Origin of the sequence: Rahnella selenatireducens (assembly GCF_046449555.1) — a bacterium.
Classification (GTDB): Bacteria; Pseudomonadota; Gammaproteobacteria; order Enterobacterales; family Enterobacteriaceae; genus Rahnella; species Rahnella selenatireducens.
The window spans coordinates 112,446-170,116 of sequence record NZ_JBKEZJ010000005.1 but is presented as its reverse complement, the minus strand read 5'-3'; the positions used below and the strand labels follow the sequence as shown (position 1 = coordinate 170,116).

General features: G+C 53.5%; 52 protein-coding genes and 1 pseudogene (2 of these 53 cut by a window edge). 19 read left to right on the top strand and 34 right to left on the bottom strand.

Features of this window, described 5'->3' with window-relative positions; translation table 11 throughout:
• Positions 1-3,751, bottom strand: partial view of a nitrate reductase subunit alpha gene (locus ACLBVC_RS10595; protein WP_410149555.1) — the 5' portion only. It extends 26 nt beyond the left edge of the window; the window shows 3,751 of its 3,777 coding nt (coding positions 1-3,751); the start codon lies at positions 3,749-3,751; its stop codon lies off the left edge, out of view.
• A gap of 510 nt (positions 3,752-4,261) precedes the next feature.
• Between ACLBVC_RS10595 and ACLBVC_RS10590 the strand changes: the two genes are divergently transcribed.
• Positions 4,262-5,281: a transporter gene (locus tag ACLBVC_RS10590; protein ID WP_410149554.1), complete on the top strand. Its 1,020-nt coding sequence runs from the start codon at positions 4,262-4,264 to the stop codon at positions 5,279-5,281.
• A gap of 12 nt (positions 5,282-5,293) precedes the next feature.
• Here ACLBVC_RS10590 and ACLBVC_RS10585 read toward each other — a convergent pair whose 3' ends face one another.
• From ACLBVC_RS10585 to ACLBVC_RS10540, 10 genes are all read right to left on the bottom strand, one after another.
• Complete coding sequence (locus ACLBVC_RS10585; protein WP_410149553.1) at positions 5,294-6,997, bottom strand: chloride channel protein; 1,704 nt, start codon at positions 6,995-6,997, stop codon at positions 5,294-5,296.
• Positions 6,998-7,070: 73 nt separating this feature from the next.
• Entirely contained in the window at positions 7,071-7,718 is a 648-nt protein-coding gene (locus tag ACLBVC_RS10580) for a DUF998 domain-containing protein (protein WP_410149552.1), read from the bottom strand.
• 132 nt (positions 7,719-7,850) lie between these two features.
• Positions 7,851-9,428: an ABC transporter substrate-binding protein gene (locus ACLBVC_RS10575; protein ID WP_410149551.1), complete on the bottom strand. Its 1,578-nt coding sequence runs from the start codon at positions 9,426-9,428 to the stop codon at positions 7,851-7,853.
• A gap of 347 nt (positions 9,429-9,775) precedes the next feature.
• Positions 9,776-10,453 (bottom strand): ABC transporter ATP-binding protein, encoded by a 678-nt coding sequence (locus tag ACLBVC_RS10570; RefSeq protein WP_410149550.1) that lies wholly within the window; start codon positions 10,451-10,453, stop codon positions 9,776-9,778.
• Positions 10,446-11,351, bottom strand: a complete 906-nt coding sequence (locus ACLBVC_RS10565) for an ABC transporter ATP-binding protein (protein WP_410149549.1) — start codon at positions 11,349-11,351, stop codon at positions 10,446-10,448. The genes ACLBVC_RS10570 and ACLBVC_RS10565 overlap by 8 nt, the downstream gene beginning before the upstream one ends.
• Entirely contained in the window at positions 11,341-12,204 is an 864-nt protein-coding gene (locus ACLBVC_RS10560; protein WP_410149697.1) for an ABC transporter permease, read from the bottom strand. Before ACLBVC_RS10560 ends, ACLBVC_RS10565 begins: the two co-directional genes overlap by 11 nt.
• Before the next feature lie 21 nt (positions 12,205-12,225).
• Positions 12,226-13,278: an ABC transporter permease gene (locus ACLBVC_RS10555; RefSeq protein ID WP_410149548.1), complete on the bottom strand. Its 1,053-nt coding sequence runs from the start codon at positions 13,276-13,278 to the stop codon at positions 12,226-12,228.
• A complete protein-coding gene (locus tag ACLBVC_RS10550; RefSeq protein ID WP_410149547.1) occupies positions 13,278-14,846 on the bottom strand; it encodes an ABC transporter substrate-binding protein in 1,569 nt (522 codons plus the stop codon). The genes ACLBVC_RS10555 and ACLBVC_RS10550 overlap by 1 nt, the downstream gene beginning before the upstream one ends.
• A 221-nt stretch (positions 14,847-15,067) precedes the next feature.
• Positions 15,068-17,314 (bottom strand): TonB-dependent receptor, encoded by a 2,247-nt coding sequence (locus tag ACLBVC_RS10545; protein WP_410149546.1) that lies wholly within the window; start codon positions 17,312-17,314, stop codon positions 15,068-15,070.
• 266 nt (positions 17,315-17,580) lie between these two features.
• Positions 17,581-18,270: a gamma-glutamylcyclotransferase gene (locus ACLBVC_RS10540; RefSeq protein ID WP_410149545.1), complete on the bottom strand. Its 690-nt coding sequence runs from the start codon at positions 18,268-18,270 to the stop codon at positions 17,581-17,583.
• A gap of 897 nt (positions 18,271-19,167) precedes the next feature.
• On the opposite strand from ACLBVC_RS10540, the gene chaA reads away from it, so the two are divergent.
• On the top strand, positions 19,168-20,268 hold the full coding sequence (gene chaA / locus ACLBVC_RS10535) for a sodium-potassium/proton antiporter ChaA (RefSeq protein ID WP_152327002.1): 1,101 nt from the start codon (positions 19,168-19,170) through the stop codon (positions 20,266-20,268).
• Positions 20,269-20,470: 202 nt separating this feature from the next.
• Here the strand turns inward: chaA and phoH are convergent, their stop codons facing one another.
• The 9 genes and pseudogenes from phoH to putP form a co-directional block, all read right to left on the bottom strand.
• A complete protein-coding gene (gene phoH, locus ACLBVC_RS10530) occupies positions 20,471-21,259 on the bottom strand; it encodes a phosphate starvation-inducible protein PhoH (protein WP_410149544.1) in 789 nt (262 codons plus the stop codon).
• A gap of 63 nt (positions 21,260-21,322) precedes the next feature.
• The gene (locus ACLBVC_RS10525) at positions 21,323-21,787 is read right to left on the bottom strand and encodes a hypothetical protein (RefSeq protein WP_410149543.1); all 465 of its coding nucleotides are present in this window, start codon (positions 21,785-21,787) and stop codon (positions 21,323-21,325) included.
• Between the two features lie 192 nt (positions 21,788-21,979).
• A complete protein-coding gene (locus ACLBVC_RS10520) occupies positions 21,980-23,242 on the bottom strand; it encodes a chloride channel protein (protein WP_410149542.1) in 1,263 nt (420 codons plus the stop codon).
• A 73-nt stretch (positions 23,243-23,315) separates the two neighbouring features.
• Positions 23,316-24,104 carry an N-acetylmuramoyl-L-alanine amidase gene (locus ACLBVC_RS10515; protein WP_410149696.1) on the bottom strand — a complete coding sequence of 263 codons (789 nt, stop codon included), beginning with the start codon at positions 24,102-24,104 and terminating at the stop codon, positions 23,316-23,318.
• A gap of 39 nt (positions 24,105-24,143) precedes the next feature.
• Positions 24,144-24,476: pseudogene (locus tag ACLBVC_RS10510) on the bottom strand (AMIN domain-containing protein); the annotation flags it as partial.
• 171 nt (positions 24,477-24,647) lie between these two features.
• A complete protein-coding gene (gene efeB / locus ACLBVC_RS10505) occupies positions 24,648-25,955 on the bottom strand; it encodes an iron uptake transporter deferrochelatase/peroxidase subunit (RefSeq protein ID WP_410149541.1) in 1,308 nt (435 codons plus the stop codon).
• Positions 25,956-26,109: 154 nt separating this feature from the next.
• Positions 26,110-27,249 (bottom strand): iron uptake system protein EfeO, encoded by a 1,140-nt coding sequence (efeO, locus tag ACLBVC_RS10500; protein ID WP_410149540.1) that lies wholly within the window; start codon positions 27,247-27,249, stop codon positions 26,110-26,112.
• 60 nt (positions 27,250-27,309) lie between these two features.
• Complete coding sequence (gene efeU, locus ACLBVC_RS10495) at positions 27,310-28,155, bottom strand: iron uptake transporter permease EfeU (protein ID WP_410149539.1); 846 nt, start codon at positions 28,153-28,155, stop codon at positions 27,310-27,312.
• Between the two features lie 214 nt (positions 28,156-28,369).
• Complete coding sequence (putP, locus tag ACLBVC_RS10490) at positions 28,370-29,854, bottom strand: sodium/proline symporter PutP (RefSeq protein ID WP_410149538.1); 1,485 nt, start codon at positions 29,852-29,854, stop codon at positions 28,370-28,372.
• A 526-nt stretch (positions 29,855-30,380) separates the two neighbouring features.
• On the opposite strand from putP, the gene putA reads away from it, so the two are divergent.
• Positions 30,381-34,355, top strand: a complete 3,975-nt coding sequence (gene putA, locus ACLBVC_RS10485; RefSeq protein WP_410149537.1) for a trifunctional transcriptional regulator/proline dehydrogenase/L-glutamate gamma-semialdehyde dehydrogenase — start codon at positions 30,381-30,383, stop codon at positions 34,353-34,355.
• Between the two features lie 558 nt (positions 34,356-34,913).
• On the opposite strand, the gene tcyN is transcribed toward putA, so the two are convergent.
• From tcyN to ACLBVC_RS10450, 7 genes are all read right to left on the bottom strand, one after another.
• The gene (tcyN, locus tag ACLBVC_RS10480) at positions 34,914-35,666 is read right to left on the bottom strand and encodes an L-cystine ABC transporter ATP-binding protein TcyN (RefSeq protein ID WP_410149536.1); all 753 of its coding nucleotides are present in this window, start codon (positions 35,664-35,666) and stop codon (positions 34,914-34,916) included.
• Positions 35,663-36,331: a cystine ABC transporter permease gene (gene tcyL, locus ACLBVC_RS10475; protein ID WP_410149535.1), complete on the bottom strand. Its 669-nt coding sequence runs from the start codon at positions 36,329-36,331 to the stop codon at positions 35,663-35,665. Before tcyL ends, tcyN begins: the two co-directional genes overlap by 4 nt.
• A 165-nt stretch (positions 36,332-36,496) precedes the next feature.
• Positions 36,497-37,297, bottom strand: coding sequence for a cystine ABC transporter substrate-binding protein (tcyJ, locus tag ACLBVC_RS10470; protein ID WP_410149534.1), 801 nt, complete (start codon positions 37,295-37,297; stop codon positions 36,497-36,499).
• A gap of 135 nt (positions 37,298-37,432) precedes the next feature.
• Positions 37,433-38,443 carry a D-cysteine desulfhydrase gene (locus tag ACLBVC_RS10465; RefSeq protein WP_410149533.1) on the bottom strand — a complete coding sequence of 337 codons (1,011 nt, stop codon included), beginning with the start codon at positions 38,441-38,443 and terminating at the stop codon, positions 37,433-37,435.
• A gap of 188 nt (positions 38,444-38,631) precedes the next feature.
• Positions 38,632-39,138: a flagella biosynthesis regulatory protein FliZ gene (gene fliZ, locus ACLBVC_RS10460; RefSeq protein WP_095922218.1), complete on the bottom strand. Its 507-nt coding sequence runs from the start codon at positions 39,136-39,138 to the stop codon at positions 38,632-38,634.
• 54 nt (positions 39,139-39,192) lie between these two features.
• Positions 39,193-39,915 carry an RNA polymerase sigma factor FliA gene (locus tag ACLBVC_RS10455; RefSeq protein ID WP_101076714.1) on the bottom strand — a complete coding sequence of 241 codons (723 nt, stop codon included), beginning with the start codon at positions 39,913-39,915 and terminating at the stop codon, positions 39,193-39,195.
• 307 nt (positions 39,916-40,222) lie between these two features.
• Positions 40,223-41,506 carry a FliC/FljB family flagellin gene (locus tag ACLBVC_RS10450; protein ID WP_410149532.1) on the bottom strand — a complete coding sequence of 428 codons (1,284 nt, stop codon included), beginning with the start codon at positions 41,504-41,506 and terminating at the stop codon, positions 40,223-40,225.
• A gap of 253 nt (positions 41,507-41,759) precedes the next feature.
• Here ACLBVC_RS10450 and fliD point away from each other — a divergent pair, with 253 nt between their 5' ends.
• The 5 genes from fliD (at position 41,760) to ACLBVC_RS10425 (ending at position 45,330) form a co-directional block, all read left to right on the top strand.
• On the top strand, positions 41,760-43,187 hold the full coding sequence (gene fliD / locus ACLBVC_RS10445; RefSeq protein ID WP_410149531.1) for a flagellar filament capping protein FliD: 1,428 nt from the start codon (positions 41,760-41,762) through the stop codon (positions 43,185-43,187).
• Between the two features lie 14 nt (positions 43,188-43,201).
• A complete protein-coding gene (gene fliS / locus ACLBVC_RS10440; protein ID WP_152326986.1) occupies positions 43,202-43,639 on the top strand; it encodes a flagellar export chaperone FliS in 438 nt (145 codons plus the stop codon).
• Positions 43,614-43,976 carry a flagella biosynthesis regulatory protein FliT gene (gene fliT / locus ACLBVC_RS10435; RefSeq protein WP_152326985.1) on the top strand — a complete coding sequence of 121 codons (363 nt, stop codon included), beginning with the start codon at positions 43,614-43,616 and terminating at the stop codon, positions 43,974-43,976. The genes fliS and fliT overlap by 26 nt, the downstream gene beginning before the upstream one ends.
• A 328-nt stretch (positions 43,977-44,304) precedes the next feature.
• Positions 44,305-45,042, top strand: a complete 738-nt coding sequence (locus ACLBVC_RS10430; protein WP_410149530.1) for a helix-turn-helix transcriptional regulator — start codon at positions 44,305-44,307, stop codon at positions 45,040-45,042.
• Between the two features lie 111 nt (positions 45,043-45,153).
• A complete protein-coding gene (locus ACLBVC_RS10425; protein ID WP_095922224.1) occupies positions 45,154-45,330 on the top strand; it encodes a GhoT/OrtT family toxin in 177 nt (58 codons plus the stop codon).
• 82 nt (positions 45,331-45,412) lie between these two features.
• Here the strand turns inward: ACLBVC_RS10425 and ACLBVC_RS10420 are convergent, their stop codons facing one another.
• Positions 45,413-45,571, bottom strand: coding sequence for a YqaE/Pmp3 family membrane protein (locus ACLBVC_RS10420; RefSeq protein ID WP_152326983.1), 159 nt, complete (start codon positions 45,569-45,571; stop codon positions 45,413-45,415).
• A gap of 70 nt (positions 45,572-45,641) precedes the next feature.
• On the bottom strand, positions 45,642-45,896 hold the full coding sequence (locus tag ACLBVC_RS10415) for a hypothetical protein (RefSeq protein WP_195814660.1): 255 nt from the start codon (positions 45,894-45,896) through the stop codon (positions 45,642-45,644).
• A gap of 140 nt (positions 45,897-46,036) precedes the next feature.
• Here ACLBVC_RS10415 and ACLBVC_RS10410 point away from each other — a divergent pair, with 140 nt between their 5' ends.
• Together ACLBVC_RS10410 and ACLBVC_RS10405 are read left to right on the top strand one after the other, a co-directional pair.
• On the top strand, positions 46,037-46,462 hold the full coding sequence (locus tag ACLBVC_RS10410) for a DUF4186 domain-containing protein (RefSeq protein WP_410149529.1): 426 nt from the start codon (positions 46,037-46,039) through the stop codon (positions 46,460-46,462).
• Positions 46,463-46,700: 238 nt separating this feature from the next.
• The gene (locus tag ACLBVC_RS10405) at positions 46,701-46,976 is read left to right on the top strand and encodes a hypothetical protein (RefSeq protein ID WP_195814658.1); all 276 of its coding nucleotides are present in this window, start codon (positions 46,701-46,703) and stop codon (positions 46,974-46,976) included.
• Positions 46,977-47,083: 107 nt separating this feature from the next.
• Here the strand turns inward: ACLBVC_RS10405 and ACLBVC_RS10400 are convergent, their stop codons facing one another.
• Positions 47,084-47,353: a hypothetical protein gene (locus ACLBVC_RS10400; protein ID WP_152326980.1), complete on the bottom strand. Its 270-nt coding sequence runs from the start codon at positions 47,351-47,353 to the stop codon at positions 47,084-47,086.
• 185 nt (positions 47,354-47,538) lie between these two features.
• On the opposite strand from ACLBVC_RS10400, the gene ACLBVC_RS10395 reads away from it, so the two are divergent.
• Positions 47,539-47,739, top strand: a complete 201-nt coding sequence (locus tag ACLBVC_RS10395; protein ID WP_152326979.1) for a DUF7736 domain-containing protein — start codon at positions 47,539-47,541, stop codon at positions 47,737-47,739.
• Between the two features lie 63 nt (positions 47,740-47,802).
• Here the strand turns inward: ACLBVC_RS10395 and ACLBVC_RS10390 are convergent, their stop codons facing one another.
• A complete protein-coding gene (locus tag ACLBVC_RS10390) occupies positions 47,803-47,976 on the bottom strand; it encodes a hypothetical protein (RefSeq protein WP_165057865.1) in 174 nt (57 codons plus the stop codon).
• Between the two features lie 331 nt (positions 47,977-48,307).
• On the opposite strand from ACLBVC_RS10390, the gene ACLBVC_RS10385 reads away from it, so the two are divergent.
• Entirely contained in the window at positions 48,308-48,787 is a 480-nt protein-coding gene (locus ACLBVC_RS10385; protein ID WP_410149528.1) for a GNAT family N-acetyltransferase, read from the top strand.
• A gap of 85 nt (positions 48,788-48,872) precedes the next feature.
• Here the strand turns inward: ACLBVC_RS10385 and ACLBVC_RS10380 are convergent, their stop codons facing one another.
• On the bottom strand, positions 48,873-49,112 hold the full coding sequence (locus ACLBVC_RS10380; RefSeq protein ID WP_195823109.1) for a hypothetical protein: 240 nt from the start codon (positions 49,110-49,112) through the stop codon (positions 48,873-48,875).
• A 145-nt stretch (positions 49,113-49,257) separates the two neighbouring features.
• Positions 49,258-50,163, bottom strand: a complete 906-nt coding sequence (locus tag ACLBVC_RS10375) for a bestrophin family protein (RefSeq protein WP_410149527.1) — start codon at positions 50,161-50,163, stop codon at positions 49,258-49,260.
• Here ACLBVC_RS10375 and ACLBVC_RS10370 point away from each other — a divergent pair.
• A complete protein-coding gene (locus ACLBVC_RS10370) occupies positions 50,113-50,247 on the top strand; it encodes a hypothetical protein (protein WP_410149707.1) in 135 nt (44 codons plus the stop codon). The genes ACLBVC_RS10375 and ACLBVC_RS10370 overlap by 51 nt on opposite strands.
• 503 nt (positions 50,248-50,750) lie before the next feature.
• On the opposite strand, the gene fliE is transcribed toward ACLBVC_RS10370, so the two are convergent.
• Positions 50,751-51,065, bottom strand: coding sequence for a flagellar hook-basal body complex protein FliE (gene fliE / locus ACLBVC_RS10365; RefSeq protein WP_152326975.1), 315 nt, complete (start codon positions 51,063-51,065; stop codon positions 50,751-50,753).
• A gap of 282 nt (positions 51,066-51,347) precedes the next feature.
• Here fliE and fliF point away from each other — a divergent pair, with 282 nt between their 5' ends.
• The 6 genes from fliF to ACLBVC_RS10335 form a co-directional block, all read left to right on the top strand.
• A complete protein-coding gene (gene fliF / locus ACLBVC_RS10360) occupies positions 51,348-53,066 on the top strand; it encodes a flagellar basal-body MS-ring/collar protein FliF (protein WP_410149526.1) in 1,719 nt (572 codons plus the stop codon).
• Complete coding sequence (fliG, locus tag ACLBVC_RS10355) at positions 53,060-54,055, top strand: flagellar motor switch protein FliG (RefSeq protein ID WP_193333183.1); 996 nt, start codon at positions 53,060-53,062, stop codon at positions 54,053-54,055. The genes fliF and fliG overlap by 7 nt, the downstream gene beginning before the upstream one ends.
• Before the next feature lie 7 nt (positions 54,056-54,062).
• Positions 54,063-54,818 (top strand): flagellar assembly protein FliH, encoded by a 756-nt coding sequence (fliH, locus tag ACLBVC_RS10350; RefSeq protein ID WP_410149695.1) that lies wholly within the window; start codon positions 54,063-54,065, stop codon positions 54,816-54,818.
• Entirely contained in the window at positions 54,818-56,182 is a 1,365-nt protein-coding gene (fliI, locus tag ACLBVC_RS10345) for a flagellar protein export ATPase FliI (RefSeq protein ID WP_195814652.1), read from the top strand. The genes fliH and fliI overlap by 1 nt, the downstream gene beginning before the upstream one ends.
• Before the next feature lie 149 nt (positions 56,183-56,331).
• A complete protein-coding gene (gene fliJ, locus ACLBVC_RS10340; RefSeq protein WP_410149525.1) occupies positions 56,332-56,778 on the top strand; it encodes a flagellar export protein FliJ in 447 nt (148 codons plus the stop codon).
• Positions 56,775-57,671, top strand: partial view of a flagellar hook-length control protein FliK gene (locus tag ACLBVC_RS10335; RefSeq protein WP_410149524.1) — the 5' portion only. Its footprint extends 498 nt past the window's final position; the window shows 897 of its 1,395 coding nt (coding positions 1-897); the start codon lies at positions 56,775-56,777; its stop codon lies off the right edge, out of view. The genes fliJ and ACLBVC_RS10335 overlap by 4 nt, the downstream gene beginning before the upstream one ends.

Genomic DNA, 57,671 nt, shown 5'->3' with positions numbered 1-57,671 from the left:
TAGGGAGTACTGCTGCCTGCACGTAATCGTTGCCTTCATCGTCTAACCAGTCGATGCGGTTCATTTTGCGGACAATTACGAACTCATCGCGGTTAGAACCGACGGTGCCGTAATAGTTGAAACCGTAAGACAGCTGCGCGTAACCGCCGATCATGTGCGTCGGTTTCGGACAAACGCGGGTCACTGAGTTGTGAATACCGCCGCGCTGCTGGCTGATTTCGGAGCCCGGAATGTTCACGATACGTTCCTGCGCGTGATACATCATGGTCATCCCCGCCGGTACGCGCTGGCTGACCACCGCACGGGCGCTCAGTGAGCCGTTGGCGTTGAAAGCTTCAATCCAGTCGTTGTCTTCGATACCCAGTTTTGTCGCATCGTCTTCACTGAGCCAGACAATCGGGCCGCCGCGACCTAAGGTCAGCATCAGCAGGTTGTCGCTGTAGGTGGAGTGAATGCCCCATTTCTGGTGCGGCGTCAGGAAGTTCAGCGCCATTTCCGGGTTACCGTTCGGTTTCGCATTCAGCAACGGCTGCGCCGCGCGGGTGTCGATTGGCGGACGGTAAACCAGCAGGCTTTCACCGAAAGCACGCATCCATTCGTGATCCTGATAAATTTGCTGACGGCCGGACAGCGTGCGCCACGGGATCAGCTCATGCACGTTGGTGTAACAGGCGTTGTAAGAAACGTGTTCGTCTTCCAGACCAGACCAGGTCGGGCTGGAGATGATTTTGCGCGGCTGAGCCTGAATATCGCGGAAACGGATTTTCTCGTCTTCTTTATTCAGCGCCAGATGCGTGTGGTCACGGCCCGTGTTGGCACTCAGCGCCGCCCAGGCTTTCACGGCAACCTGACCGTTGGTTTCCGGTGCCAGCGTCAGGATCACTTCGGCAGCGTCGATGGCCGTTTCGATGCATGGACGCCCTTTCGCTGCGCCATCAGCCTTGGTGTAGTTCAGCTTTTTCAGCAACTCGACTTCGCTGTCGGTGTTCCAGCTGATGCCTTTACCGCCGTTACCGAGTTTTTCCAACAAGGGCCCGACTGAGGTGAAACGTTCGTACGTATTCGGGTAATCGCGTTCAACGGTCATCAGATGCGGCGCGGTGCGTCCCGGGATCAGGTCGCATTCGCCTTTCTTCCAGTCTTCCACGCCCAGCGGCTGCGCCAGTTCGGCAGCAGAATCGTGCTGGATTGGCAGCGTGACCACGTCGGTTTCCACGCCCAAATGCCCGACGCAAACCCGTGAGAACTCTTTGGCGATGCCTTTGTAGATTTCCCAGTCACTTTTGGAATCCCACGCAGGATCAACAGCAGCAGACAGCGGATGAATAAACGGATGCATATCCGAGGTATTCATGTCGTCTTTTTCGTACCAGGTTGCGGTCGGCAGAACGATGTCGGAATACAGACAGGTGCTGGACATACGGAAATCGAGTGTCACCACCAGATCCAGTTTTCCTTCACCGCCCTGCGCCTGCCATTCGACTTCTTCCGGCATCACGCCGCCCTGAATGCCCAAATCTTCTCCCTGAATACCGTGTTCGGTGCCCAGCAGATATTTCAGCATGTACTCGTGACCTTTACCTGAGGAACCCAGCAGGTTAGAGCGCCAGACGAACAGGTTGCGCGGGAAGTTCTGCGGATTGTCCGGTTGTTCTGCGGCGAAACGCACGCTGCCGTCTTTCAGGGCTGCGACGGTGAAATCTGCCGGAGACTGACCGGCGGCTTTCGCCTGTTCCGCAATGTGCAGCGGATTAACGTTAAGCTGCGGCGCAGACGGTAACCAACCCATACGCTCGGCGCGCACGTTGAAATCAATCATGCTGCCGGTGAATTTGGATTTATCTGCCAGCGGGGACAACAGTTCCTGCGGCGCGACGGTTTCATAACGCCACTGGCTGGAGTGGTTATAGAAGAACGAGGTGCTGTTCATGTGGCGTGGCGGACGCTGCCAGTCGAGGCCAAACGCCAGCGGCTGCCAGCCGGTTTGCGGACGCAGTTTTTCCTGACCGACGTAGTGAGCCCAGCCGCCACCGCTCTGACCAACGCAACCGCAGAAGATCAGCATGTTGATCAGGCCGCGATAGTTCATGTCGAGGTGATACCAGTGGTTCATCCCGGCACCCACGATGATCATCGAACGACCGTGCGTTTTGTTGGCGTTATCGGCGAATTCGTTAGCGATACGCACGATGTTTTGCTGCGAAACGCCGGTGATTTTTTCGGCCCAGGCTGGCGTGTAGGCTTTGATTTCGTCAAAGCTTTGCGCGCAGTTTTCATCATTCAGGCCACGTTCGATGCCGTAGTTCGCCAGCGTCAGGTCATACACGCTCGCCACCAGACCGGTGGTGCCGTCGGCCAGTTGCAGGCGTTTGACCGGCAATTTGTGCATCAGAATTTCATCCAGCGCCACGCTGTTGAAATGTTCGCTGACGGCGCCGCCAAAATACGGATAACCGACGTTCACGACTTCATCGTGATTATCCAGCAGGCTCAGTTGCAGGCTGACATCTTTATGATCTTTACCTTCGCGTGATTCCAGATTCCACTGGCCTTTTTCGCCCCAGCGGTAACCGATGGAACCCAGCGGAGAAACCAGTTCACCGGTGTTTTCATCAAAGGCGATGGTTTTCCACTGCGGGTTGTTTTCCTGCCCGAGGTTGTCCACCAGATCGGACGCACGCAGCATACGGCCTGCGGCATAAGAGCCGTCTTCGCGCGGTTCGAGCATGACCAGCATCGGCATGTCGGTGTAACGGCGCACGTAGTCGGTGAAATACTGACTGGGTGCGTCAACGTGGAAGGATTTGAGGATCACATGACCCATTGCCAGCGCCAGCGCGCTGTCGGTGCCTTGTTTTGGTGCCAGCCACTGGTCGCACAGCTTAGCGATTTCAGCGTAGTCCGGGGTGATCGCCACCGTTTTGGTGCCTTTGTAGCGCACTTCGGTGAAGAAGTGGGCGTCCGGCGTACGGGTCTGCGGAACGTTGGAACCCCAGGCAATAATATAAGAAGAGTTGTACCAGTCAGCGGATTCCGGCACGTCGGTCTGTTCGCCCCAGGTCATCGGCGAAGCCGGTGGCAAATCGCAATACCAGTCGTAGAAGCTCAGACACACGCCGCCAATCAACGACAGATAACGCGCGCCGGACGCATAAGACACCATCGACATCGCCGGAATTGGCGAGAAACCGATTATACGGTCTGGCCCGAAGGTTTTGGCGGTGTAAACGTTGGACGCCGCAATCAGCTCATTCACTTCCTGCCAGCTCGAACGGACAAAACCGCCGCGTCCGCGCGCCGCTTTGTATTCTTTGGCTTTTTCAGGCTGATTAATGATCGAACCCCAGGCATCCACCGGATCGCTGTAGGTCAGTTTGGCTTCGCGCCACAGCTGAATCAGCTTTTTGCGCATCAGCGGATATTTCAGGCGGTTGGCGCTGTAGAGATACCAGGAATAGCTGGCACCGCGCGGGCAGCCACGCGGTTCGTGGTTCGGGAGGTCCGGGCGGGTTCGCGGGTAATCGGTCTGCTGGGTTTCCCAGGTGACCAGACCGTTTTTGACGTAAATCTTCCAGCTGCATGAACCGGTGCAGTTAACACCGTGCGTGGAACGGACCACTTTGTCGTGCTGCCAGCGGCTGCGGTAGCCATCTTCCCAGTCACGATTGGTATTCAGCGTCTGGCCGTGGCCGTCAGCGAAAGGTTCAGCTAACTGTTTGAAATAGCGAAACCGGTCAAGAAACTTGCTCATCCGGGACTCTCCTGTGCAAAGGCCTGAGGCGCTTTGTCATTATGTGAATGGCGGGGAATACAACTTCATTGCTCGTAGCCCGAAGTAATTGGAATTGCAGCAAGGCAGCAAACGAATGAATCCCGATGAGCTGACATAAGTCAGTGATTCGGGTGACTGAGTGCCGCTAACGCCGCTGCTATTTCAAGTACAAAGGGAAAATGTAGGCTCAGGGTATTCACGCGCGGGAGTGCGCTACTTGATTGCGATCAACGCCCCGCCGTCATGTAAATATTTATACAGCGATAAATACCCCCAAAGAGGTACCTTTCGATTTTTGTATAATTGATTGATTATTAATAAATAAAAGTAATAACTTTGAGAAATCAGTCAACTTTGAGGCCGGGCTGGAAAATTGGGGGTAAGGCGCGGGAAATATGACAGAATTGTGAAATTAGCATTCCGGTTATTGTATTTATCCGGATTGCTGGCGTAATGGGGACACCTGTTTTTAGCCACCAGAATCTCTTCATGCAGACAGAAAAACCCGCCGTACTTAATTTCAACGATGAAGTGACCGGTATGATTTACGGCTTCGTTTTTCGCCCCGACAGGCAACCCGAACGCGTTTCATCCAAACAGGTGCAGGAGGCCTATCAGGAAATCTGTCACGACAAAGGATTTGTCTGGATCCACGTCAATCTCAACCACGCCATGTCAGAAAAATGGCTGAAAAAACACTTCGCCGTCGGCGAGGTTTTCTTTGAAGAAATCCGCGAAGGGTCACGCAGTACGCGCATTGAGCGACTCGATGACACTCTGCTCGCCGTGCTCAACGATGTCATTTTTCACCCCAACGAGACCAGCGATGAATCTTCGACGCTGTGGCTCAGTTGCCACCAGCAACTGGTGGTGACGGCGCGGCATAAACCGGTGAGGCTCATCGAGCGTCTGTTTAAACGGCTGGAAACGCTGAATATCGGTTCGCCGACCGCGCTGCTGGTGCATCTGCTGGAAGAACAGGAAGATTTGCTGGAACAAATCGTGCGCCGCGCCAATCAGTACGTGGACACCATCGAAGAGCGCCTGCTGAGCCATCACGTCAAAAAGAACCGCGCCAATTTAGGGCGTTTACGGCGGATGCTTTTGCGTTTCCAGCGTTTACTCGCCCCGGAACCGACGGCGCTTTTCCGCCTGCTCAACCGCCCTCCGGCCTGGATTGCGCCCGGCGTGGTGCAGGATTTACGTCAGTTTGCCGAAGAGTTTTCTGTAGTACTCAATGATCTGATTGCGCTGACCGAACGTATCCGCCTGCTTCAGGAAGAGATCACTTCGCGGCAGATGGAACAAAGCAACCGGACGCTCTACGTCCTGACCGTCATTACCGTACTGGCACTGCCCATCAACATTGTGGCAGGATTTTTCGGCATGAACGTAGGGGGAATTCCGCTCGCCAGCAATCACCACGGATTTATCCTGCTGGTGGTGATTGTCGGGTTGTTCACCCTGCTGGCGGGCTGGTACGCGTTTAAACGCCGCGACGACGGTTAGCTGATGGCGCGGTTACAGGAAGTCTTTGGCTTTATTAAGCAAGGCGGCTTTGGTAATCACGCCCAGCAAGCGGCGTGATTCGGCGTTTTCCAGCACCGGCAGACGTTCGAGCGGCGAATTGCTGAACATCGCCCAGGCCTGTTCGTAGCTGGCGTGCTGAAAGAGCGTGGTAAATTCCTGCTCGATAAACGGGTCGATCGCACTGCCGGATTTCAGGCTGCCGTCAATAATTCCGCTGGCGACCACGTTGGTCGGCACTACGCCGAGGAAACGCTCCTCTCTGTCCACCACGTAGACATACCGCGTGCGCTGTTTCAGCCCTTCACTCACCACTTCCGATAACGTGGCATCGACGTACATTTTTGAGCACGGTGTAATCAGCGAAGCCACCGTGCTGTATTCAAAGGCATTTTTGGCGGCAAAACGCGCGTTATGCCGCGTCAGTACCGGATAGGTTCCGCCCACTTTCAGCCGTGACGCGACCACATATGAAATCGCCGTTGCCAGCATCAGCGGGAATAACAGCGAGCTGTTGAGCGTCATTTCAAACGCCATCATGATCGACATCAGCGGTGCGTGGCTGGTCGCCGCCAGCAGCGCGCTCATGCCGATGGCGGCATACAACCCGACCGGACCGGGATCAAACCCCAGCCATTGCAGAAAAGTACACACCAGCGCCCCGCCCGCCGCGCCGATCAGCAGTGACGGCGTAAACAAACCGCCGACCGCACCGGAACCGATGGTGATCGCCGTGGCCACAATTTTCAGCACCAGCAAGACCCAAAGCGATGTCTGCAAATTGCCGTCATTGAGGATGAGATCAATCACCTCAAATCCGTTGCCCAGCACCAGCGGCGAGATCATCGCCACCAGCCCGACGCCCAGACCACCCAGCCCGAGACGCAATGCCGGATGGGAAATGGGTTTCATCCAGTCACGGACTTTATCGATGGATGAAATGAATAACGGCCCGAGAATGCCCGTCGCCACGCCGATAAACAGCACCGTGAAAATCGCGCCAAACGACGGGCTGAACGACACGGAAGAATACAGATAAAGCGGTGCGTAATCGGTCAGGGAACGCACGGTCAGCACCGCCACCGACGCGGAAATAAACAGCGGGATCAGCCGCTGAACGGCAGTTACGCCAAACGCGATTTCGGCAACAAACAACGCACCCGCGAAAGGCGCGTGATACACCGCAGCCAGCCCACCCGCGGCGGCCATGGCAATAATGTCGGACTGATGAACACCCTGAAAACGCGAGAATCGCCCGAGCAGACTGCCGCTCAGCGCCGAAAGCTGCACCATCGCGCCTTCACGCCCGATAGATCCGCCGCTGGCAATACTCGCCAGCGACGAGAGCCCGCGCAGCAGCGTGCTGACCACCGGGATCCCCGGCAAACGCCGGTCAATCACATCGAGATAATCCGGCATCTTGCCGTGCTTGCTTTCGTGGCGCAGCGCCCACAGTAAAATGAATCCGGCAATCACGCCGCCCGCCGTAGTGATCACCGGCCAGACTATTCGCGGGTATTCGCTGAACGCTTTGGTGATATCGCTGCCGTCGGTAAACATCAGACCGTTGATGCCGGAAATCGCCCCACGAAACGCAATAGTGACCAGCGCGGCGACAATCCCGGCGGGAATGGCAATCAGCAAATTAATCAGGTCGCTCTTTTGCAGGGATTCAAGATTGAGGGCTTTCAGGCTCATAAGGTCTCAGTGGTCTGAACGTTGGCGTAGGTAAGAGTATCAATTTACAACAAAACCGCGAAATTTTCGGTTTTTACGCGCGTTGCGTTCTGAACGTCAGGATCCAAAGTCCGGTGAATATCTGCCAAAGCGTGATGGGATAAACGGACATCCGTTCGATAAAGCCGGTGGGCAGAATGTCGAACGAGATTGTCACCATGCTGACCAGCCCGAGACAGCCCAAAATCAGGCTGAAAAGTGAAAATGCCCCCCATCCTGTGCGGCGACGTTTCATCCAGCCCGCCGACAGCAAACACACATTACCGCCCGCTATCGCCATTACTGCGCCCGCCTGATGAACCGTCACGCCGCCCGTACTGCCACCGCTGTGGAACAGTGCAATCAGCACGCCACCAATACCGTGCAGCAAGCCAGATAAGAGAAATAGGTTGCGACCCCGACCGCTGAATAACGGGCGTAGCAGCCAGCAAGCTATAAAGAACAAAATGCCTTCGGCTGCGAAACCGGCGTTCATCACGTTATGCAGCGGTGAGCAAATGTCGCGGCCGTCTGGCGTCATGCCACACGAGGCAATGCCCAAATCGCTGATGTAATTATGCAGATAAGAGTAGGAAGGATCCCGCCAGCCCGTGGAACTGATTTTTTCCGCCAGTAAATACAGAATACCGCCGAGGGCGAAGCACATTGCACCGGTTTTTTGCCATTGAGATTGAGTTTGCATGAAGATCTTATTGATGAGACGTGACGTAATAGTAGGACAAAATAATTTCAGGCTGAGCATTTTTAACGCTGAATGGCGTGCTTAAAATCCTGCTGAACGGGGATAACAAACAGTGTTATCCCCTTGGCCCCCTTATTCCTTCGTCACGGTATCCAGATACAACTGGCTGCCCGCCACGTTCTGGCTTGCGCCTTTCACGTTATCGCGGATGGCCACCAGCAATTTGCTTTGCAGCGCCACCACAAACGGCGAGTTCTTTTGCAGTTCGCGTTGTAAATCGGCGTACAGCGCTTTGCGTTTGGTCGGATCAGATTCCGCCGCTGCGGCACGCGTTTGTTTGCTGATTTCCGGGATCACCCACTGAATACGTTGCGCCAGCGTTTTCGGGCCGTTTGGCACGTTATAAGCGAAGGTGCTGGCATTGGTGTTCGGGTCGAGATAATCCGCGCCCCAGTAAGTGAAGATCGACTGGAATTTGTGCGCACGCATGCGGGTCAGCACGTCACTTTCCACCAGCGGATGCACCACTAAATTGATATCCGCTTTGGCAAAGCTGGCCTGCAATGCCTGCGCGATATCAGAATACGGAGGCTGGTTGATCACGATTAAATCGATTTTGGTGCCCGGTGCGATCCCGCCTTTACTCAGAATCGCTTTGGCTTTGGCGACATCGTATTTAAACGGTTGGTCGTCAATCGCGCCCGCCAGACCGTCCGGCAGGAAAGTCTGATGAATACCGTACTGGCCTTTCAGCAGGTCGGTAGAAATCCCCTGATAATCGACCAGCCAGCGCGCCGCTTCCCACAGCGCAGGGTTTGCCAGCGCCGGTTGCGTGGTATCGCCAACGTTAAACGCCAGATAGAACACTTTGGCCGCCGGGAATTGCGCCACGTGAACGCCCTTTTCTTTTTGCAGCGAGCTGAACTGATCCGCCCCCAAATCGTAAGCCACGTCCGCATCGCCATTCAGCACCAGCAGACGACGCGTTGACGGATCACCCACATTTTTAAACAGCACATTCTCAATCTTCGCCAGCGGTTTGGCGTTCGGGTTACGTTTGAAGATCAGCGCTTCGTGCGGCACATAGTTACGCACTTCAAACGCGCCGCTGCCCGCAGAGCGTGAACGCAGCCAGCTGTTGCCGAAATCATTCTGATCGACGTGCTCCTTGAGCAATTTGCTGTCCACAATCCCGGCGACCGACGCGGACAGAATGCTCAGCACCAGCCCGCTGCCGATATCGGCCGGCCAGCTAAGCTGCACTTTGTCGTCCGCGATTTTTTTCAGATTGCCGTCCACGTTATCCGGCGTCCAGCCCAGTTCACCGAGAATAAACGACGGGCTTTTATTGAGTTTCACCACGCGGGTAAACGAGTAAATCACATCGTCGGCCGTCACCGGATTGCCGCTGGAAAATTTCTGGCCAGGCTTGAGGGTGAAGATCAGACTGTGCGCGTCCGGCCCCGGCTGCCAGCTGGCAGCGGCATCCGGGTCGAGCTTATCGGGATGCTGCCGGTCGGACTGCACCAGTTGCTGATAAAGGTTAACCAGATTGCCGGAGCTGACGGTTTCAAAACTTTCCGCCGGATCGAGGCTGATAATGCCTTCAAGCGAACCCGCAACGACCAGCGTATCTTTTGGCGTCGCCGCGTCCACGCGGGTCACGGCCATCATCAGCAGGAATAACAGGGAAGGAACACGTACTTTCATTGAGGTCGATCTCCACAGGTGAAAAGACAGTTTTTTTCGAGTGTAGAGGGGCAACGTCAAGGCAAGAACCATGAAATAAAGCTATGTATTTTAATAAAATAGATTAAGAACACTTAAACAGACTTGAAGAGAAAAAACAGCAGGACGGATTTTGCTCCTTCCCCTCTCACGAGGGGAAGGCCGGGATGGGGTGTTGGTTTTAGCTGCTCAGTTGCCTGCTAAACCCCCTCCCGGCCTCCCCCTTCGCAGGGGGAGGAGCAAGGCGGCTAAGTGTTGATCTGAAAAATGACCTTATGCCGACGCCCACGGTTTTGAATTTGACCTTGAACTTAAAACCCCAAACAGCCTCAACTCAACACGTACCCCTTCGCCATATGCACCGCGCGATCACACATATGATCAATCACATCCGCATCGTGGCTCACCAGAATCATGGTCAGATCGCTGGTCGCTTTCAGGTCATTCAGAAGATTGAGGATTTCCGCCTGTACCGACATATCCAGCGCGGAGGTCGGTTCATCGAGCAGCAGCAGTTTGGGTTTGAGCAACAGCGCACGCACAATCGCCACACGCTGGCGCTGGCCGCCGGAAAGCTGATGCGGATAGCGGTTCATCAGCGCCGGATCAAGCCCGACCTGACGGAAACCTTCGGCAATTTTCTGTTCGATATCCTGCTCTTTAAGGATTTTCAGCGGCTCCGCCAGCGTGCGCAGCAGCTTGTGTTTCGGGTGTAGCGAGGCATACGGATCCTGAAATACCATCTGCACATCGCGTCGCAGGCTGCCGGTAAAGGGTTTGCCCGGTTTCACTTTGTGATCCAGCAGTGTCAGGCTGCCGTCCCAGTTGCCGTTCAGCCCGGCGAGTACCCACAGTAAGGAGGATTTCCCGCAGCCGGACGGCCCGACCAGACCGAAACATTCGCCTTTGTTAATCGTCAGGCTGACGTTATGCACCACGGTACGCACTTCGTAACCCTGACGGTGCGAAACGTTCAGCTGGTCCAGTTCCGCAACGATTTCAGTCATGGCGAGGTTCCTTTTTCAGTGACGCCAGCAGTGCGCGATCCAGCACCGGCAGGCGTTCTCCGTGCGTAAATTTGCTCGGCCGGCATGACCACAGCGTATGCGTATAAGGGTGCGTGGCCTGCGCCAGCTGATCTGCCGGGAGTTCGTCCAGTAACTCGCCCTTGTACATCACCAGCACGCGCTCGCAGTGGTGCGCAACCTGTTGCAGATCGTGGCTGATCAAAATCAGCCCCATGTTGCGTTGTTCCACCAGTCGTTCAATCAGCCCGAGCACCTGCTCGCGCATGTCAAAATCCAGCGCAGACGTCGGTTCATCGGCAATCAGCCATTGCGGATCGTTGATCAGCGCAATCGCCAGCATCACGCGCTGGCCCATCCCGCCGGAAAGCTGATGCGGATATTGCTGTTGCAAAAAGGCCGGATTTGGCAGGCCGACAGCGTTAAGCATATCGGCGACTTTTTCCTGCCGCTCTTTGCGGCCAAGACGCGTATGCAGGCGCAGCGGTTCTTCTACCTGTTTGCCGATTTTCTGCGTCGGATTCAGCGCGTGTTTCGGATCCTGCATGACCATCGACACACGGTTCCCTCGAAGACGGCTCCACTCGCGTTTTTTCAGCGTAGTCAGATCATTGTCGCCGAGCGTCAGTTCAGAAGCGCGCAGCTTGCACGGATGCGGCAGTAATCCCATCAGGGCCCGCGCGGTCAGGGATTTACCGGAACCCGATTCCCCCACCAACGCAACACGTTCCTGCCCGACGCTGAAAGAGAGCGATTTCACCAGTTCCAGCGGGCGCTCACCCGGCAGATAAATGGTGAGATCTTTCGCCGTCAGCCGGTCAGAATGCTGCGTCTTCTGGTGATTGTGTTGCTGATGAAGCGTTTGAGCATCAGTTGCCATGTCGTGGATCCATTTTGTCACGCAGGCCGTCGCCCAGCAGGTTGAAAGCCAGACTGGCAAACAGAATTGCGCCACCTGGCGCAGCCGCTACCCACCACTGGTCAAAAATCACTTTACTGCCTTCGGCAACCATCGAGCCCCATTCGGCGGTCGGTGGCTGAATGCCCATGCCGAGGAAGCCCAGACCGGCAGAGGCCAGAATGATGCCGCCGAGGCTGAGCGCCGCACGCACGACCGCGCTGGGCAGACACAACGGCAGTATATGGCCGAACATCAGACGCAAACCCCCGATGCCCTGCATTCTCGCCGCCGCCAGATAATCACTGCGCCGCAGCGCCAGCGTTTCCGCCCTCGCCTGACGCGCAAACGGCGGCCAGCTGGTGAAGGCCAGCGCCAGCGCGCCGTTCATCAGCCCCGGTCCCATAATAGCGACAAGTGCCAGCGCCATCACCAGGCTTGGCAATGACATCACGATGTCAGTCAGGCGCATCAGTACGCGTTCGTACCAGCCGCCGATATAACCGGCGCTGATACCGATGAGCAGCCCGACCGGAATGGTCAGGATCAGGATAAGCGACACCAGCAGCAGCGTCGGACGCGCGCCGTAAATCACGCGGGAAAGCAGGTCGCGGCCAAAGCCGTCCGTGCCCAACCAGTGCGCGCCGGACGGCGGCAACAGGCGTAATTCGATGTGCTGAATATTCGGGTCAAAAGGCGCAAGCAGCGGTGCGAGCAGCGCAGTCAGCACCAGAATTGCCACCAGTACCAGGCCGATCGTGAGCGCAGTGATGCGGCGCGCAGGCTTCCAGACGTTGGCCTCAGCCTCAACCTGCGTCGGTTGTTCAGGGATCATTTGTTGAGTCATAAGCGAAAACTACCGGGTCCGCGGATCGAGCAAATAAGTAAGGGCGTCAGCCAGCGCATTGAGCAGCACGAAACAGGTGCCGATCAGCAATGTGGCGCCGAGAATGGCCGGGGTATCCGCCGCAAACAGCGCAGTGGTCAGGTAACGTCCGACGCCCGGCCAGGCAAACACCGTTTCCGTCAGTACCGCCCCTTCCAGCAGGCTGGCGTAAGACAAGGTGAGCACGGTAATCAGCGTGCCCAGCACGTTCGGGAAGACGTGGCAAAGTAATACGCGCACCCTGCCCGCGCCCTTTGAGCGCGCCAGAATCACGTATTCTTTGTTCATTTCGCCCAGCATGGACGCACGCAAAAGGCGCGTAATCCCTGCCATCGACAGCATCGCCAGCACCGTCACCGGTAACCATAAATGGCTGATCGCGTTGTAGAACATGTCACGGTCGCCGGAAAGCCAGGTATCAATCAGCACAAAACCGGTGCGCGGCGTCATGGTGTACATGTACAAATCGTCGAGCCTTCCGGGACCACCCGCCCAGTGCAGCACAGCGTAAAACAGCAGCAGACCGAGCAGACTTAACCAGAAAATCGGCACGGAATAACCGAGCAGCGAAACAAACCGGGCAACGTTATCCAGCCAGCTTCCGGGTTTCCACACGGCCAGCAGCGCCAGCAAAATGCCCAGCGTTCCGCCCAGCAAAATGGAACAGGTTGCCAGTTCTACCGTCGCCGGGAACGTGCGCATCAGATCACTGGCGACCGGCTGCGCGGTGATACGGGAAATTCCCATATCGCCATGCGCGAGGTGATCCAGATATCTTGCGAACTGCACGGGAACCGACTGGTCCAGCCCCAGATCGCGACGTACCTGCGCGTAGGTCGCTTCACTGGCGTGATCCCCCGCGACCTGCAACGTCGGGTCAATCGGTGCAAGATGGGAAAGCGTAAAGGTGAACGCCAGCAAACCGAGCAACGTCAGCGCCAGCGAAATCACGCCGGTCAGCAAACGGCCTGACCAGCGCCAACCCTGCCGGACGAGTCCGGCGGGCGTTGAACTGTCTGTCATTACTTCGTGACCTTGCTGTAGAAGACCATGTCCGGGTTGATGCCCTGAACATATCCTTTGATGTTGTCACGCACGGCAATCAGGCTCTTAGCCTGTAAACCGACGACAAACGGTGAGTTTTTCTGCACTTCGAGTTGCAGCTGACGGTAATCCGCTACGCGTTTGGCCTGATCGGGCTCTGCAATGGCGGCCAGCGTCAGTTTGTTCAGCGCCGGAATCGACCAGTTGGCACGCCATGCCAGCGTTTTGCTGCCATCTTCCGGGTTGAACGCAAACGCAGAGGCGTTAGTGTTCGGGTCAAAGTAATCCGGGCCCCACGAAGACATGTACGCGTCGTAATCGTGTGCTTTCACTTTGGTGGAGATCTGCTGGCTTAAGCCCGGATCCAGTTTCACGGTTACGCCGCCCTGCGCAAAGCTGGCCTGCAAGGCCTGCGCGATATCCAGATACGGTGGCTGGTTGGACGTGGAGAGCGTGAAGCTCACATTCGTCAGACCTGCTTTAGCCAGAATCGCTTTGGCTTTGGCCGGATCATACGTGTAAGGCGTATCATTCACCGCGCCGAGATAGCCTTCCGGCAGGAAGGCCTGATGCACCTGGAACTGATTTTTCATCAGATCATGTGCGATGTGGTTGTAGTCGAACAGATAACGCGCCGCTTCCCAGAAAGCCGGATTGCCCAGTGCCGGAGAAGCTTTGGCGTTAAATTGCAGGAAATACAGGGAAGCATAAGGGATCGCCAGCGGCTTCACCCCCTTCTTGCCTTCAAGCGCCGCCATCTGGTCGGAACCGAGGTTACGCGCCATATCGGCATCGCCCTGTTCAATCAGCAGGCGGCGTGCAGCCGGATCCGGCACGTTTTTAATTAGAATGGTTTTCAGCTTCGGTGCGCCTTCCGGTGAGGTCGCGTTCGCGGAGAGAATCACCACTTCATGCGGAATATAGTTACGGATCTGGTACGGGCCGGAACCGGCTGAATGGTTGCTCAGCCACTGGTGACCGAGATCGTCAGCGGCTGCATTGGTTTTCACCAGTTTGCTGTCAACGATGGATGAAACCGGCGCAGACAGCAGGCTCAGCACGAAGGACGGGCTGACGTCGGCGGTCCAGCTGACTTTGACATGGTGATCGTCAATTTTGGTCAGGAAGGTATCGACATTTTTGTCGGTCCAGCCCAGCTGCGTCAGAATGAATGAAGGCTCAAGGTTCAGCTTCACCACACGCGACAGCGAGAAAATCACATCGTCTGCCGTCAGCGGATTACCGCTGGCGAACACCGCTTTTGGCGAGAGTGTAAACGTCAGGCTGCGGTTGTCTTTCGCTGCTTCCCACGAGGTCGACAGCGTCGGTTTTAAATCGATAGGATTATTCGGGTCTGACTGCACCAGACGCTGATAGATATTGTTGAAAGCCTGAACCGTCGTCAGCTCGAAACCCTGCGCCGGGTCAAAGCTGGAGGTGTCATCAATGGATTGCGCGATAACCAAGGTATCCGGCGGCGTCGCAGCCTGCACAGAGAAAGTAGCCGCAATAGCCGTAAACAGGACGGACGGTAATAAAGCTTTCATCAAGACAGACTCTCCAAAGTAGCGAAATTGCTAACGTTGCATCAGTGTAAAGTTTCTTCAAGCTACCAGAAAGTCTGATAAATACTATCGTTATGCATATTTTGCATAACGTTATCTGTTAGGTTATTAAAGCGCCGGAACGGTGATTTGCGGGGAATGTTACTGGACAAAATAGGTGAAAATACTCCCTTTCCCGGTGTGGGAAAGGGAGTGCGTTAAAATCAGAAGTCGTAGGTCGCAGAGAGCTTGAATTCACGCGGGTCGCCCTGCGTCAGATAACCGCCCGTCGCGGATGCCCAGTATTTCTCATTGGTGACATTTTCCAGATTGGCACGCCATGTCAGTGTGTTTTGGCCGACCGGCATCACATAACGCAACCCGAGATCCAGACGCGTCCAGCCGTCCACTTTCAGGCTGTTTTCTTCATCGGCATATTGCGAACCGGAGCGGATCACTTTGCCGATCGCCGTCACACCGCTGCCGCCGGGAATATCCCATTCGCCGCCAAGCACCCACTGATAACGCGGAATACCCACCGCATCTTTGCCGTTGTAAGCGCCGTCCTGTGTTTGGGTCATTTCCGGGTTCATCCAGGTCACACTGCCGTTCAGACGCACACCCAGCACAGGTTCGCCAAACACGTTCAGCTCTACGCCACGGTTACGGACTTCACCGTAGGTGCCGTATTCATAAGTGTCGCCGGTGGCGCGGTACATGCCGACAGGTTTCTTAATCTGATAAAGAGACAAGGTACCCGCGATGCGGCCAAAGTCGGTTTTTACGCCGACTTCATCCTGTTTGGAGGTTTCAATACCGGAAGCCTGACCGCCGTTGGTGACGACTTTGCCGTTGTATGTGGTGCCTGATACTTCACCGGCCTGCAAGGCTTCGATGTGATTCGCGTAGAAGGAAACGTGTTCCCACGGTTTCACGACAAGGCCAAAGGCTGGCGTGACTTTCATCTGCTCGAAGGCGTCTGTTTCGGTGCCGGTGTAGCTGTAATCCTTCACAATAACGTTCTGGCGGCGCAGACCGGCAATCAGTTGCAGACGGTCGTCGAGCATCGATAAGGTATCGGAAACCGACACGCCGACGTTCTGGACACGGTTACGCAGCGCCGGATCGCCCATGCTGCCGCCCGCATACAAAGTAGCCGGAGAGCTGGCGTCAACCGGATCATAAATATTGGTATTAATCGACGATGCCGACATGGTGTACGCAGTTTTGTATTTGCGGTACACGCTCGACACGCCCAGATTCACGCTGTGGCTGATAAAGCCGGTATCGAATTTGCCGCGAACGCCCGCCTGCGTGGCAACGCTGTCGGAGACGTAAGGCACGGTGAGGCGGCCCATGGTGGCGTTGCCGTTGTCATCTTTCAGCGTCGGAGAGCTGTAGTTACCGTATTCACGGTCATGGTTCATACCGACCGCGCCGTAAACGGTCCAGTCGTCTGCCACGTCGTATTCGGCTTTCAGCATCCCGAATTCATTTTCCAGATTACTGGAAGCAAAATCCTGCCCGTAGTTTTTGGTCGCTGAAGGCGCATCCGGTACTTTAGTCGCATTGCCCAGATAGACAACCGGACGGCCGCCGTGAACAGTCTGTTTGGTCACGCCAAAATCAAAGGAAGAGCGGAAACGATCGCCGCGATAATCGAGGCCAATTGAGCCCATGGTCAGGCGCCGGTGTTCGTCATTAACCGCCGTTTCGCCTTCACGGTTCACGGCGTTGACGCGCACACCCCACTGGTTGTTATCACCAAAACGACGCCCCACATCCACCGCGCCGCCCACCTGAGAAGATGAGGTGTAATCGACCGTCACGCGGTTGATTGGTGTATCCGTCGCGCGTTTGGGTTCGATGTTGACGTTACCGCCCACGCCCGTGCCGCCCGGCGGTACGCCGTTAAGAAAGGCGCTGGAGCCTTTAAGCAGTTCCACGCGCTCGGCCAGTTCCATCGGCACCAGCTGTCGCGGCAATACGCCGTACAGGCCGCCGTAGGAAATGTCTTCGCCGTCTAACGCAAACCCACGAATGTTGAAGGTTTCCGCGTAGTTTCCGTAGCCGTAACCGGTCTGAACGCTGGCGTCGTTATTAAGCACATCACCGAGCGTGCGGCTTTGCTGATCCTGAATCAGTTTGTTGGTGAAACTGATGACGTTGAACGGCACATTCATGGCGTCCTGCTGGCCCAGAACGCCGAGACGCCCGCCGTTGGCGACGTCGCCGTCAAGATAGGCCGGAACCGGTGTCTCGCCGCCCGCTTTAAAATCGGACTGTGCGGCAGTGACGGTAATGGTGTCGCCGGTTTTAGACGACGCCGTATTAACAGCGTCAACCGCAGGTGTGGTTGTCGTGGCCGCATGAGCAGACAGCGTAACCGCCGCCAGTGCGGCAGAGATCACCACTGGCAGCAACTTACGGGCGAAAACAGGCGTGTGAAAAATTTCACGTTGAGCGCGCATTGAGGATTCCCTGAAAAGTTCAAACGATAATGATAATAATTATTAAAACCATTCGGATTATGCTCAGGCGTTTTGCAAATGCAACCGACTTTTCGTTAAAAAATCATAGTAAACAGGATGTTAATGGGAGTTTTCAGTATCACAGAGAAATCATAACGGCAGGAAACTAAGGCTAATCGCTTGAATTCAGAAAGATAAAAATAACGGCGGAGAAAGGAAACGCTGCGCAGGGAGCCCGCGCAGCGAAAAACGTATTTTAGAAAAAATCAGCTCAGGCCGGGAACATCAAAGCCGGGTGAAACCGACAGCAACATTCTCACCTGTTTTACCAGCTCGCTCATGCAGTCATCGCGCATGCCGTAATTATTCAGCTCTTTTTCCAGCGCAAACAAATATTGCGCGTTGGTGCCCAGCGGTCCGCTGGCCTGCGCAATCAGTGGCGCAATAATTTGATAATCGGTGTCGGCTTCATACTGCGGATGCGACGGATCCATGATAAACACCAGCGCGGTGACTTTGCGTCCGTCGTCGAGCTCAAGCTCACACCACGTCGGGCGGTAGCAGCCGGTCACCATTTCGCGTTTCCACAGCAGCTCAAGTTCTTCATGCAGTTTGTCTTCCGGCAGACGGAACGCCAGACCGGTAGTTTTTCCGCCGTCACGCAGCGCCAGCATACGGCCAGGCTGGGCATGGGTTCCGCGCCCGGAAGTCAGACGTAAACAGAATGCACGGTGATAACCATGCAGGGTGGCAGGACGCGCCTCTTCGGAATCAAAGACCGGGTTCCACATCAGTGAACCGTAGCCAAAAATCCACACCGGGCTGTTGTCGGGGCGACGCGCCAGAGCACAACCTAATGAGGCGGCGCGTTGTTCAGGGGTCAGTAGCATCGATTCGTCGATATTACCGAATGCTGTTTTACAATCTGCGTTACGCAGGAAATCTCGAGTTAACATTCATTCCCCCTTCTGTACCACTTACTTTTGAACATGCCATGCTGTTAACGCTGTGTTCTCCGCTGTCGTGGGTGCGAGTGATATCTGTTATCGGACAAGGCCAGCATTAGCTGAGGCCGCCGCGTAAATTGTTAGGAAGTTTAGTATTCCCGTGCTTGTTGAAACCTTATTCGTTTCTGTCGTTGCAATCAAGGTTGCGAGGGATCACAAAACGAAAATAAAGTGATTATTTTGTGAACATTGTAAGAATGTTGACTTTTTGAGATGTCATTTATCGTGATCAACATTTTTTTATGCGGATCATGTCGTACAGGTTCAGGCTCTTCACGCTGATTGCGTGCGCATCTTCGGACAATAATCCGCCTGACTGCTACTCTCTGGAGATCCTGCCGGATAAAACGGCATTTTTCAGTTCTTCAGGGTAAAAAATGCAAAAATACTCGTCACAATCCTGTGGGTATGGCGATGATTTACATAAACTGACGCATTCGCGTCATTAAAAACATAAAAACACATAACTAGCTGTAATTTATAAATTTAAAATATTAACAATCAAAGTTAAGTAAAGAAAAAACCACAGTTAATGCAAATTATTTACCTGCAAACACTGATTAAGTGATTTTTTCATGACTAACATCAATTATTTTCTGTTAACAGATTAATTTATCTACTATACTTAATGAGTTACATCTTTATGCTGCTATGCATTTTACTGACAACCGGGGACAGGCGGTTGTTACTTCGTGAGCGTTTATGCCCGTCATTCTTCACGCTGCTTAGGCGTTGACTGCAGCCGTTCACCCCGGTCACTTACCAGAGTAAACTCCCGGGGATTTACGGGCTTTGCCGCCTTTAAGCAACGCGAATTATTTTGGGTATATAAGGAGAATCATCATCATGGTGTCGTCACAGGAACATCCAAAAATCAAAACCCGCCATCAGGAATACTCCCTGATTTTCCCTATTGCCGCCCTGATCGTTCTCGTCCTCTGGGGCAACAGCAGTAACTTCGCCTCCGTCGTTGGCATCAATTTAATTGCACTGGTCGGTATTCTTGCCAGCGCATTCAGCGTTGTGCGTCACGCCGACGTCCTGGCTCACCGTTTAGGTGAACCCTACGGCTCGCTCATCCTCAGCCTTTCAGTGGTCATCCTCGAAGTCAGTCTGATTTCGGCCCTGATGGCAACCGGTGACGCCGCGCCCGCGCTGATGCGTGACACATTATTCTCTATCATCATGATCGTGACCGCCGGACTGGTGGGCGTCGCTCTGCTGCTGGGTGGCCGTAAATTTGCCACGCAATATGTCAATCTGGGCGGCATCAAACAGTATCTGATGGCCATTTTCCCGCTGGCGGTGATCGTGCTGGTTCTGCCCGCCGCCTTACCGGGCGGGAATTTCAGCACGCCGCAGGCGCTGTTTGTCGCAGTAATTTCCGCCGCCATGTACGGTGTGTTCCTGCTGATTCAGACCAAAACGCACCAGAGCCTGTTTATCTATGAACACGAAGATGAAGGCGAAGAAGACGGCCACGGAAAGCCGTCCTCGAAAAGCAATCTGACGCACACATTGTGGCTGTTGGTGCATCTGGTGCTGGTCATTGCCGTGACAAAATTCAACGCCAATCCTCTGGAAAGCCTATTGACTGAGCTGAACGCGCCTGCGCAGTTCACCGGTTTCCTGGTGGCACTGCTGATTCTGTCCCCTGAAGGGCTGGGTGCGTTAAAAGCAGTGCTGAAAAATCAGGTACAGCGTGCAATGAATCTGTTTTTCGGTTCGGTACTGGCGACCATTTCCCTGACCGTTCCGGCGGTGACTGTTATCGCCACCCTGACCGGCCAGAACTTAATTTTCGGGCTGGATCCGGCGAATATAGTGGTTATGCTGTCGGTGCTGATTTTGTGTCAGATATCCTTCTCAACCGGCCGTACCAATGTTCTGAACGGCACGGCGCATCTGGCATTATTCTGCGCTTATATGATGATTATTATGTTGTAACATCTGCTCCCTCCCCTGCGAAGAGGAGGATGGGTGTGCGGTATTAATGGCAAAAAAGCACATTTTTTTTACAAAGCTTCTTTCCACTTGCAAAACCCCTTCCCAACCTCCCCCTTCGCAGGGGGAGGAGCATAATAAGTAAGGCCACTCACAGGAGCGGCCTTTATCATTTTGTGATGCATTGTGATGAAAATAGGGTTAATTACGAATAGGCATTCAGCGTTCTCTGGCACAATTCAGAGCGGACGCAGTCCTGTTTATCAAACTTAATGATGCCGACCATCTCGTCTTCCTGGAAGCGCGATAGTGCATCGCTGAGCCCCGATACAACTCCACGTGGTAAATCACACTGGGTAATATCACCGTTAACTATAACCGTCACGTTTTCACCGAGACGCGTCAGGAACATTTTCATCTGACTGGCCGTGACATTCTGAGCTTCATCCAGAATAACCACCGCATTTTCGAAAGTACGCCCGCGCATATAAGCGAATGGCGCAATTTCAACTTTCCCTATTTCCGGCCGCAAACAATATTGCAGGAATGAAGAACCCAGACGACGTAACAAAATGTCGTAGACCGGACGGAAATAAGGTGCAAACTTCTCTGAAATATCGCCAGGCAGGAAACCGAGATCTTCATCGGCCTGCAATACCGGACGGGTAACAATAATCCTGTCGATTTCTTTGTGAATTAATGCCTCTGCCGCTTTCGCAGCGCTGATGAATGTTTTGCCGCAACCGGCTTCACCCGTGGCAAAAATCAACTGCTTATTCTCTATGGCTGATAAGTAATGACCCTGAGCTTCGGTACGGGCTTCGATAGCAGAAGAATCGCGGGTATCGCGAGCCATTCCAATCGATTCCAAACCGCCCATCTGCACTAATGATGTCACAGATTCTTCCTCGCGCTGGCGGTGACTGCGTGAATCGCTACGAATAACGCGTTTTGCTTCACGGCGAGCTTTGATCACTGCTTTCTGTCTTCCCATAGTGGCACCTTACAGTTTGATTCACTTAACGCTAAGGCATTATGCCCGCACGGTTATGTTTCACTAACAAATGAGGTTTTGGTCTCCTTTTAGACCAAGTACAGCCATTGAATATCGTGAAGAGGAAAATAGACCAAGCCGATTAAGAGATAATCTGTTGGCTGCTTTCTGTTCACAAGGAGGCATTGTCATATCAGCCGAAAAGAAAACTCTCAATGAAAATACTGCTTTCGTTAAAAGTAGAATCCCCGGTAATGACAAACCGCTGACCCGCACAGTGAAATTGCCAGAATAAAAGCCAATGCGTTTCGAAATTGTTTTAAAAGGGATGAAAGAGTCAGTTAAAGAACAGGGTTGGTGGTGCGTGGATGATAACTTCTCTAAAATGCGGTAGGAATATGCTGAAAAAATTTGGGTTAATATTGGAGAGTCGGAGATCTTGCCCTCGTTTGCTTTTACGCGACAACAACGAGTCAGTGGGTGAAGCATGTTATTTTCAATCAACAGCCCAAACATGGACTTTACCATTCGCGCTCCCCGTTGTGTTATTAACGGCAGTTGCCGGACACCTCGTGAAAACTTATCCCGTACATCTTAAAAATTACCGCGATATAATTTCAGTATAATGACAGCTGAAACATTTGCGTTACCAAAATGTAAAAAAAATTGTGGTCACCGTCAATAGGATCAGGAGGATCTTTTTTCAGATCCTCACCCTGGTTATTTTTTATCCGTGATTTTATTGCATAAAGTAAAGCAGGCGACCGACCCGCTGACGGCAAAAAGGATCGGAATTAAGAAGTCATGATCTACCCGAGTAAACTCCATAATCAGCACAATGGCGGTTATTGGCATTTTCATTGAGGACGCCAGAAATGCCGCCGCGCCAATAATGGCAAATGCGCCGAGCGATGTTCCCGGCCAGTAAATATTCCATAGCGCCCCCAGAACACAGGCCAGCAATGTGCCGTTGGATAATCCCGGCGTCAGCAACCCGCCCTGCGCCCCGGCGCGTAATGTGCTCCAGGTAATCACCAGTTTCCCCATCAGCACGGTTGCCGCCAGCGCTACAGTAATCTGATTATCAAAACTTAATTGCGCCGGGCCTTTGCCGTTGCCCAGTAATTGCGGCAGCCAGCCCGCCAGAATGCCGATAAAGGCAAAATTGAGCAGATTACAGATAATCAAACGCGCATCGCGCGGAGCCTGTGCTTTCGCCCGATTGGTCATCCGCGTAAACCCGTAAGCCGCAACGCCAAATACCGGCCCCATGACCGCTGACCAGACCAGCAAGGCGGGCGTGGTGCTCAGCTGCATCAGGTGATATTGCGATTCATTGCCCAGCCCGATCCACGCTACCAGCGCTGCAATAGAGGATGTCGCTATTGCAGGCAGCAACAGCGGCCAGCGGAATGCACCGAGCAATACTTCCAGCACAAACACCGCGCCGCCGAGCGGGACATTATATACCGCCGCCAGTCCCGCCCCAGCGCCGCAGGCAATCATGATTTGCGTTTCGCGCGCCGTCAGCCTGAAGCGCAGCGACAACCAGTTTGCGCTGACCGCGCCGATTTCGCGCGGCGCAACCTCACGTCCAAGCGGCGAACCGAGCGCGACGGTGATGATTTGCAGCAACGCATGGATCGTCGTGCTGACAAACGGCATACGCGGATTTTCTGATTTCACCGCCGCAGCAATGCTCACCAGCGGTTTTCCCCAGCGGTACAATGCCCACCAGCCGGTGCCGGCAACCGCACCACAGATAATAAGCACAATCAGCCGCCGGCTGCGCGTCGCCTCGCTGACGCCCTGCAAAAAGCTCTCGCTGCTGATGATGAAATCCGGGCTGTAGCCGAAGGCCAGATGCTGGATGTAGTGCAGGATCAGCGCCAGCATCATGCCACCAAGACCGGCTAATACGCCGGTACACAATGTTGCTGCCGTCAGCCGCCACAGCGGGCTGGAAATTTCGGAATTATTCAACGCAGGCACTCCGCATTTTTATCTGATGTTTGGGTTCTCTAAACAGCTTACAAAACATCAGTTAAACCGCACGTCAGCTCAGCAAGTTATTTTTCTTTTCGTTGAGGAAATAACTGTTAATGCCGTCTGCCAGCGCCCTCGCCATCTTCTCCTGGAAAATCGGCTCGCCCAGCAGTTTTTCTTCCTGCTTGTTGGTGATGAAAGACGTTTCCACCAGCACCGACGGAATGCGCGGAGATTTCAGCACGGCAAAACCGGCCTGTTCCGGATGCGGGCTGTGCATGTGATGCACCTTGATAATGTTCGACGCCAGATGACGGCCAAAATCCATACTGCGGTGGATGGTTTCATGCTGATCGAGATCGAAAAGCGTTTCTTTCAGGTATTCATCATCCGTTTTAAAATCATTGTCATACAAAACGTCCACACTGTTTTCGCTCTGCGAAAGGTAGCGCGACATCGCGTTGCCCGCGCCGTGTTCCGACAACGCAAAAACCGACGCGCCGGATACCTTATCGTTGGTAAATCCGTCGGCGTGAATAGAAATAAACAGGTCGGCTTCGTGCTGATGCGCCAGACTGACGCGGTGATACAACGGAATAAAGACGTCATCCTGCCGGGTCAGTACCGCATGAATGCCGTGCTGCTGATCCAGCAACGTTTGCAGGCGTTTGGCGATGTGCAAAACCACGTGTTTTTCGTATGTACCTTTATTGCCAATCGCACCGGGATCTTTTCCGCCGTGGCCGGGATCAATCATCACCAGCAGGGTTTTTTCTGCCAGTGGCGCTTTGGTGGCTAAAGGCAACGCCTGCACCGCCGTTTGTGCTGCGGTCCCTTCTTCCGTCACAGTCACTTTCATCACGCCATTTTCTGTTGTGCGTGTGATCACCGGTTTGCCCTTCACTGTCAGCACTATGCGCGCCACGTCGGGGCTGAAATGGGCAATGCGCCCTTCTGCAATCCACGGGAATTTCTGGCGAACCACCGTTAGTGCATGTTCCAGTTCCGGCGGAAACGACGCCATCGGCATGTCGATCACCACCCGTTCCGGCGCGCCGAGCATAAATACGCGGCTGCGCTTATCGGCGGCAGGCAATGATACGGTAATCTGGCGCGCGTCTGACGTCAGTGAAACGCGGACGGACTTACTGGCGGCAAACAGACGCGGTGAAGTCAGTGACAGGCAGATGCCGAAAATCAGCAGTTTTCTGCGGGAATGGTTGATGGTCATAACAGTCTCAGGGCAGGCATCGTGATAAGCCGTTAACGATTTATCATCATGACATTACTGACGTTTTCAGGAGTGCGCGGGAGTATTAACAGGGCGTGAATTCGGTAACGAACGGTAAAAAAGGTGACAGGCAATGTTCCTCCTCCGTGCGTGACGGAGGAGGAAAACAACTCAGGCTTCGATCAGGGTTTGCCCCAGATAGTGATTTTCGTCTTTGATGCCCGGCAGTGTGAAGAAGAAACCGCCGCCGACCGGCCGGATATACTCTTCCAGCGGCTCGCCGTTCAGGCGTTTTTGTACTGCCAGAAAACCTTTCTCGAGGTCATGCTGATAACAGACAAACAGCAGCCCCATTTCCAGTTGCCCGGAATTGGTGACGCCCAGCGAATAACTGTAGCCGCGACGCAGCATCAGGTTATCGTCGGTTTCTTTGGTGCGCGGATTGGCCAGACGAATGTGCGCATCCAGCGGGATCACCTTCCCTTCCGGATCTTTGCTGTAATCCGGCACATCATGCTCTTTTTCCATGCCCAGCGGCGCACCGGTTGCTTTGTGACGGCCAAAAATCGTCTGCTGTTCCTGAAGTGGCGTGCGGTCCCAGAACTCAACGTGGAACGGGATCAGACGCGCCGCCTGATAACTGCCGCCGGTCGTCCAGCCCGGTTCGCCCTGATCGGCAGTTACCCAGATGGCTTTGTCCATCAGCGGTTTATCTTTGGCATCCGGGTTCGCCGTGCCGTCCTTAAAGCCCAGCAGGTTAATCGGCGTTTCTTTGCCCTGGCTGCGCGCGGCGTGGGAAGAAATAAACCCGTCACGACGCCAGCGCACGCTAAGTAAATCCGGCGTGTACTTGATGATGTCGCGCAGCGCGTGAACCACGGTGTCGCTGTTATTGGCGCAAATCTGCAACAGCAAATCGCCGTGGCAGAGTTTGGCATCAAGGGAATCATTCGGGAAACGCGCCATACGCTGCAATTTATGCGGTTTGTGAGCGGCCAGCCCGAAGCGTTCATCAAACAGCGAATCGCCCACGGAAAGCGTCATGGTCAGGTTATCCGGGTAGATTTCCACGCCCATTACGCCCGAATCCATCGGCGGGAATTTTGGATCTACTGAAGGCGCCGTGCCGCCGGTGGTCAGAAATACAAAGCGGGTATCGAGCAGACGGAAAAGACGCTCGAGATCGGCTTTAGTGGTCGCGAGAACATCAAACGCCACCAGCATCATCGACGCCTGCTGCGGCGTTAAAATCCCCGCCTGATGTTCGCCGTAATAAGGCTGCTTGCCCCAGCGTTCATCGGGAGAAACGGTTCCTGGTGTGTACTCTTTTTTGGCACCCGGCGTTTTTTCTGCCTGCGCCCCGGCCGCGCCGCCAAGGGCAAATGCCCCGCCTAACAATCCCACGCCTTTCAGTAAACGGCGGCGTGAAGAAGAAGTCACGTCCAGTTGTACGGACTTATTATCGTTTTTATTGCTCATTGCTATGCCTTAAAGGTCAACACTCCTGCGAAAAGGTGGGGTCTTGCTCCTCCCCCTGCTAAGGGGGAGGTTGGGAGGGGGTATTGCAGGCGACTACAGTGTATCCATTAATACCCCACCCCAGCCCTCCCCTTCGCAGGGGAGGGAGCAAAGATTAATCTAAACCTAAAACGCCACGCAGCTTGGCCAGATCTTCTGCCAGCGTCGTGATCGGCCCTTTCATCGCATTACGGTCAGCGTCGGAGAGTTTCTCGTAGTTCTCGTAACCGTCTTTGGTTTTGTATTTATCCAGCAGGGTATCTACGGTTTTAAAGTTCGCGTCGATTTTATCCAGCAACGGTTTGTCGGCTTTTTCCAGCAGCGGACGCAGCAGGTTCACGATTTTCTGCGCGCCATCGAGGTTTGCACGGAAATCCCACAGGTCGGTGCGGCTGTAACGGTCTTCTTCACCGCTGATTTTGCTCGATGCGACTTCCTCGATAAGACCTGCCGCGCCGCCTACCACTTTGCTTGGCGGGAAGGTCAGCTCAGAAATACGTTTTTGCAGATCGACGGTGTCGGCATACAACTTGTCAGCAAACGGCTCAGTGCCTTTGGTGGTTTTGTCGGCGAACAGGATTTTCTCCAGACGGTGGAAACCGGTGAAGTTCGGGTCTTCGGCTTTCTTCTCGAAGTCATCTTCACGGGCATCGATGCTGCCGTCGAGATCAGAGAACAGCTCGGCGATCGGTTCGATACGTTCGTAGTAAACGCGGGTAGAGGCGTACAGCGCCTGCGCTTTCGCCAGATCGCCCTTCTTAATCGCATCCGTGAACGCTTTGGTGTGGGAAACCAGTTCAGCAACCTGCTGTGTTACATACACTTTGTATTCCGCAATCGGGCCAACCAGCGCCATGGCGTCAGGTTTTGCGGAGGTCGCCGCGCCTTCCGCCGTCACGGTCAGTTTGCCTTTCGGATTGCTCAGCAAGCCGCAGGTCATGTCGTATTCGCCGGGTTCCAGATTGGCGGTCATTTTCTGCGTGAAGCCCGGTGCCACGTTTTCACGTTCTTCCACCACCATCACGCCTTTCAGAATTTCCCATTCCAGGTTTTTCTGGCTGTTGTTATGGATAACAAACTGCGTTTTACCGGCGGGCACGGTCAGCGCCATCGGTTCACATTGCTTGTCGTTAACAGCAATTTTGACCTGACGGACATCAGCCGCCAGCACGTTAGCGCTCAGCGCAAAAGCGGGCAGTGACAGCAGCGCGACCTGTAAAGCTTTACGGCGAAACAGCGGGGATGAATATGACATGTACCACTCCGTGACAAACTGTGTGAAAAGAGAATGTATGAACAACAATATTGTTAAAAATCAGCGTTGTGTTTTTTGCCCGGCCGGAGCCGTGACGGCTGATTTTCCCTGCGGCATAAAGAACAGGAACAGCGCCGGGATCAGGTACAGGAAATACACTGCGACTTCACTGACGGTCGGCGCTTCCTGATAACCCAACATCCCTTCGAGCAACGTACCGAACAGAGAATGCGTGGACAAAATGGCGCTCAGATCGAAGGCGATATCCTGCATTCCGTTCCACAAACCGGCTTCGTGGAAAGCACGTATAGCACCCGCAGCCAGACCAGCCGCAACGAACAGAATAAACAGGCTGGTCCACTTGAAGAATTTGGCCAGATGCAGCTTCACGCCGCCGTAGTAAATCAGGAAACCCAGCACGATGGCTGCGCCCAGACCGAGTAACGCGCCGATGGGCGCTTCAATGCCGACATCCTGCTGAAACGCCGCCAGCAGGAAAAAGACCGATTCAAGCCCTTCACGCGCAACGGCGAAAAATACCATCGCCACCAGCGCCCAGCCCTGCCCGCGACCGGAGTTGAGCGCGTTATCAATCGCGCCTTCCAGATGCACTTTGATGGAACGCGACACCTTGCGCATCCAGAACACCATGTAGGTCAGAATGCACACCGCCACGACGGCCACGATACCTTCAAACAACTCCTGCTGCTTTTGCGGAAACTCGCCTGTGGTGGCGTTGATGAACAGCCCCAACGCCAGACACAGTGCCGCAGCAATGAACACACCAATCCAGACCACACCGAGCCACTGCCCGCGTTGCGTCCGTTTGAGGTAACTGGCGATCAGGCTGACAATCAGCGCCGCTTCGAGACCTTCGCGAAACATAATGAGAAACGGAACGAACATAGCGGAAACTCCCGAACCCTGAATTCTGAAAACTGACAGATACGTAAGGACTCTGTAAAGAAAGGTAAAAAGAAACGATATTGATTATCATTCTTGGAAAAAGAAATACAAGAGGTGACGGGCTCTTTTTTGAAACCTGTCGGGGAAATGCGCACGAAAAAACAGAAAACCGGGATCAGGGCGATCCCGGTTTGTAAGGATAATGCGGGGAAAATCAGAGGGTGTTGTATTCCGCTTCGGCAGCGTTGAAGCGTTCTTCTACTGCCACGGAAGGTTTACGCCCCATCAGGCTGATCACCCAGATGGCAATTGAAGCAAAGATAAAACCGGGAATAATTTCGTACAGTTCCGCCCAGCCGTAGCTTTTCCACAGAATCACCGTCGCGGCGCCGATGACCATGCCGGCCAGCGCGCCATTGCGGGTCATGCGTTTCCACATCACGGAAATCAGGATCACCGGCCCGAATGCCGCACCAAAACCTGCCCAGGCGTAGCTGACTAAACCGAGCACGCGGTTTTCAGGGTTGGCAGCCAGCGCAATCGCTACCAGCGCGACAACCAACACCATCGCACGACCAATCCACACCAGCTCACGCTGGCTTGCGCCTTTGCGCAGGAACGCTTTGTACAAATCTTCGGTAATGGCGCTCGAACATACCAGCAACTGGCAGCTCAGGGTGCTCATCACCGCCGCCAGAATCGCCGACAGCAAAATCCCGGCAATCCACGGGTTGAACAGGATTTTCGCCAGCTCGATGAACACGCGCTCGCCGTTTTGCGTCACGTTGCCCGCCATTGCCGGATTATTGCTGAAATACGCAATCCCGAAGAAGCCCACGGCAATCGTGCCTGCCAGACACAGAATCATCCACGTCATGCTGATACGGCGTGCGCTGCGGATAGTGTGATGCGAATCGGCAGCCATGAAACGCGCCAGAATATGCGGCTGGCCAAAATAACCCAGGCCCCAGCCCAGCAACGACAGGATCGCCACCAGATTCATATTCTTGAACATGTCGGTGTATTCCGGGTTTTTCGCCTGAATCACCATCATTGAGCTGTCAATGCCGCCGACCGCGAGAATGACGATCACCGGCGTCAGGATCAGCGCGAAAATCATCAGGCTGGCCTGCACGGTGTCAGTCCAGCTGACCGCCAGAAAACCGCCGATAAAGGTATAAATAATGGTCGCCGCGGCACCCGCCCACAGCGCGGTCTGATAAGACATCCCGAAGGTGCTTTCAAACAGACGCGCACCGGCGACAATCCCGGATGCGCAGTAAATAGTGAAGAACACCAGAATCACAATCGCCGAGATAATGCGCAGCAGTTTGCTGGAATCTTCAAAGCGGTGCGTGAAGTAATCCGGCAGCGTCAGCGCATTATTGTTGGCCTCGGTGTGAACGCGTAAGCGCCCCGCCACCAGCTTCCAGTTCAGATACGCGCCAATCGTGAGGCCGATGGCAATCCAGCTTTCGGAAATACCGGAAAGAAAAATCGCGCCCGGTAAACCCATTAATAACCAGCCGCTCATGTCTGACGCGCCGGCTGAAAGTGCCGTCACCACGCTGCCTAAACTGCGGCCACCCAGAATATAATCATCAAAGTTTTTGGTTCGTAAATACGCGATGAGCCCTATCAAAATCATCCCGAAAATATAAACACAAAACGTCACCAGCATCGGTGTGTTCATTGTCATGTTCTTCTCCACTTTCTTATTTTTTGCGATACGTGTTTGCAATGCAGGCCGGCATCTGTCTGTCCTGACACGCCTTTTTCAAAAGACGGCCAACATCATGCCGGGGCGAGATGATGGCTGAAACCCGCGAAGGATGCAGCATTACTCTCCATTTTTTTTCTTTTTCAGGGTACTTAATGTGGTTTTTATTCAAATTAACTGTCGGTCGCGATACTGGTTGAGTGATTGCCATATTTCAAATGTTTTAACATTTTGGATACTTAAAATTTACGATCCATCACATTTATCATGAGCGCGGGTTGCACGTTACATTTTCAAAAGTTGCACCTTAAACGCTGAGGTTATTAAGGCGGTTAGCGCTGAAAAGCTGCTTCCTCCACGTTGACTTCCTGTTAAAAATGCCAAATAAATCACATCAGGCACACTTCATGCATTAACAGGGTTGCACAAGGTTGCAACATAGAAGATATTGCTTGCCATAAAGATAATGAATTCACCTGAACCTTTTCATAGGGAGTGGTTACGCATGGGTATGACGACGATGGGCGTGAAGCTGGATGAAGGCACACGCGACAGGCTAAAAATTGCGGCACAGCAGATTGACCGCACGCCGCACTGGCTGATCAAACAGGCGATTTTTTCCTATCTGGAACGTCTGGAAAATGGCGATTCGCTCCCGGAGATCCCGGCGCTGAATGGCGCAGCGGCTGGCGACGCAGAAGATCCCGCCGGTCAACCGGTTCAGGAAATGCATCAGCCGTTCCTTGATTTCGCCGAGCAGATTTTGCCACAGTCGGTCAGTCGCTCAGCCATTACCGCCGCCTATCGCCGCCCGGAGCCGGAAGCCGTGTCCATGCTGCTCGAACAGGCCCGTCTGCCTGCCCCGCTCAACGACGCTGCTCTGAAACTGGCCGCCGACATCGCCACCAAACTGCGTAACCAGAAAAGTGCAAACGGCCGCGCCGGTATGGTGCAAAGCCTGTTGCAGGAATTCTCCCTGTCCTCACAGGAAGGCGTGGCGCTGATGTGCCTGGCCGAAGCGTTGCTGCGTATTCCCGATAAGCCAACGCGCGATGCGTTAATCCGCGACAAAATCAGCAACGGCAACTGGCATTCACATCTTGGCCGCAGCCCGTCACTTTTCGTTAACGCCGCGACCTGGGGTTTGCTGTTTACCGGCAAACTGGTGGCGACACACAATGAAGCCAGCCTGTCGAAATCCCTGAACCGGATTATCGGCAAAAGCGGCGAACCGCTGATCCGCAAAGGCGTGGACATGGCGATGCGCCTGATGGGCGAACAGTTCGTGACCGGCGAAACCATCGCAGAAGCGCTGGCTAACGCACGCAAACATGAAGAAAAAGGTTTCCGTTACTCCTACGACATGCTGGGTGAAGCGGCGCTGACCGAAAAAGACGCGCAGGCGTATTTGCAGTCTTATCAGCAGGCGATTAACGCGATTGGTAAAGCTTCAAACGGCCGTGGCATTTATGAAGGGCCGGGGATTTCCATCAAACTTTCCGCCCTGCATCCGCGCTACAGCCGTGCGCAGTACGAACGCGTCATGGACGAACTTTATCCGCGCCTGCTTTCCCTGACACTGCTGGCGCGCAGTTATGACATCGGCATCAACATTGACGCCGAAGAAGCCGACCGTCTGGAAATCTCACTCGATCTGCTGGAAAAACTCTGCTTTGAGCCGGAACTGGCGGGCTGGAACGGCATCGGCTTCGTTATTCAGGCTTACCAGAAACGCTGCCCAATGGTCATCGACTATCTGACTAATCTGGCGCAGCGCAGCCGTCGCCGCCTGATGATCCGCCTGGTGAAAGGCGCTTACTGGGACAGCGAGATTAAACGCGCCCAGATGGACGGGCTGGAAGATTATCCGGTTTACACCCGCAAGGTTTACACCGACGTTTCCTATCTGGCCTGCGCCCGCAAACTGCTGGCGGTGCCCAACCTGATTTATCCGCAGTTCGCGACGCACAACGCGCACACCGTGGCGGCAATTTATCAGCTGGCCGGTAACAACTATTATCCCGGCCAGTACGAATTCCAGTGCCTGCACGGGATGGGCGAACCGCTGTACGAACAGGTTGTCGGCAAAATCAGCGAGGGCAAACTGAACCGCCCCTGCCGCATTTATGCCCCGGTCGGCACGCATGAAACGCTGCTGGCGTATCTGGTTCGTCGCCTGCTGGAAAACGGTGCGAACACTTCCTTCGTTAACCGTATCGCTGACGCCACCTTGCCGATTGACGAACTGGTTGCCGATCCGGTTCTGGCCGTCGAAGCGCTGGCCGCCAGCGAAGGTCAGATAGGATTGCCGCATCCACGTATCGCGTTGCCGCGCAATTTGTACGGCGACAAACGCGTGAACTCTGCCGGACTGGATATGTCGAGTGAACACCGTCTGGCGTCGCTTTCCAGCGCACTGCTGCAAAGCGCCAGCCATCCGGTGAAAGCCCAGCCGATGATTGATGCGCAGACAGATGAAGGCGAATTCCTGCCAGTCTTTAACCCGGCTGAAAATGGCGATATCGTCGGTTACGTACGTGAAGCCACGCAGGACGAAATCAGCCGTGCGCTGGATGCGTCCACCGCAGCAGGTGCCATCTGGTTTGCGACGCCTCCCGAAGAGCGCGCCGCAATCTTGCAACGCGCCGCAGAATTGATGGAAGCGCAGTTGCAAAGCTTGCTTGGCGTGCTGGTACGTGAGGCCGGAAAGACCTTTAATAACGCCATCGCCGAAGTGCGTGAAGCAGTGGATTTCCTGCACTATTACGCAGGCCAGATCCGCGAAGATTTTGCCAATGACTCGCACCGTCCGCTCGGGCCGGTTGTGTGTATCAGCCCATGGAATTTCCCGCTGGCGATTTTCACCGGCCAGATTGCCGCCGCACTCGCCGCAGGCAACAGCGTGCTGGCAAAACCGGCTGAGCAGACACCGCTGATTGCCGGGCTGGCCGTGGGCATTTTGCATGAAGCTGGTGTTCCGGCTGGCGTGCTGCAACTGTTGCCCGGCCAGGGGGAAACCGTAGGCTCGCAGCTGGTGAACGACGAACGTGTTCGCGGCGTGCTGTTTACCGGTTCTACCGACGTGGCGGGAATTCTGCAACGTAATATCGCCGGTCGTCTGGATCCGCAGGGGCGTCCGACACCGCTTATCGCCGAAACCGGCGGCCTGAACGCGATGATTGTGGATTCCTCCGCGCTCACCGAACAGGTGGTGACGGATGTCGTGGCGTCAGCCTTCGACAGCGCCGGTCAGCGTTGTTCAGCCCTGCGCGTTCTGTGTATTCAGGACGACGTCGCCGACCATACGCTGCAAATGCTGCGCGGCGCGATGGCTGAATGCCGCATGGGCAACCCTGAGCGTTTGTGTACCGATATCGGGCCGGTGATAGACGCCGAAGCCAAAGCTGGTATCGAGAAACACATCGATGCCATGCGCGCCAAAGGCCGCACGGTGTATCAGGCCACGCAGGAATTTACCGCCGATCAGCAGGAATGGACGCGCGGAACCTTCATTAAACCAACGCTGATCGAGCTGGAAAGCTTCGATGAAATGAAGAAAGAAATCTTCGGCCCGGTACTGCACGTGGTGCGCTATGCCCGTCAGGATCTGGATAAGCTGATCGGTCAGATTAATGCCGCCGGTTACGGCCTGACGCTGGGCATTCACACCCGCATAGACGAAACCATCCACCGCGTGACGCAACAGGCGCACGTCGGCAACATGTACGTGAACCGCAACATGGTCGGCGCAGTGGTCGGTGTTCAACCGTTTGGCGGTGAAGGCTTATCCGGAACTGGCCCGAAAGCCGGTGGCCCGCTATACCTGTACCGTCTGCTGAGCAGCCGCCCGCAGGACGCCGTGCAACAAACGTTATTGCGTCAGGATCGCCAACTGCCGCTGGACACCTCTGTACGTGAGGCGCTGCTGGCCCCGCACCGCGCCCTGCAACAATGGGCGACGGAGCAGAAACATCGCGAAGAACTGATTGCCGTCTGCGAGCGTTTCGCACAAACCAGTCAGGGAGGCACATTACGCACCCTGCCGGGGCCAACCGGTGAACGTAACTCTTACGCATTGTTACCGCGTGAGCGTGTTCTGGCGTTGTCAGACAATCATGACGATGCCCTGACCCAGCTCGCCGCCGTCACCGCGACCGGCTGCCGCATTCTCTGGCCGGAAGCGCCGTTACAGCGTGAACTGTTTAACCAGTTGCCGAAAGTGGTACAGGAACGTGTCGATTTCGCTAAAGACTGGCAGAACGATGCGCCGGCATTTGACGCGGTGATTTACCACGGCGACGCCGATCAGCTCCGTGAGCTTTGCCAGCTTATCGCCAAGCGTCCGGGCGCGATCATTTCAGTACAAGGGTTTGCGCGCGGCGAAGATAACATCCTGCTTGAGCGTCTGTTGCATGAGCGTTCGCTGAGTGTGAATACCGCAGCGGCTGGCGGGAATGCGAGTCTGATGACTATCGGGTGATGGATTGCAGAGGCCGCTGCAATTGGGCGGCTTTTCAGTTGCAGTGAGGCACTAGGACTATGACCGAGAATGTTTCGGTTTGAAACGCTGTCGGCGGACCGAGAAAGTTTCGGTTTTTCAATTGCAGTGATTGCTCAGCGGCTCGTGCCGAAACCGACCAATGGCTATGTAATTCGAAAGATACATGCGCTGGGTTTTGAATTTTAAAACCCTCCAGCCGCTTTCAGAAAGCTTGCCGAGCGAAGTGTTTCGAGACCTATGGCTCGAAACCGAGTAAGAGAACCGCGCAGCGGCAAGTTTTCGCGGCAATAGTTGTGGCACCTGAAACATGGCCAGCGAGCGGCAGCGTGTGTTGAGAAAAAGCGTGGGAGATCAAAGAGGGAGGCGCTTTCCTCCCTCTTTGTCGGTTTCGGCACAGCGCGCTAAGTGAAGACAGTTATTGAGAAACCGAAATTTACTCGGTCAGCTGTCAGCCCTCACTGCAAGTGAGAAACCGAAACATTCTCGATCCAGTGACTGAAAGCCGCAATGTGCAGCGGCTTCTGCACAAGACTGAATCTAGTGCGCCAGAAACTTCTCCAGAAACTGCTTAGTCCTCGCCTGCTGCGGGTTCGAGAACAATTCCTTCGCCGGTCCCTGCTCCACAATTTTCCCCTGATCCATAAAAATGGCTCTGTCCGCAACATCACGCGCAAAGCTCATCTCGTGGGTCACGATGACCATGGTCCGGTGCTCGAGTGCCAGCGCGCGGATAGTGTTGAGCACTTCGCCCACCAGTTCCGGGTCGAGGGCGGAGGTGGGTTCGTCGAACAGGATCACTTCAGGGCTCATCGCCAGCGCGCGGGCAATCGCTACGCGTTGTTGCTGACCGCCGGAAAGACGACGCGGATAGGCGTTTTCCTTGCCGGTTAATCCGACTTTATCCAGCAGCTGACGCGCCGTGGCGATGGCTTTCGCCTTCGGTTCGCCCTTCACAATCACCGGACCTTCAATAATGTTTTCGAGCACAGAACGGTGCGGGAACAGGTTGAAGTTCTGGAACACAAAGCCCACCTGCTGACGCAATTCGCGGACTTTGTTTTTTTGTTTGCTGATCGGCTTGTTGCCGTCAATTTCGATATTGCCGACTTTGATCGTGCCGCCGTCCGGCTCTTCCAGCAGGTTAATGCTGCGCAGAAGCGTCGTTTTTCCCGAACCGCTCGGCCCGATAATCGCCACGACTTCACCGGCATTGACCTGTAAATCGATACCGTGCAAAACCGTCTGGCCGTGGAATTTCTTCGTCAGTTGCTTAACGTCAATGGTACTCATGAAGGCTCCTGATCCTGGCGGTTAACGCGGTCTTCCAGACGGTTTTGCAGGAAGGATAAAACGGTCGCCAGCACCCAGTAAATAATGGATGCAGCCAGATACATGGTGAACACTTCCAGCGTGCGCGAGGTGACCAGTTGCGCCTGACGGAACAGTTCCGGCACCTGAATGGTCGCCGCCAGCGAGGTGTCTTTCACTAATCCGATAAAGCTGTTGCCCAGCGGTGGCAATGCAGTACGTGCCGCCTGCGGTAAAATCACGCGGCGCATCGTCTGCCAGGGGCTCATGCCGATACTTGCCGCCGCTTCCCACTGCCCTTTTTCAATTGACGAAATCGCCGCTCGCAGGGTTTCAGAAGTATAAGCCGCGGTGTTGAGTGAGAGGCCAATCATAGCTGCCGGAATAGGATCCAGCTCGATACCAAACTGTGGCAAACCGTAGTAAATCATAAACAGCTGTGCAATCAGTGGTGTACCGCGAAATACGGACACGTAAAAACGTGACAGCCACGACAGCGGCCAGAAATGCGAAAGGCGCATCAGCGCCAGCATAAAGCCCAAAATTAACCCGAAGACCATACCGCCCAGACTCAGCTGGAGGGTAAACAGGGTTCCTTTCAATAAAAATGGTGCTGAATCCAGCACCAGTTGAATACTTTCTTGCATCTAAGACCTTTAGATTTGTAGGATCTTCATGAAGCTGCCGATGCTCTGAATAAATGAACTTGCATCAAGGCAGCCAGTACGTGAGTCCCGATGAGCTGACATGAAGTCAGTGGTTCGGGCGAACAAACGCATCTAACGCCGAGGCAAGTTCAGTTATGACAAGCATTATTTGGTGACGTCAGCCCCGAACCATTTGTCGGAAATTTTGGCTAAAGAACCATCTTTTTGCATTTCTGCAATCGCTTTGTTGATGGCTGCCAGCAATTCAGGGTTATCTTTGCGGATCGCCACACCGGATTCCAGACGGGAGAACGGCGCACCAGCAACGGCCAGCGTGTCTTTAGTTTTCTTCACCAGATCCAGCGCGGCCAGACGGTCAACCAGAATCGCATCGGTACGGCCTACGCGAAGATCCTGATATTTAGTCGGGTCATCATCATAGGTACGAACGTCTACGCCCTGGACATTGGCGCGTAACCACTGTTCGTAGTTGCTGCCCAGACCTACGCCCACTTTCTTACCTTTCAGGTCTTCAGGCTTAGTGATTGAGCCTTCGTTACCTTTTTTGGTCAGCGCCTGAATGCCGGATACGGTATACGGCGTGGAGAAGTCGTATTTTTTCTCACGTTCAGGGGAAATGGTTACCTGGTTAATGACCACGTCAATACGCTTGGATTCCAGAGCCGCCAGCATGCCGTCCCATTTGGTCGGTTGCAGTTTGGCTTTTACGCCCATATGCTGCGCCAGCGCGTCGGCGAATTCCACTTCAAAACCGGTCAGTTTGCCATCTTCACCCTGGAAACTGAACGGAGGGTAAGTCCCTTCCAGACCGACGACCAGCGTGCCGCGGTCTTTCACTTTTTTCAGTAAACCTTCATCGGCAAAGCTGTTGGTGACCATACCGGCGGTCAGACTGACGGCCACCGCACCCAGAAGTAAACGACGACGCAATGTGGAAAAAACCATATACACCTCTGTTATAATCAATGTTTGAAAGTTATATATCCTGCGGATTTGCGCACAGTAGCATCCGACGCAAGAGTTATCAGGAATATAATTTCATAATCTTAGTGCAAAACTGCATAAGCGTACTGTAAGACATCACACTTGCGGATGATACGCAAACAGTGCCGGCGCGCCGCCGGTATGAATGAACAGGATCGGGCCTTCGTCAGGGAATAATCCGCGTTCGATGCCGTCAAGCAGCCCGGCCATCGCTTTGCCGGTATACACAGGATCCAGCAGCATCGCTTCCTGCTCCGCCAGTAATTTCACCGCCGCCATACCGCCTTCATTCGGCTCGCCGTAGCGTGGAGCAAAATAGTCATCCCACAAAATAATCTGCGGTATCTTTTCGTCAAACTGCAAACTCGTGGCCACGTCGCGGGCAATGGTTTCCACCTTCGGACGCTGCGCGTCGGCTTTACGTGACACTGTCACGCCGATCAGTTGCGTATCCGGCATTAAATGCTGCAATGCGACCGCCAGCCCGGCGTGCGTCCCCGCACTGCCCGACGCCACCACGATTGTGCTGAAATCGACAAAACTCGCGGAAGACTGCTCAGCGATCTCCAGCGCACACTGCACATATCCCAGCGCCCCGAGCGCATTCGACCCGCCAACCGGCACAACGTACGGACGAAAACCTTGCCCTTCCAGACGATCGGCCAGCTCTCGCAGCTGCGCCGTCGGGTCATACAGTTCATCGCACATCACCACTTCGGCATTAAATAAATCCAGCAACAGGCGGTTGCCGTTGGTCAGGTAGTTGGCTTCAGTGGTTCCAATCGGGTTTTCCAGCAACGCAACGCATTTAAGGCCCAGTTTCGCCGCCACTGCCGCCGTCTGGCGGACATGGTTGGACTGAATAGCACCTGCCGTCACCAGCGTATCAGCACCTTCTGCCAGCGCAGCGGCGGCCAGATATTCCAGTTTTCTAAGTTTGTTACCGCCCATCGCCAGCGGTGTAATGTCATCGCGTTTGATATAAATGTCGCGGCCCGTGAACTCAGAGAGACGGTGGAGTTTTTCTAATGGCGTGCAGTTGCCCAGTAAATCAATACGATCAAAGGCTTCCAGCCGGGTTTTAAGCAAAGCAATTTTAGCAGGCACAGTGTTCCCCTGACGCACAGCCACAAGGCCGGCGAAGTCGTGATAGTCGAAGCAGATGTATTTGCGCAGAATGGTTATGAAATAAGTATATAAAGAATTAATACTTTATGCGGACAGATTCAAGACAAAAAAACAGGCCCCCGAAGGAGCCTGTTTGCGTTTTGTGTGTCAGTCTGTAAGAGCGCCGCTTACGCGGACTTCTGCCAGGCCAGATACTGGTCGTATTTGCGCAGGGCAATACGGTAGTTGTCGTGGCCCGCCACTGGCAAATCACTGATGATCCGCTGGTGGATGCTGTCCCCTGAAAGTTTATCCAGAGGATAGTTGTTTGCTGACAAGATTTCGTCCAGACGGCGGAGGCGGACAACATACTCGCGCACCGTGCTGTGGTTCATCTCTGTCTGCTCGAACAGATATTGCTTAAACGCCATGATGTCAAAATATGACGAATGGCTGTTACAGCTTATCTCACTGCAAAAACGACACAGAGCGGTCAGTTCCTGCGACAGGTTGTGCCACACGTCATCATCAATAGGCTGGTCCATCTTAGCGATGGCCTCTTTATTGATGATCTGCCCGCGAAACACCAGTGCCATCCTGTCGAGTTCTTTTGCACACTGTGAGCAATGAGTCTGACTGTGTTTAAAATCTTTAAGATAACGGCTTAAAGGCCTTGTTTTGATTCCCGCTGGCATAAATTTATTCCTGATAAGGGACATAAAATGTATAACCGGCCAGGAAAAAGCGGATCAGTGGTCGTTGGCCAGGCGGCTGCGTAAACGCTTAATCGCCTGACTGTGGAGCTGGCTTACGCGGGATTCCCCGACATCCAGCACCGCCCCGATCTCTTTTAAATTCAACTCTTCCTGGTAGTAAAGCGTAAGCACCATCTTTTCCCGTTCTGGTAACGCATCGATAGCTTCCATCACCCGGTGGCGTAAATTGCCCTCCAACAGATGATGTAACGGGTTGGCCTCTTCGTGCCCTTCCATCAATGCCTCGGCAGTATCGCCGTGCTCTTCGCGCCATTCGTCATAAGAAAACAACTGGCTGCTGTTCGTATCCATTAATATCTGCCGGTATTCCTCGATGGGAATATCCAGTGCCTGCGCCACCTCTCCTTCACTCGGTGGTCGCCCTAATTTCTGTTCTGCGTTATGCATCGCCTGAGACACTTCACGCGCGTTACGTCTGACGCTGCGCGGTACCCAGTCGCGGCTTCGCAACTCATCAAGCATCGCGCCACGGATACGCTGGACGGCATAAGTGGTAAATGCCGTGCCCTGCATCGCATCAAAACGCTCAACCGCATTTAACAGGCCGATCCCTCCCGCTTGCAGTAGATCATCAAGCTCTACGCTGGCGGGAAGCCGCACCTGCAAACGCAGGGCTTCATGGCGCACGAGCGGAACATAGCGCTGCCACAAAGAATTTTTGTCTATCACGCCGTCGGCGGTATACAGATCGCTCACTGTCGTAACCTGGCAAATTGAGGGTCAGTATCATTGTGCCAGTGGTAATCCCCATTCAATCGACTGAATAAGGACTGAAAAGCGCGGTTATTTTGATTATGTCTCGCACATTCTGTTCCAGCCGTCGGTAAGTTACCAGAACCAAAAGCGCTCAAAAATCAATCACAACCTAAAGATTATCCTAAATTATACCAGCGAATGCGATTCATTAATCATGGAAAAAGGTAAATTTTGGTTAAAAAAAACCCCGCCGAAGCGGGGTTTGTTCTGTTTGTAACCGGACTGCTTAATTTGTCTGCGAAGACAATTATTGCAGCAGGGACAGTACAGACTGAGGAACCTGGTTAGCTTTAGACAATACTGAAGTACCAGCCTGCTGCAGGATCTGCGCTTTAGACATTGCAGAAACTTCAGTTGCGTAGTCAGCATCCTGAATACGGCTCTGTGCAGAAGACAGGTTAGTCGTAGTGTTGCTCAGGTTGGTGATTGCAGAATCGAAACGGTTCTGAACCGCACCCAGTGAAGAACGGAAGGTGTCAACTTTAGCGATTGCAGCGTCGATTGCTTTCAGAGGATCAGAAGTCGCTACACCGGTGTAAGCATTGGCATTAGCGGTGTCAGAGATATCACCGATGTTGCTTGCAACGTTTGCAGTACCGGTTGCGCCGCCGTCAACGATAGCTGTAGTTGCAGTTTTGTAGTCTTTACCCTGAACGGTAACGTAACCTACTGCTGCGCCAGTGGCATCTGCGCCAACTTTAACCAGTTTGCCAACCTGTGTTGCCGCAGTGGTAACACCATTAGTTGGGTCAGTGTAAGAAACGTCAGTGGTGTTCAGCGTCACTTTACCGGTAGCGTCATCTACAGATGCTGCGTAGTTGCTGGTGCCGTCAGAAACAACGTAATTTGCAGTCGCTGCGCCAGCTGCTGTCTGAACGTTTTTCAGAGACAGTTTGCTTGCGTCCAGGCCCAGAGAAGTTGCAGCAGCAGACAGGTCAACGTTTTTCAGGGAGCCGCTTGCGCCAACCTGAGTGATAGCATCGCTGGTTTTCAGTGCGTTGCTTGATACAGAGAAACCATTCAGACCCAGAGTTGTTGAGTCAATTTTCTGCAGGTCGATAGAGATAGTCTGGCCGTCGTTTGCGCCAACCTGGATTTTCATAGTCTGGTTAGAAGCCAGTACGTTCACGCCGTTGAACTGAGTCTGACCAGATACACGGTCGATTTCAGACAGACGGGATGTGATTTCGTCCTGGATTGAGGTCAGGTCAGAAGATGAGTTGGTGCCGTTAGCAGCCTGAACGGACAGCTCACGGATACGTTGTAAGTTGTTGTTGATTTCGCTCAGTGAACCTTCAGTGGTCTGCGCAACGGAGATACCGTCGTTGGCGTTACGTGAAGCCTGAGTCAGACCATTGATGTTTGAAGTGAAGCGGTTAGCAATCGCCTGACCAGCAGCGTCATCTTTTGCGCTGTTGATACGCAGACCGGAGGACAGACGCTCGATAGCGGTGCTCAGTGCGGACTGGGATTTGTTCAGGTTGTTCTGAGTCATCAGAGACAGCGTGTTGGTATTGATAACTTGAGCCATGAGTGTATTCCTTCAAATCTGGTTAAGGGTTCGGGCTTATTGCCCACGGCGTTCATCACCGTCCAAACTTGTATCGGCGGTACTCCGGCAACCTTTAGAATTATTTCTCAAAAAATCCCGATTTCTTACTTTGAGAATTACCCTTCCTTATACGCGCTATTCACGCCATTACTTTTTGTTGCGATCCATTAAACTTTTCCTCCGTCGTGCCGATAGGGCTTAAAGACTCTTACACAACATGTAAAGGATACATATGGCCACTGTCTCTTCATTAGGTATCGGCTCAGGTTTAGATTTGTCCACTTTGCTGGATAACCTGACAACCGCAGAAAAAGCGCGTTTAACCCCGATCACCACGGCACAGACCAGTTACAGTGCTCAGCTGACCGCCTACGGTACGCTGAAAAGTGCAGTACAGACGTTCGCTGACGCAGCCACCGCGTTGTCTTCTACCAATACCTATGGCGCAACAACGGCAACGTCAAACAACACTGCAGCCTTCAGCGCCACAACCAGCACCGGCGCGGCAGCGGGTAAGTATTCCGTTTCCGTGACACAACTGGCGTCTGCTCAATCCCTGATTTCCGGCACACAAGCCAGCAGCACCGCAGCGTTAGGCGCAACGACAACAGATAATACTCGCACGTTAACCATCAGCCAGGGCGACGGCAGCACTCCGCTGAGCATTAAACTGACCGACAGCCAGACTTCACTGACCGGTGTCCGTGATGCGATCAATAAAGCTGGCGGCAACGTCACCGCCAGTATCGTTAAAGTCACCGACAGCAGCTACAAACTGGTACTGAGCGCTAACAATACCGGCACAAACTCTGAAATGACCGTAGCGGTTACCGGTGATGACACGCTGAATAACATCATCGGTTATAACTCTTCCACTGGCACCGGTGCGATGACACAAAACGCCGCAGCAGCCAATGCGCAACTGACGTTCAACGGAATCGATCTGGAACGTCAGAGCAACACCATCAGCGATGCGCAGGATGGGATTACGTTAAGCCTGACCGGCACGACATCTACTGCCGCAACGCTGACCGTTGCAAAAGACACCAGCACCGCGAGCACGGCTGTACAGACTTTTGTTGATGCCTATAACGCGTTGCAGGATACGTTCGCCAGCCTGACCAAATTCACAGCAACAGCGACGAATACGGATACAGCTGACAGTACCAACGGCGCATTACTGGGTGACAGCGCACTGCGTACCATCCAGACGCGTCTCAAATCCGCCATTTCAGGGGTTTCCGGTTCAGGCACGATCACTTCGTTATCCAGCATTGGTATCACCACCGACCCGGACACCGGCAAACTGGAAATTGACAGCACCAAACTGAACACGGCGCTGACCAGCAACCCGAATGCGGTGCAAACCATGATGGTGGGTGACGGTAAAACCACCGGTGTGATGACGAATATCAGCAACCTGAATACCGGTTTCCTGAACAGTACCAACGGCACCATTGCTAACGCGCAGACGGCGGTTAACTCCACGCTTAAAAATCTGACGACCCAGTACAACAAGGTCAACGACAGCATCAACACCACCATTGCCCGTTACAAAACGCAATTCACTGCACTTGATGTTTCGATTCAAAAGCTCAATAGCACTGCGACATATCTGACGCAGCAGTTCGAAGCCATGTCCTCATCAAGTTCAAGCTAGTAAGGAAACAAATTATGTATAACGCTAAAGGAACACAGGCCTACGCGCAGGTTGGCGTAGAAAGCGCAGTCATGAGTGCGTCGCCTTACCAGTTAGTCACGATGTTATTTGACGGGGCGCGTAGCGCCCTGATCCGAGCACGCATATTTATTCAACAGGGAAGCATTGCCGAAAAAGGCAAATCCCTGTCCATGGCCATCAATATTATCGACAGCGGATTAAAAGCCGGATTAAGTCGTGACAAAGGAGATCCGGAATTAGTGGATAACCTGGAAGCGCTTTATTCCTATATGGTCCGCCGTTTATTACATGCAAATTTACACAACGATCAAGAGGCCATCACCGAGGTGTTGGCCTTGCTTGAAAATATCGCCGATGCCTGGCGGCAAATCGGCCCAAACCACCACCCGTCGCAGGACCAATATAATGGATCAACATCAGTATCTGGTTAATGAATATCAACTGATCCTGTCTTTAAGCGAGCAGATGTTGCGGCTGGCGCAAGATGAAAAATGGGATGAGCTGGTCGAGCTCGAAGTCAGTTACGTGAAAGCCGTGGAAGCGACCACCAAATTACCGATGTCAGAACAGACCTCGATAATGGTTCAGAATGATATTCGCCGTTATTTACGTATCATTCTCGACAATGAAAATTTGATTAAAACGTTATTACAGGCTCGGATGAATACGCTCACCCAACTGATTGGTCAGTCGTCCCGACAACAACAAGTGAACACGACGTACGGAAAAATTGATCTCCGTTCGATCGCTTTTGGCGATCACCAATAATTATTAAAGTATTTTATTTGTTTTATTTTTTTCCAATATTTCTTGTGCAAAAATAAGGTTTCAGGGGCAGAGAGCATACGGCTACCAGGGCTGATTCTCTCTGTCTCCTTCCGTAACACTCGCCTAAACCGGCAGCCTGTTTGTATTGGCATAAGCGGGAAGTTTTATATCAGGCAGCAAGCAACAGGTTGCGGTCGTCATTTCGGGCATCATCGATATGGTTCGTAAAATAAAAGTGACTCCAGGGATAGGCACTATTTCGCTACTTATTCAGCATAGTGAGCTTTTTATTCACGATGTCTATATTAATAAGCCGCAATTAATCCTCGTGCAGAATGGAAGTCTTTCTATTACTAACCAGGAACAGCAATTCTCTCTACAGGCGGGCGAAATGCTGGTGCTCAACAACGGGCAAACATTAAGTCTGACCCATCACCTGCCCGAAAATGGCCCGTTCAGCTGCGCTATCATGGCGTGGGATCACCAGTTGCTCGATGACGCAGGCCTCCATGCCACCGGTTTTTCGCCGCCCCTGATTGCCGTTGAAAATCTGCAAGTTATTCCGCATATCCCGGCGGCCTTCAAACAAAGTTTCACCGATACCCACTCCGCCATCCTCTGGCATCACGGCCTGCCTGCGCCCATTACCCGCCATCGCATGTTGGAACAATTACTCTGGTTGTCGCAGCTGGGTGTGCGCTATTCACTGCGGCACAGCGAAAGCGTGACGCAGCGTGTGCGCGAATTACTCGTCGATAATTTGCATAAATCGTTCACGGCGGCGGAAGTGGCGGAGCAACTAATGATGAATGAAGTGATGCTCCGTCGGCGGCTGGCGGCGGAAGACTGTGTTCTGCGTAATCTGATGATTGATGTGCGCATGACACAGGCGTTGAGGTTATTGCAATGTACCGACCTGGCGATCTCCCACATTGCCCATCAGGTCGGCTACGAAAGTGGATCACGTTTTGCGGAACGTTTTCGGAAACGTTTTGGCTTCGCACCCACCGCGATCCGCGGGCATATGCGCCCACTTTCATCACAAACGATGACTTATAACAACTAACCCCTAAGTACTACAATGCAAAATCATGAGTAACATCACACAATAATTGATTACCAGATGTTAACCGAATATCATACACGCCGTTAATTTACGGGTGATCAGGGGCTGGCAGTGCACGTTTGGTGGGAAGTGATTAAAACGATTTATTGGGGTGGATTGGGTATTGCGGCATTAGTCACGCTTCTCGTGAGCCGCGACACGATAAAAATACGCTTGTTAACGTCCGGCATTATCGGGTTTACCTGGCCGATGAGCCTTCCCGTCGTTCTGCTCTTCTCTCTGTTCTGACGTTGTAAAACTGCGCTCATTAAAAAACCCGGCTTTCAGGCCGGGTTCAGTAAAACTATTTTTGCTGCTGTTAATGTTGCTGCTAATTGCGGGTTTGCACCCAAAAGCCGTGGATCAGACCCGGCAGATAACCACACAGCGTCAGAATAATATTCAGCAAAAATGCCCCGCCAAATCCGTTTCCTATCAGTACGCCCAGTGGCGGTACCAGGATGGTGATCAAAACTCTCCAGAATCCCATATTTATCTCCCTTTGGTTATCATTGGGTTAATGATAGTTCAGGGAAACAGAACCGCCTATCAGATGAACCTTAATTGATCAGATCCAGCATAACCTCTACGTCACGCCGCACTTTATCCAGCAATTCGACATCGCCTGCGCGGTACTCAGCATCGGTTATTTGATGGATCTGGCGCATCTGCCATCTCACCTGCGTTTTTTGCTCGTCAGTCATATTGCGGCACATCACGATGATAAAATTGCGCAGCATCAGATGTTGCATGGCAGTTTCTTCGGCATGTTTGTTCACCGACATCACTAAATCGAATACCTGTTTTTCTGCCATTACGAGTTCCTGCTGTCGTGAAAAGTCGGTGGGAAAGTCATTAAAACCAGACTAGCATGGCAACAGTTCGGTCAAAGCCGACAGCTGATGCAAAAACACCCGCTATTTCTGCGTCTAACCTGCGCATGGACACCATCATTATGTTTTCAACCGACGACGTTTTTCAGCGTCTGGCGTCTTCCCCCTTTCGCCAGCGCTTTCATATTGGCCCGAAAGAATACGAATATTGTATGAATCACGGACCCGATACCGTGGCGCAGCACGCCGCCGATTTCGTTAACCGCAGGCTCGCCCCCGCGCAACCGCAGGCCGACGGCAAACAGACGCCGATGCGCGGCCATCCGGTGTTTATCGCCCAGCACGCTACCGCCACTTGCTGTCGCGGATGTCTGGAAAAATGGCATCGTATTCCGGCACACGCTGAGATGACACAAACGCAGCAGGATTATACGGTTGCCGTAATCCTGCGCTGGATACATCAGGAAATGCAGCGTCCCGCACCTGTCACTAAACCGCGGAAAGCAAAACCCAAAAAATCTGACCCACAACAAATGGATTTATTGTAAGAAGCGCATCACAGTGGTAAAAAAATAAAGAGTGATAGCAGTCACAGTTTTTCAGGATTTAAGTACCCTGCTGCGTCTGTACTCTATAATTTTAAGGAATAAGACAGTTTTCTGCCGGGTAGCCTTTTGCGCGCCCTTTTGTTGTCTTCTTGTGCAGTCTTTCGGGTGAGTTTTCCAGGTGAAATGAGTTTTACACTGTAGTGAGGATTATTACCCCCCATTGGGAAAAGGAGGATGCATGTCTGAGTATCATTATTTATTGATAGGTGGAAGCCGCAACGGACAACGGCATGTTGATAAACAACATCAGTTTTCGTTGTGTTTTTGGGAAGATGCATCACAAAACGCAGAACGTGAATTTTATGGTAAACAGAACGAGCGCTACAAAGTGAAGCCTGAAAAAGGGGCTGACGGAAACTGGTATCTGGTCGGTTATTGCGGAAACTGTTCGAAAATTCAGGCGGACGAACTGACTACCCAGGCGCTCACCAAACACGTTAAGCCGATGATGTAAGAAACAAAGAGTATATCCGTGAGTACGAGCGTAAACGAACCCCGCCCTTTTAAGCGGGGTTTTTGCTTTCTGAGGGCTTTCGGCCGTCAGACATTCAACCCATATATTCAGGCTGCCATGCCCTGAATATTTCGGGCGTAAAATGCAACGTGCCCACCAATCGTGAAATGCGCTTCGTGGTGCCCTAAACGCCCGAGCGGCGCGATACGGACAATCTCCCCTTCAAATTCCCCGTCCTGAATTTGCGTAATCGCCACATCCAGCTGATAACTGGCCGGATGAACGCCCACCGGGAACGTGAGTAATTTTACGCGATCGCCCACCTGAAACCGGGTAAGCAGCGGCAGTGGTGCCTGTTCAAACAGATCCTGATCCATAGGTGACTCCTTGTTTTCCAGCGGGATTAATTACAGGATAGAATATGTTGCCGCGTCCTGCCGGATACCGGCGTGAAGCACTTCTCTCTTTACGCATTTTTTTTATGAACGACGTTTCGTGCACCGCTGTTGTCCTGACGTTGCCGCGTAAAAACGTAGTCCTACACCATTGATAAGGATCCACCGTGAAAAAATTAACGCCAGAGCAATGCATCATCCTGACCGGATTTACCGGGATCCTGCATGGCGAATTTGAAGGATTTCACGAAGATTTGCAAAAACGACTGGGGCGGGAAGTTCAGACGTCAGAACTGGGATACCCGGAATTTATCGAGGAATGTCGGGCGCTTTACGAGGACGATTTTAACAATTTAATGCCAGACTGATAACAAGAAGGCCGGCCAAAGGAGTGTCCTCTGCCGGCCTGATACCTGACTTAAGCAGCATGGCTACGGTTTGACTATTCCGCGTATGAAATTCTCATTCACCCGGATCACATTTCCCGTTTCCACATTAATGACCTGATACTGCACCGGCGTCACTTCATCCAGAACAGCGATAACTTCAAACAAACCTGGTGTAAAAGTAAGCGTGACAAAAACGCCAACAGGATAGACAGCCATAATTTTATCCTTTCAATCATGCTCTTATAATGTACTGCTTTACCTACAGAAGTAATCATACATCAACTATTAATCACACCGAGTGATTTCATTACCTACATTAATCACTCCCGATAAATGTTGCATAAAAGAAGTACAGATACGCGATAAAAAGATCATTATTTGATCAAATCAGACAACTCTGACAGACATGTACACGACGTCATCAATTTTTACACTCCTTCACAGCAAATGCCGGACACACGCTTCCCTGCACTCCCCCAGCCGCTTGTTTTCGATGCAATTTCGGTTAAGAATATAAATCCTTTTTGTTGCATTGAGAGCCCACGCTGTGAGTGCCCAGATTTTTGAAACCGATGCGAATCATCCGCATCTGACACGACTGATTGCGGAGCTGGATGCTTATCAATACCCGCTCTACCCGCCGGAATCCTTTCAGGGAATTAACGTCACCGCGCTTGATGACGGTGAAATTTTCTGTTTTATGGCGCGGGTAGACGATGACTGGGCGGGATGCGCTTGTTTGTATATCTCACGGCCTGACGGGCATGAAAAACCGATCGCTGAGATGAAACGGGTCTACGTCAATCCGCTGTATCGCGGCCAGGGCATTGCCTCACTGCTGGTTGACGCAATGGAAAACAAACTGAAAGCATTGGGATATCGGGATTTATTTTTAGAAACCGGCGTGTTTCAGGAAAAAGCCATCACGCTGTATGAAAAACTGGGGTATGCACGCACCGAAGCGTTTGGCGATTACCGTCAGGCACCGGATCCGCTCAGCGTCTACATGATGAAATCTGTCGCCTGAGAAAGCGTTAAGAAGTCCGGAAAATGCAGAAGAATATCTCCATAACGCTGCCTTGTGACAGGGTTATGGAGACGCGAAAAGCAGATTACATCAGGACATTGCTTTTCGATGCAGGAATTTCATTGGAAGGAATAACCCATTTTTTCAGGGTGATAACGAAGAATTTTTTGCCTTTGGTGATCTTGGCACCGCGATCGCCACATTCCAGCGCAAGTTTGAAAAACTCATCACTGTTAATACTAAAAGCCAGTTCGACTTTTTTCACCATACCGGAATTAAGCAGCTCTTCGGCTTCGTTTAATGATTTGGCCTGAACGACTGACATAAATACCTCGTGAGAATGGAGGGAGTTGTATTTGCCCGAATATCCTATTTCACTTTTGTTTCATGATTATGACAGTATCGTGAACCTTAAGAAAAGTGCCACATTTTAGCGCACAAAATAACCATTCCGTGCGCTCGTTCAAAACTCAGGAAAGACGGTAATGGCGATCCGGCACCGGCGTATCCGGCAACTGAGTCTGGTTATTCATCTCCCGCAGGTTAATTTCAATGTTCGTACACATCGCGTCCATCGGCAGATGGTTATTCGCATAGCCGAAAGGCATTTCCAGCTCCTCCGCCAGCGTATCCAGTGACAGAAAACTGTACGAAATAAAGCCTGATACCAGCAGCGTCATGTAATGCAAATCCACCACCAGCGCGAACGGCAATAAGCTACAGAACAGATAGACCGTTCGGTGAAGCAAGAGCCCGTAAGCAAACGGGATCGGCATACTGACTATACGCTCGCATCCGCCGACAACCTGCGAAAGCTGCAACAACGTGGTGTCCATGTGGGTGTAAACGATATCCGATAAATCCCCGCTGCGGCGCCGTTCGGCAAGCCACTGCGACATCCTCAACTGCACCATATTGGTCGGTGCTCGGCGCGACAGAATATCTTCCGCATCTTCTCCCAAAAGGCGTTCGAGATCAGGACGCGGATCGCTGTGACGCAGCTGATGTTTAAGGCTGTAGCAGAATGCCAGCAACAGCGTTGTCACGCGCTGGGCTTCGCCCGGACACACTGCCATCACCTGACTTTGCAACGTCCGACAGGCAATTAGTAAGCCGCCCCACAGCTGACGCGCTTCGATATAACGTGAATACGCCACGCTGTTACGAAACCCGAGGAAGATCGCGATAGACACCCCCAGCAGACTGAACGGTGCCAGCGTGAGCTTAACGCCGAGCGTCTCATACCAGGGAAGGCTGAGAATGGCAGCGAGTGACATCAACAAATTAAGACTGAGGCGGAACATAATGCTGGGCAGGACAGAACCATGCCAGGCGAACAAGCGCAAGAACCAGTGACGCGGAGGACGGATTATCATTTTTATGAAAGTGCTTTGGCAGGTGAAGCGATTTTTTTGCGATTTTTGCAAATAAACCTGCACATGCAAAGGACAATTTTGTGACACCGGTAACATTTATTTTGAGAATCACGGTTTTCGTTTACAAGCGCAGGTGATCACTTTGTACAAACGGTAACGGAAACATAATGTTTGGCATGGTAATGTCCGATAACAATCTAGACTGAGAAGAATACATGGCCCTGCATGGCGTGAATGCTCTCAGGATTGATCTGTACTGACGATCAAAATAGTGATAACGATCGGTTATACCCATTGGAATTACAGGCCTATTCGCGAGACGATCGCGGAAAATTGAAAGCGGGCATACCAGTGAAAATTATTCTTATAGTACTCATCGCGTTGGCGATTATCGGGTTAGCAGCCTGGTTTATCTTCAGGTCGGCAGCAAAAGACTCGGAAGATGATTATTAATTTTTTTTTTGCGTAATTCTTCGCAGTGCCCTTCCTTTTCGTTTTTCAGAAAAAAACAAATGACGTTGCCCCCGCCATGCCCTTTCAGGCCACAGGTAACAACTCATCTGTATTATTTTCAGCAGGTTAGCGTCTCACACCGACATATTCATCACATCCTGATACGCCGTCACCAGTTTATTTCTCACCTGAATCCCCAGTTGCAGTGAAATTGACGATTTCTGCAAATCCACCATCACGTCGTTCAGGCTTACGCCGGGAACGCCCATCTCCAGCTTTTCGGATTCCAGTTTTGCGTTGTTTTGCGTCTCGCTGATTTTGCCTAATGCCGCTTTCAGTTCACTGGCAAAACCGGCTTCTGACGTCGTATCCGTCTGAGGGGTAGCGCCTGCTTTGATGGCAGTGGCTTGCATCTGCTGTAAAACGCTCTCAATGCCTTGAATTGACATGTTTTCTCCGCTTATTGCTGTATCGGTGAACAAAGGGCTTCTTTCATTGAATGACACCCTATCACATCAGTTTTTTCCTAAACGCGGTAATTGAACCTAAAAACCACGGCTTATCGGGCCATTAACTTTGCCTTTAGCGGCAAATAATGGCTCACCTAGAAAATAGGCCTGCCTGTACGGAGGGCTGAAAAATGTCACGCTTCAACGATTGCGCACTTGGGAGTCTGTTTTGTTAAGAGACAACATGAACACCACCATTCAACAGCTAAATAGGGATCTTGTATGAGTTCCGCAATAGCCGGCGCAGAAACCCCTCCAAACGGTTTTACTGCGTTGCTTAATCGCCTGCGCGCCAACCCAAAAATTCCTATCGCCATTGCCGCTGCGGCTGCCCTGGCTATTGTTGTTGTTATGATGCTGTGGGCAAAACAGCCCACCTATAAGGTGCTGTTTAGCAATCTGGGCGATCAGGACGGCGGTGCCATCGTCACCCAACTGACGCAGATGAATATCCCTTATCAGTTTTCAGAAAACGGCGCAGCCCTGTTAATCCCGGCAGATAAAGTTTATGAAACACGTCTGAAACTGGCGTCCGCCGGTTTACCGAAAGGCGGCGCAGTCGGCTTTGAGCTGATGGATCAGGAAAAATTCGGCATCAGCCAGTTCAGCGAGCAGATCAACTATCAGCGCGCGCTGGAAGGTGAACTCTCCCGCACAATCGAAACTCTGGGCCCGGTCGGCAGCGCCCGTGTCCATTTAGCCATTCCAAAACCTTCCTTATTCGTCCGCGAACAGAAAAACCCCTCCGCATCCGTGACCCTGAATTTACAGCCCGGTCGCGCGCTGGATGACGGTCAGATCAACGCCATCGTTTATATGGTGTCGAGCAGCGTGTCGGGTTTACCGCCAGCCAACGTCACCGTGGTCGATCAGAGCGGACATCTGCTGACGCAGTCGGACAACAACGGTCGTGACCTGAATGCTTCTCAGCTGAAATACGCCAATGAAGTGGAAGGCCGTCTGCAACGTCGTATCGAATCTATCCTCCAGCCCGTTGTCGGTAACGGTAACGTTCACGCGCAAATCACCGCGCAAATCGACTACGCCAGCCGCGAACAGACTGACGAGAATTACCAGCCAAACGGTACGCCGGAAAAAGCCGCTGTCCGTTCACGCCAGCTGAGCACCAGTGACCAGATTGGCGGCACTGCCGTCGGCGGCGTACCGGGCGCATTAAGCAACCAGCCTGCGCCGGCTGCGACCGCGCCAGTGACCAATCCTCCTGCAGCGAACAACGCCAACGGGGCACAGAATCAGGCCGGTAACAACACACAGAACAATGCGCAAAACAACACGGCAAACCGTTCAACCGTTCCGTCGAACAGCCGTCGTGATGAAACAACCAACTACGAAGTTGACCGCACAATCACCCACACGCAGCACAGCGCGGGTGCCGTACAACGCCTTTCTGCGGCGGTGGTCGTCAACTATCAGGTCGGGACAGATGGCAAAGCGAAGCCACTGACCGACGAACAACTGAAGAAAATTGATGATCTGGTCCGTGAAGCGATGGGCTTCTCGCAGGAACGCGGCGATACGCTGAACGTGGTGAATACACCGTTCAATGAAGCGAGTGACGATTCCGGTGAGCTGCCATTCTGGAAACAACAGGCGTTCTTCGATCAGTTGCTCAATGCAGGTCGCTGGTTGCTGGTGCTGATTGTTGCCTGGCTGCTGTGGCGCAAAATGGTTCGTCCGATGCTGCGCAAACAGCAGGCAGAGAAAGATGCGGCAGCCGCAGCGGCCATCGCAGCAGCGATGCCACAGCCTGAAGGCAGCAAGCCGGTCAAACTCAGCAACGACGAGCTGGAGAAACGTAAACGTTCTCAGCAGCGTGTCAGCGTCGAAGTTCAGACCCAACGAGTTCAGGAGCTGGCCGATAAGGATCCTCGTATCGTCGCCCTGGTTATCCGCCAATGGATGAGTACCGAACAATCATGACTATGACCGGCACCGAAAAAAGCGCCATTTTGATGATAACCCTGGGTGAAGACCGTGCGGTGGAGGTGTTCAAACACCTCTCCCCTCGCGAAGTTCAGCAAATCAGTGGCGCGATGGCGAATATCCATCAGATTTCCAACAAGCAGCTGGCTGAAGTGTTGAACGAGTTCGAGGACGAGTCAGAGCAGTACGCTGCACTGAGCGTCAACACCAGCGAATACCTGCGTTCGGTTCTGACCAAAGCGCTGGGCGAGGAACGTGCCTCCAGCCTGCTGGAAGATATTCTGGAATCACGCGAAACCACCAGCGGTATGGAAACGCTCAACTTTATGGAACCGCAGATGGCGGCCGATCTTATCCGCGACGAACATCCGCAGATTATCGCCACCATTCTGGTCCATCTCAAACGCGGTCAGGCTGCCGATATTCTGGCGCTGTTCGACGAACGTCTGCGCAACGACGTCATGCTGCGTATAGCCACCTTTGGCGGTGTCCAGCCGGCGGCGCTGGCGGAACTGACCGAAGTGCTGAACAACCTGCTCGACGGTCAGAACCTCAAGCGCGCGAAGATGGGGGGTGTTCGTACTGCGGCAGAAATCATCAACCTGATGAAAACGCAGCAGGAAGAAGCCGTTATCGAAGCGGTCCGTGGTTACGACGGCGAACTGGCACAGAAAATTATCGACGAGATGTTCCTGTTCGAAAACCTGGTGGACGTGGACGACCGCAGCATCCAGCGCCTGTTGCAGGAAGTCGAAGGCGAATCGTTGCTGGTTGCATTGAAAGGTGCGGAACAGCCACTGCGCGACAAGTTCCTGCGCAACATGTCCCAGCGTGCGGCGGATATCCTGCGCGACGACCTGGCAAACCGCGGGCCGATGCGTATGTCTCTGGTCGAGAACGAACAGAAAGCGATTCTGCAAACGGTTCGCCGCTTAGCAGAGTCCGGCGAAATGATGGTTGGCGGCGGCGAGGATTCTTATGTCTGATAACCCGATGTCCGACAAGCCTGCGCCGGAAAAGAAATCCGCAGAAGAGCGTAATGCCGAGCGCATCAACGCCCTGCCGTGGCAGCCCTGGAAACCGGGCGATCTGGCCGTGCCGGTGTTCACCACGCCTGACGAACCTTTGCTGGCGGAAGGCGAAGAAGAACAGGACGACGGTCTGCCAAAACTTCAGGTGGATCAGAATGAGTTGCTGAACCTGCAACGTCGCGCTGAACAACAAGGTTTCCAGCAAGGTCTGGAAGCTGGGCAGAAACAGGGTTACGCCGCCGGTTTTCAGCAGGGTCAGGAAGCCGGACAGCAGCAGGGCATACAGGAAGGCCAGCAACAGCAGGCCGTTCTGACCGAACACTGGCAGCACATGGTGTCCGATTTCCAGCAAACGCTGGACGCGCTGGACAGCGTGATCGCCTCGCGTCTGATGCAGATGGCGCTGACGGCGGCCAAACAGATTATCGGGCAGGCACCGATTTGCGACGGTTCCGCCCTGCTCAACCAGATCCAGCAGCTGATTCAGCAGGAGCCGATGTTCAAGGGCAAACCGCAGCTGCGCGTTAACCCGACGGATTTCGAACGTGTCGAACAACAGCTCGGTTCCACCCTGAGCATGAACGGCTGGCGTCTGCTGGCCGACAGCCAGATCCACGCCGGTGGCTGCAAAGTCAGCGCGGAAGATGGCGATATGGATGCCTCGCTGGCGACGCGCTGGCATGAGCTGTGCCGCCTTGCGGCACCGGGAGATCTCTGATGACTGCCCGTCTGAGCCGACTGCTAAAAACGCTGGATGATGCGGAAAAGCGCATGGCCCGCACGCCGTCCGTTCGCCGTTACGGGCGTCTGACGCGGGCGACCGGTCTGGTGCTTGAAGCCACCGGATTGCAGTTACCGCTGGGCGCCACCTGTCTGATTGAACGCCACGACGGCCCGGTTGTGCAGGAAGTAGAAAGTGAAGTGGTTGGTTTTAACGGCCAGAGCCTGTTTCTGATGCCGCTGGAAGAAGTCGAAGGGATTTTGCCGGGCGCACGCGTTTATGCCCGGATTGCCGCCGACGGCCAGACTGCCGGTAAACAGCTTCCGCTCGGCCCGCAGTTACTCGGTCGCGTACTCGACGGCAGCGCCAAACCGCTCGACGGTTTACCGCCGCCGGACACCGGTTATCGCGCTGCGCTGATCACGCCACCGTTTAACCCGTTGCAACGTACGCCGATCACCGACGTACTTGACGTTGGCGTGCGCGCGATTAACGCATTGCTGACCGTCGGGCGCGGTCAGCGTATGGGCCTGTTCGCCGGTTCCGGCGTCGGGAAATCCGTACTGCTCGGCATGATGGCGCGCTACACCAAAGCCGACGTCATCGTGGTCGGGCTGATTGGTGAACGTGGCCGTGAAGTTAAAGATTTTATCGAGAATATTTTAGGTGACGAAGGTCGCGCCCGTTCGGTGGTAATCGCCGCGCCTGCCGACGTTTCGCCGCTTCTGCGCATGCAGGGCGCTGCCTATGCCACGCGCATCGCCGAAGATTTCCGCGACCGCGGCCAGCACGTTTTGCTGATCATGGATTCCCTGACCCGCTATGCCATGGCACAACGTGAAATCGCGCTGGCTATCGGCGAACCGCCCGCGACCAAAGGCTATCCGCCTTCCGTATTCGCCAAATTACCCGCGCTGGTTGAACGCGCCGGTAACGGCATCACCGGCGGCGGCTCGATCACGGCGTTTTATACCGTACTGACCGAAGGCGATGACCAGCAGGATCCTATCGCCGACTCCGCGCGCGCCATTCTCGACGGCCACGTGGTGCTGTCACGCCGTTTAGCCGAATCCGGCCATTATCCGGCCATCGATATCGAAGCTTCCATCAGCCGTGCCATGACATCGCTGATCGATGACGCCCAGTACGGGCGCGTACGTAATTTCAAACAACTGCTGTCCAGCTACCAGCGCAACCGTGATTTGGTCAGCGTCGGCGCCTACGCCGCAGGCAGTGATCCGATGTTGGATCGCGCCATCAGGCTGTATCCGCAAATGGAGAATTTTCTCCAGCAGGACATCATGGAACGCAGCACTTACGAAGACGCCTGTCTGGAACTCAATATGTTGTTCCCTGGCTAACATCACAAAATTTTCCCAAAATCATTCGGGTTGCATCAGGGCGGCAATCGAGTGAATCCCCCGGGAACATACAAAAGTATGTGACCGGGGTTCGCGAGAGCAGCCAACGCAGAGGCAGCCCGAAGGATGAAGGGAAAGAGGAAAGATAAATGGAAAGCTCATCACCATTACTTACTCTGTGTTCTCTGGCGCAAAAAGCGCTGGATCAGGCGACCAACAATTTAGGCCAGATCAGGCAGTCGCATAATCAGGCTGAACAGCAACTCACGATGCTGCTCAACTATCAGCGTGAATATCGCGAAAAACTGAATTCCACCATGACCGGCGGCATAGCGGCGAACACCTGGCAGAACTACCAGCAGTTCATCGGCACGCTGGAAGTGGCGATTGACCAGCACCGAAAACAATTACAACAGTGGGATCAGCGGCTCAATGCCGCCGTTCACCAGTGGCAGGAAAAGCAACAGCGGCTGAATGCGTACCAGACTCTGCAATCGCGTGCCAGCGAACAGCAACGTTCCCTGGAAAACAAGATTGACCAAAAACAGAACGATGAGTTCGCCCAGCGCAGCGCACACAGGAAGAAAAATCCATGAATCTGAATATTTTGCCTGCCGCCGTCACCACGGCAAAGACAACCACGAGCGCGGCGTCCGGAATTGCATCGGCTGTCAGTTCCGCAGCGTCCGACGTCACTGCTCTTGGCGAAACAACCGCGTCGTCCCCTGCGGATTTCGCCAGCCAGCTTGAAGCCCAGCTGGGCTCCAAACTGGATCCGAAACTCACCAGCGCACTGGCGAAACTCGGGCAGCAAATCAGCGCCAAAGGCGAAACGGTGGATAAAGACACGCTGACGCAGGCGGTCACCACCGGCGAGAAAGACGGCAGCCTGATGCTCGATGACAGCGATCTGAGCAAAATGATCGCCGCCATTCAGGTTTTGCCGACCGGCAGCCTGAAGGGGACTTCGGTGAAAGACATCGCGCTGAGTGACAAAGACAAAGATACCGATTCTGCGGATGCCAGCATTCAGGCGCTGTTCGCCCAGCTGGCGGTACAGCAACAGCCTGCGCAGCAGATTCAGACCGTGACCGCGGCTGTAACACAGACGGCCAGCGACACCACCACGCGCGCGCAGAACGCCAGCGCCCTGCTTTCCGGCCTGAACGTCACGGCATCATCGCTTTTGACCGGCGACGGTAAAACTGCCGCAGTGACCGACACCGATCCGAAAACCGCGGCAACCGCTTCGGGCAATGCGGCCTCTGTCGCCTCAACGTCTTCACAGCATGCCGCCAGCAGCAAAAGCACGGCGTCCACCAATGCCGCTGATTTCAGCAGCGCACTGGCATCAATGAGCGCGGCGGCAAACAGCACCGCAGCCGTTCAGCAAAACGACAGCCGTACGCTCGACAACAATTCGACGACATTGAACCCGCTTAATACCGCCGCCGTTGCCGTGTCTTCTGCTTCAGTTCCAACGACGCCA

Coding starts and splice junctions, on each gene's coding strand:
- ACLBVC_RS10590 (WP_410149554.1), top strand. CDS start 4,262: ATGCAGACAGAAAAACCCGCCGTACTTAATTTCAACGATGAAGTGACC.
- ACLBVC_RS10585 (WP_410149553.1), bottom strand. CDS start 6,997: ATGAGCCTGAAAGCCCTCAATCTTGAATCCCTGCAAAAGAGCGACCTG.
- ACLBVC_RS10580 (WP_410149552.1), bottom strand. CDS start 7,718: ATGCAAACTCAATCTCAATGGCAAAAAACCGGTGCAATGTGCTTCGCC.
- ACLBVC_RS10575 (WP_410149551.1), bottom strand. CDS start 9,428: ATGAAAGTACGTGTTCCTTCCCTGTTATTCCTGCTGATGATGGCCGTG.
- ACLBVC_RS10570 (WP_410149550.1), bottom strand. CDS start 10,453: ATGACTGAAATCGTTGCGGAACTGGACCAGCTGAACGTTTCGCACCGT.
- ACLBVC_RS10565 (WP_410149549.1), bottom strand. CDS start 11,351: ATGGCAACTGATGCTCAAACGCTTCATCAGCAACACAATCACCAGAAG.
- ACLBVC_RS10560 (WP_410149697.1), bottom strand. CDS start 12,204: ATGATCCCTGAACAACCGACGCAGGTTGAGGCTGAGGCCAACGTCTGG.
- ACLBVC_RS10555 (WP_410149548.1), bottom strand. CDS start 13,278: ATGACAGACAGTTCAACGCCCGCCGGACTCGTCCGGCAGGGTTGGCGC.
- ACLBVC_RS10550 (WP_410149547.1), bottom strand. CDS start 14,846: ATGAAAGCTTTATTACCGTCCGTCCTGTTTACGGCTATTGCGGCTACT.
- ACLBVC_RS10545 (WP_410149546.1), bottom strand. CDS start 17,314: ATGCGCGCTCAACGTGAAATTTTTCACACGCCTGTTTTCGCCCGTAAG.
- ACLBVC_RS10540 (WP_410149545.1), bottom strand. CDS start 18,270: ATGTTAACTCGAGATTTCCTGCGTAACGCAGATTGTAAAACAGCATTC.
- chaA (WP_152327002.1), top strand. CDS start 19,168: ATGGTGTCGTCACAGGAACATCCAAAAATCAAAACCCGCCATCAGGAA.
- phoH (WP_410149544.1), bottom strand. CDS start 21,259: ATGGGAAGACAGAAAGCAGTGATCAAAGCTCGCCGTGAAGCAAAACGC.
- ACLBVC_RS10525 (WP_410149543.1), bottom strand. CDS start 21,787: ATGGTAAAGTCCATGTTTGGGCTGTTGATTGAAAATAACATGCTTCAC.
- ACLBVC_RS10515 (WP_410149696.1), bottom strand. CDS start 24,104: ATGAAAGTGACTGTGACGGAAGAAGGGACCGCAGCACAAACGGCGGTG.
- efeB (WP_410149541.1), bottom strand. CDS start 25,955: ATGAGCAATAAAAACGATAATAAGTCCGTACAACTGGACGTGACTTCT.
- efeO (WP_410149540.1), bottom strand. CDS start 27,249: ATGTCATATTCATCCCCGCTGTTTCGCCGTAAAGCTTTACAGGTCGCG.
- efeU (WP_410149539.1), bottom strand. CDS start 28,155: ATGTTCGTTCCGTTTCTCATTATGTTTCGCGAAGGTCTCGAAGCGGCG.
- putP (WP_410149538.1), bottom strand. CDS start 29,854: ATGACAATGAACACACCGATGCTGGTGACGTTTTGTGTTTATATTTTC.
- putA (WP_410149537.1), top strand. CDS start 30,381: ATGGGTATGACGACGATGGGCGTGAAGCTGGATGAAGGCACACGCGAC.
- tcyN (WP_410149536.1), bottom strand. CDS start 35,666: ATGAGTACCATTGACGTTAAGCAACTGACGAAGAAATTCCACGGCCAG.
- tcyL (WP_410149535.1), bottom strand. CDS start 36,331: ATGCAAGAAAGTATTCAACTGGTGCTGGATTCAGCACCATTTTTATTG.
- tcyJ (WP_410149534.1), bottom strand. CDS start 37,297: ATGGTTTTTTCCACATTGCGTCGTCGTTTACTTCTGGGTGCGGTGGCC.
- fliZ (WP_095922218.1), bottom strand. CDS start 39,138: ATGCCAGCGGGAATCAAAACAAGGCCTTTAAGCCGTTATCTTAAAGAT.
- ACLBVC_RS10450 (WP_410149532.1), bottom strand. CDS start 41,506: ATGGCTCAAGTTATCAATACCAACACGCTGTCTCTGATGACTCAGAAC.
- fliD (WP_410149531.1), top strand. CDS start 41,760: ATGGCCACTGTCTCTTCATTAGGTATCGGCTCAGGTTTAGATTTGTCC.
- fliS (WP_152326986.1), top strand. CDS start 43,202: ATGTATAACGCTAAAGGAACACAGGCCTACGCGCAGGTTGGCGTAGAA.
- fliT (WP_152326985.1), top strand. CDS start 43,614: ATGGATCAACATCAGTATCTGGTTAATGAATATCAACTGATCCTGTCT.
- ACLBVC_RS10420 (WP_152326983.1), bottom strand. CDS start 45,571: ATGGGATTCTGGAGAGTTTTGATCACCATCCTGGTACCGCCACTGGGC.
- ACLBVC_RS10415 (WP_195814660.1), bottom strand. CDS start 45,896: ATGGCAGAAAAACAGGTATTCGATTTAGTGATGTCGGTGAACAAACAT.
- ACLBVC_RS10410 (WP_410149529.1), top strand. CDS start 46,037: ATGTTTTCAACCGACGACGTTTTTCAGCGTCTGGCGTCTTCCCCCTTT.
- ACLBVC_RS10405 (WP_195814658.1), top strand. CDS start 46,701: ATGTCTGAGTATCATTATTTATTGATAGGTGGAAGCCGCAACGGACAA.
- ACLBVC_RS10400 (WP_152326980.1), bottom strand. CDS start 47,353: ATGGATCAGGATCTGTTTGAACAGGCACCACTGCCGCTGCTTACCCGG.
- ACLBVC_RS10390 (WP_165057865.1), bottom strand. CDS start 47,976: ATGGCTGTCTATCCTGTTGGCGTTTTTGTCACGCTTACTTTTACACCA.
- ACLBVC_RS10380 (WP_195823109.1), bottom strand. CDS start 49,112: ATGTCAGTCGTTCAGGCCAAATCATTAAACGAAGCCGAAGAGCTGCTT.
- ACLBVC_RS10370 (WP_410149707.1), top strand. CDS start 50,113: ATGCCAGGCGAACAAGCGCAAGAACCAGTGACGCGGAGGACGGATTAT.
- ACLBVC_RS10375 (WP_410149527.1), bottom strand. CDS start 50,163: ATGATAATCCGTCCTCCGCGTCACTGGTTCTTGCGCTTGTTCGCCTGG.
- fliE (WP_152326975.1), bottom strand. CDS start 51,065: ATGTCAATTCAAGGCATTGAGAGCGTTTTACAGCAGATGCAAGCCACT.
- fliF (WP_410149526.1), top strand. CDS start 51,348: ATGAGTTCCGCAATAGCCGGCGCAGAAACCCCTCCAAACGGTTTTACT.
- fliH (WP_410149695.1), top strand. CDS start 54,063: ATGTCCGACAAGCCTGCGCCGGAAAAGAAATCCGCAGAAGAGCGTAAT.
- fliI (WP_195814652.1), top strand. CDS start 54,818: ATGACTGCCCGTCTGAGCCGACTGCTAAAAACGCTGGATGATGCGGAA.
- fliJ (WP_410149525.1), top strand. CDS start 56,332: ATGGAAAGCTCATCACCATTACTTACTCTGTGTTCTCTGGCGCAAAAA.